This is a genomic window from Streptomyces sp. R-07 (genome assembly GCF_049913175.1).
Taxonomy (GTDB): domain Bacteria; phylum Actinomycetota; class Actinomycetes; order Streptomycetales; family Streptomycetaceae; genus Streptomyces.
The window spans coordinates 5,082,322-5,138,534 of sequence record NZ_CP183978.1 but is presented as its reverse complement, the minus strand read 5'-3'; the positions used below and the strand labels follow the sequence as shown (position 1 = coordinate 5,138,534).

Here is a 56,213-nt window from a genome sequence, read left to right as displayed (position 1 = left end):
CCCGCCGAAGGCGCGGCATCGGCGAGAAGAGCGAGTGCATCGCACCACCGGCCCGGACGGACGGAACCCCACGCGTGACGGAGCATCCCACCTCCCACGAAGGCCGGCAGCCCCTGGCTGCCCGGTCGCAGGAACGCGCGCGCCCTCGCCAGGAGGCGGCGGCCGGCCTGCCCTCCGACGTGCCCGCCCAGTCGGGCGGCCCGGCGGCCCCCGCGACTCCGGGCCCGGAAGCGCCCAAGTCACCCACGCCACCCACCGGCCCGGACGCCCCCGGCGGTACGGGTCACCCGAGCGCTCCCGGCGGTGCCGACCACCCCGGCGGCACGAACCACCCGACCACGCCCGGCGGTACGAACCACCCGACCACGCCCGGCGGTACGGGCCACCCCGGCACCCCCGGCGCCGTGGCCGTCGCCGTCTCCCCGCAGCACCCCGGCGCCGGGGTCCGCGGCGGGGACATCGCGGCCCGGCGGGAGGGCGACCGGCTGCGGTTCGTCGGGGCCGCGACCCGGCGCATCGCACGCGGCATCGACCTGGACGAGATCGTCCTCGGCCTGTGCCGGGCCACCGTGCCGACCTTCTCCGACGAGATCCTGGTCTACCTCCGCGACCCGCTCCCGGTGGGCGACGAGCGGCCGGTGGCGCCGTTCGTGCTGCGGCTGCGCCGCACCGACCGGCTCCGGTTAAGCGATCTGGAGGGCGAGGAGCTCGTCCTCGTACCCGATCCGGATCCGACCCCCGCAGCCGAACTCTGCGAGGTGCGGTCCGGCGGGGCGCTGGCCGAGGTGCTGCGCGGGGTGCGGCCGGTCTTCGGCGACTCCGCGGCCGCCAAGGCGGCGCTGACCGAGCTGCTCGGCCCCGAGCACCCGCTGCCCGGCGGGCTGCGCGCGGTCCTCGCGCCGCTGCGCGGCCGGCGCCGGGTGATCGGCGCCGCCGTGTTCCTGCGCCGCCCCGAGCGGGCCGGCTTCGAGCCGAACGACCTGCTCGTCGCGGCGCAGTTGGCCACGCACACGGCGCTCGGCATCGACAAGGCCGTGCTGTACGGCCGTGAGGCGTACATCGCGGACGAGCTCCAGCGGACGATGCTGCCGGACTCGCTGCCGCAGCCGACCGGCGTCAAGCTGGCCTCGCGCTACCTGCCCGCGGCCGAGACGGCCCGGGTCGGCGGCGACTGGTACGACGCGATCCCGCTGCCCGGCAGCCGGGTCGCCCTGGTCGTCGGCGACGTCATGGGCCACTCCATGACGTCGGCGGCGATCATGGGCCAGCTGCGCACCACGGCGCAGACCCTGGCCGGTCTCGACCTGCCCCCGCAGGAGGTCCTGCACCACCTGGACGAGCAGGCGCAGCGGCTCGGCCAGGACCGGATGGCGACCTGCATGTACGCGGTGTACGACCCGGTCTCGCACCGGATCACCGTCGCCAACGCGGGCCATCCGCCGCCGATACTGCTCCACCTGGGCGGCCGTGCCGAGGTGCTGCGGGTGCCGCCCGGCGCCCCGATCGGGGTCGGCGGGGTGGACTTCGAGGCGGTCGAGCTGGACGCCCCGGCCGGCGCCACCCTGCTGCTCTACACGGACGGTCTGGTCGAGTCCCGGCTGCGGGACGTGTGGACGGGGATCGAGCAGCTGCGGGAGCGTCTCGCGGCGACCGCGCAGCTGACGGGTCCTGACCACTCGCCGCCCCTGGAGGCGCTCTGCGACGACGTCCTCGACATGCTGGGCCCGGGCGACCGGGACGACGACATCGCGCTGCTCGCGGCCCGGTTCGACGGGATCGCGCCGAGCGATGTGGCGTACTGGTTCCTGGAGCCGGAGGACGCGGCCCCGGGGCGGGCCCGGCGGCTCGCCCGGCGGGCGCTCGCCCGCTGGGACCTGGAGGAGCTGACGGACTCGGTCGAGCTGCTGATCAGCGAGGTCGTGACGAACGCCGTGCGGTACGCGGAGCGGCCGGTGACGCTGCGGCTGCTCCGTACGGACGTGCTGCGCTGCGAGGTCGGCGACGACTCCCCGCAGCTGCCCCGGCAGCGGCGGGCGCGCGACACGGACGAGGGCGGCCGCGGGCTCTTCCTGGTGAACCGGCTGGCCCGGCGGTGGGGGGCGACCCGGCTCTCGGGCGGCAAGGTGGTCTGGTTCGAGCTGGCGACCCGTACCTGAGCCCCCACCCCATGACCGAAGGCCGGACCCCACGAGGGGGTCCGGCCTTCGGTCGTGTCGTCAGCGCGGCGGGCGGGTGGTGCTGTCCAGGCCCGGGTCGCCACCGGCGTCCGGCGGCTGGATCGTCGTCGGCGGGGCCGTCGGCGGCTCCTCGGTGGCCGTCGGCTCCTGGGTGGGCTCCGGCGGCGTGGTGACGGGGTCGCCCGTGGGCTGCGGCGGCGTGGTGGCCGTCGAGGTCGGCGGGGGCGTCGGGCCCGTGGGGGCCGTGGTCGGCGCCTCGGTCGGCTCCTCCGGGTCCGGGCTCTCGGTGGTCCGGGTGGGTTCCGGCAGCGTGTCGTCCGGGGCGGCGCCGTCGGTCTCCAGGTCGAAGGAGGCGTCCGAGCCGCCGTTCAGCGCGCGCTCGGTGTAGTCGCCCCAGATCTGGGCGGGCGTGCGGCCACCGTTGGCACGGCCGGGGTTGATGGTGTCGGTGAGGGTGACCTGGTTGCCCTTGGCGTCCTCGCCGAAGAGGCCGACGGCGGTGACGAGTTCGGGGGTGTAGCCCACGAACCAGGCGGACCGGTTGTTCTCGGAGGTGCCGGTCTTGCCCGCGGCCTCGTAGTCGCCGGCGGCGCGGAAGCCGGAGCCGTTCTGCACGACGCCCGTCATGGCCTGGGTGGCGGTGTCGGCGGCCTCGCGGCTGATGACCTGGTCGCCGATCGCCTGGGCGCCGTCGACCGTGCGGTCCTTGTGCTCGGCGGCCTTCACGAGGGTCGGGGTGACCTTCTTGCCGTGGTTGTCGAGCGTGGCGTAGGCGCCGGCCATGTCCATGGTCGAGGCGCCCATCGTGCCCAGGGAGATGGCGGGGGTCTCGGGGAAGCCGGCGCCGTCCTTCAAGCCGAGGGCGAGGGCGGTCTTCTTGGCCTTGGCCGGGGTGACGTCCACGATCATCTGGGCGAAGACCGAGTTGATCGAGCTGTTGGTGGCCTTCTGGACGTTGACGGGGCCGTAGCTCTCGTCGTCCTCGTTCTCCGGCGCGAACTTGATGGGGCTGCCGACGACCGGGCGCTGACTGGTGCCGTCGTAGATCGTGCCGAGGCCGATCTTCCGCCCGTCCTGGGTGACCGCGCGGTTGTCGACGGCGGAGGCGAGGACGATCGGCTTGAAGGTGGAGGCGGGCTGGTAGTCGCGGCGGGTCGCGTTGGACATCCAGTGCTCGGTGGCACCGACGCCGCCGTAGAGGGCGACGACCGCGCCGGTCTTCGGGTCGACGGAGGTGGCACCGGCCTGGACGGTGGCCTGCTTCTCGTCGCCCTTGCGGTCGAGCTTGTCCTCCAGCTGCTTGTCGACCGCCTTGACGAGGTCCTTCTGCTTCTTCTCGTCGATGTTGAGGGTGATCGTCCAGCCGCCGGCCTTGATGTCCTCCTCGCTGACGCCCTGGCGCATCAGCTCCTGGTTGGCGGCCTCGACGATGTATCCGGTCTGGCCCTCCATGCCGGGGGCTGGCTTGGGCTTCTGCGGGACGGGGAACTTCAGGCCGGCGCGCTCGGACGGGCTGAGCCAGCCCTCGCCGACCATGTTGTCGAGGACGTAGTTCCAGCGCTCCTCGACGAGCTTGCGGCCGGTGGTGCTCGCGGAGGTCCAGTCGTACTGGTTGGGCGCCTGGAGCAGCGAGGCGAGGTAGGCGCCCTGGGCGGTGGTGAGCTGGGTGGCGTCGACGCCGTAGTACGAGCGGGCGGCGGCCTGGATGCCGTAGGCGCTGCGGCCGTAGTAGCTCGTGTTCATGTACCCGGCGAGGATGTCGCTCTTGCTCATCTTCTGGTCGACCTTGATGGCGATGACCATTTCCTTGAGCTTGCGCGTCGCCGTCTGGTCCTGGCTCAGAAAGTAGTTCTTGACGTACTGCTGGGTGATCGTCGAGCCACCCTGCTTGCCCTTGCCGGTGACGGTGTTCCAGGCGGCGCGGGTGGTGCCCATGATGTCGACGCCGTGGTCCTTGTAGAAGGACTTGTTCTCGGCGGCGACGAACGCCTTCTGGACCTGGAGGGGGATCTTCTCCAGGCCGACGATCTCGCGGTTGATCTTGCCGGTGCGGGCGAGGATCTTGCCGTCGGAGTACTTGTAGATGTTGCTCTGCATCGTCGCCTCGGCGTTGGCCGACGGCACCGGGACCATCAGGTAGACGACGTAGAGGGCGCCCATGCCGAGCAGGCAGAACACGAAGAAGGTGCCCAGGAGCTTCTTCCAGGTGAAGAGGCGGCGTATGCCGCGCTTCTTCGCCTTGCCCTTGTCCGGTCGGCCCATGTGTCCCGTCGCTCCGCTCGTCGTGTGTCCGGCGCCCTCGGTGCTGAGCCCGTCCGCGCCGGATCAGCTCAGCAAGCTAACACCGACGAGACGGACAAAGGACAACCGATCACGTCTTTTCCGGACGTGAGAATCAGCACCCACGCCCAGAGGAACCGACGCTCGGGCGGACCGGATGGTTGCGTGAGGGACTCGTTCCGCTTAGTGACCGGCGGCCGCGCACGTGGGTGATCGTCAGCAGAACATGTGGGTGCGCGGCGGCCGGACGCGTGGGCGCACGGCGGCCGGACACGTGGTGCGAGGCGGCCGGACACGTCGCTATACACCGCACGTATACACCCCGTGTACAGTGACGTTCATGTCCATCGGTCACACCCTGCTCGGGCTCCTGGAGTCCGGACCGCGCCACGGCTACGACCTCAAGCGCGCCTTCGACGAGAAGTTCGGCCAGGACCGGCCGCTCCACTACGGCCAGGTCTACTCGACCATGTCCAGGCTCCTGAAGAACGGCCTCGTGGTCGTCGACGGCATCGAGGCCGGCGGCGGCCCGGAGCGGAAGCGGTACGCGATCACCGAGGCCGGCATCACCGATGTCGCCCGGTGGCTCGCCACCCCCGAGAAGCCGGAGCCGTACCTCCACTCCACCCTCTACACCAAGGTCGTCCTGGCCCTGCTCACCGGCCGCGGGGCCGCCGAGCTCCTCGACACCCAGCGCGGCGAGCACCTGCGTCTGATGCGCGAGCTCACCCGGCGCAAGCGGGACGGCGACCTCGCCGACCAGCTCATCTGCGACCACGCCCTCTTCCACCTGGAAGCGGACCTGCGCTGGCTGGAACTGACCGCCGCCCGCCTCGACGCGCTCGCCGAGGAGGTCCGCCGATGAGCTCCGCCCCGCTCCTGCGCGCCACCGGCCTGGACAAGGCCTACGGCCCGACCCCGGCGCTCGCGGGCGCCGACTTCGCGCTCCGGGCCGGCGAGGTCGTCGCCGTCATGGGCCCCTCCGGCTCCGGCAAGTCCACGCTCCTCCACTGCCTGGCCGGAATCGTCCGCCCCGACGCCGGCACCATCACCTACGACGGGCGCGAGCTCACGGCCCTCTCCGACGCCGGCCGCAGCGCCCTGCGCCGTACCGACTTCGGCTTCGTCTTCCAGTTCGGCCAGCTCGTCCCCGAGCTGACCTGCGCCGAGAACGTCGCCCTCCCGCTCCGCCTGAACGGCGAGAGGCGGAAGGCGGCCGAGGCCAGGGCCACCGAATGGCTCGCCCGCCTGGAGGTCGACGGCGTCGCGGGCAAGCGCCCCGGCGAGATATCCGGCGGCCAGGGCCAGCGCGTCGCCGTCGCCCGTGCCCTCGTCACCGCGCCGCGCGTGATCTTCGCCGACGAGCCGACCGGCGCGCTCGACTCCCTCAACGGCGAGCGGGTCATGCGGCTCCTCACCGACGCCTCCCGGGACACCGGCGCCGCCGTCGTCCTCGTCACCCACGAGGCCCGGGTCGCCGCGTACTCCGACCGCGAGGTCGTCGTACGGGACGGCTCGGTGCGGGACTCGGAGTGGGCGGCATGAGCCTCGGCACCTGGGCCCGCGACCTGACGCTCGGCGCCCGGTTCGCGGTCACCGGCGGCCGCTCCGGCCTGCTCCGCACCCTGCTGACGGCAACTGGCGTCGGCTTCGGCGTGGCCCTGCTGCTGCTCGCCGCCTCCTTCCCGAACATGCTCTTCCAGCGGGAGGTACGGGAGTCGGTCCGCGCCGTCGACGGCAGCGAACAGGTCACCTCGCCCCGCCCCGACTCCTTTCTCCACCTCGGCCGGACCACCGTCTACCGCGACGACGTCATCAGCGGTCTGCTGCTGCGCCCCGAGGGCGACGCGCCTCCGCTCCCGCCGGGCGCCAAGGCCTTCCCCGGGACCGGCGAGATGCTGGTCTCCCCCGCGCTCGGCGCACTGCTCGACTCCCCCGAGGGCGCCCTGCTCAAGGAACGGCTCCCCTACGAGGCCGTCGGCACGATCGGACCCGCCGGACTCATCGGCCCGGCCGAACTGCGGTACGTCGCCCACGTCGACTTCCTCGACGCGGAGAACCTCGACGGGCGCGGCACGCGCTACGGCTGGTCGGTGCCGGAGGAACCGATGAACGCGTTCCTGATCCTCCTCGTCGTCGTCGCCTGCGTCGTCCTGCTCCTCCCGGTGCTGGTCTTCATCGCGACCGCCGTCCGCTTCGGCGGCGAGCAGCGCGACCGGCGGCTCGCGGCGCTCCGGCTGATCGGCGCGGACACCGCCACGACCCGGCGGATCGCGGCCGGCGAGTCCCTCGCGAGCGCACTGCTCGGCCTCCTGGTGGGCCTCGGACTCTTCGCGGTGGCCCGGCAGTTCGCGGGGGCCTTCACGATCTGGGACGTCAACGCCTACCCCGGCGACGTCGTGCCGATGGCCACGCTCACCGTGCTCGTCCTCGCCGTCGTCCCGGTCGCCTCGGTCGTGGTCACCCTCTTCGCGCTGCGCGGGGTGGCGATCGAACCCCTCGGCGTCGTCCGGACCTCCACCCCGCGCCGCCGCCGGCTGTGGTGGCGCCTCCTGCTCCTCGCGGCGGGCGCGGCCTTCCTCGTCCCGCTCATGGGCGAGGTCCGGATCACGCAGACCGGCATCGACTCCGTGGGGGTCGTGACCGGCACCACGCTCGCCCTGATCGGCCTCACCACGCTCCTGCCGTGGCTCGTCGAAGCGGGCGTGAAGCGGCTGCACGCCGGCCCGGTGGCCTGGCAGCTCGCGGTCCGCAGGCTCCAGCTGAGCAGCGGCACGGCGGCCCGCGCGGTCAGCGGGATCGTCGTCGCGGCGACCGGGGCGATCGCGCTCCAGATGCTCTTCCAGGCGATGGAGAACGACTTCACGCAGGTCAGCAGTGAGGACACCTCCCGCGCCCAGATCGCGTTCGGCGCCGACGCGAGGGACGCCGAGGACGCGCGCGGGATGATCGACCGCTTCCGGCGCACCGAGGGCGTCGCCGGTGTGATCGGGATCGTCGAGTCGCGCGTGTGGCGGCCCGGCCCGCTGAAGGAGGGCGAGGAGTTCGCCCCGATGTCCTCGATCCGGGTCGGCGACTGCGCCTCCCTGCGGGAGTTCGCCACGCTTCCCTCCTGCACGGACGGCGACGTCTTCGTCTTCCTCGCGCACGGCGCGCAGGGCAACCCGGACGACTCCTTCGTCACCAGGGCGGCGCGGCCCGGCGCCACGGTCGCCCTGCGCGACCCGCATCCGCACCCGAGCGCGCCGCAGCGCCCGAAGGGCGCCCCGCTGCCGCAGTGGCGCATCCCCACCACGGCCCGGATCGTGGACTCCCGCCCGGACCCGACCGGCATGTACGAGTACGGCGTCCTCGCCACCCCGTCGGCGATCGACACCGCCCTGCTCGACGAGCCCGACGCCCAGGCCATGGTCCGGCTCGACCCGGCCGTGCCCGACGCCGCCGACCACGTACGGAACACGGCGGCGGCCATCGATCCGACGTCCTGGGTGCGCACCCTGAAGGACACCGAGCGCGACGCGGCGTTCTCCAGCGTCCGCACCGGCATCCTCGTCGGCTCCACCCTGACGATGCTCCTGGTGGCGGCCTCGCTCCTGGTCGCGACCCTGGAGCAGCTCAGGGACCGCAAGCGGCTGCTCTCCTCGCTGGTCGCCTTCGGCACCCGGCGCTCGACCCTGTGCTGGTCGGTGCTGTGGCAGACGGCGGTGCCGATCCTCCTCGGGCTCGTGCTCGCCGTGGCGGGCGGTCTCGGCCTCGGCCTCGTGCTGCTGAAGATGGGCGGGCAGCCGGTGAACGACTGGTGGGCGTTCCTGCCCGTCGTCGGGATCGGCCTCGGGCTGATCGCGGCCGTGACGCTGCTGAGCATGCCGGTGCTGTGGCGGCTGATGCGGGCGGACGGGCTGCGGACGGAGTAACCCGCCGTTCGCATGTACGAGGGGGGCGTCGGGTCCTGGCACCGGGGGGTGCCAGGAACCGGCGCCCTTCACACGTACGAGGTCAGGAACCGCCGCCCACCATCCGTACCGGAAGCCGCTTCATCGCCCCGCGCAGGGCTTCCGCCAGCTCCTCGAACTCGGCGTGCCGGGCCGCGCCCGTCCGCATCGCGAGGGCGACCCGCCGCGAGGGCGCCGGTTCGGCGAAACTCCCGGTCCACAGCGCGGTGTTACGGGCGGTCTCGACGGTCACGGCGGTGCGCGGCAGCAGGGTCACCCCGAGACCGCCCGCGACCAGCTGGACCAGTGTCGCGAGCCCGGCGGCCGTGGTGGTGACCTCGGCGCCGTCGGTGCGCCCGGCCTCCCGGCAGATGTCGAGGGCCTGGTCGCGCAGGCAGTGCCCTTCGTCGAGGAGCAGCAGCCGGAGCTCCTTGAGGGCCTCGCGCGGGATGTCGTCCCGCCCGGCGAGCGCGTGGCCCTCGGGGGTGACCAGGACGAAGTCCTCGTCGAAGAGGGGGAGTTCGGTGACTCCGGGCACGCCGAGCGGCACGGCGAGCAGCAGCAGGTCGAGCCGGCCGGCGGTGAGCCCCTCCAGGAGCGAGGAGGTCTGCTCCTCGTGGACCTGGAGGTCGAGCTCGGGGTAACGGCGGTGGACCAGCCGCAGGACGGTGGGGAGCAGATAGGGGGCGACGGTCGGGATCACCCCGAGCCGCAGGACGCCGGTGAAGGGCGCCTGGGCCGCCTCCGCCTCCTCCATGAGCTCGGCCACCGCGTCGAGGACCGTCCGGGCGCGGACCGCGAGCCGCTCGCCCGCGGGCGAGAGCAGCACCTTCCGCGTCGTACGCTCGAGGAGCTGGACACCGAGTGCCTCTTCGAGGGCCGAAACCGCACCCGAGAGGGCGGGCTGGCTCATGCCGATGGCGGCGGCCGCGTCGCGGAAGTGCAGATGCTCGGCGACCGCCGCGAAGGCTCTGAGCTGCGAGAGGCTCGGCTGTTTTCCTCGGTGCGGGCCGCGCGGGGGGTTGTACGGGGATGCCACTGATAACCACCTTCGATCAACACGAGCCACACTAGCTATTTCACTGATCAATGCACCCCGTGCCAGTATGTGAGACGTCCAACCCCCACGGAAGACCTCAAAAGGGACCCTTCCACATTGCAAGGAGAGCGCGTGCTCACTGTCGGTGACAAGTTCCCCGCCTACGACCTGACCGCCTGCGTGTCGCTGGAGAGCGGCAAGGAGTTCGAGCAGATCGACCACAAGGCCTACGAGGGCAAGTGGCGCGTGGTGTTCTTCTGGCCGAAGGACTTCACCTTCGTCTGCCCGACCGAGATCGCCGCGTTCGGCAAGCTGAACGACGAGTTCGCCGACCGTGACGCCCAGATCCTCGGTGTCTCCGGCGACTCCGAGTTCGTCCACCACGCCTGGCGCAAGGACCACGCCGACCTGCGTGACCTGCCCTTCCCGATGCTCGCCGACTCGAAGCACGAGCTCATGAGCGACTGCGGCGTCCGCGGCGAGGACGGCTTCGCCCAGCGCGCGGTCTTCATCGTGGACCCGAACAACGAGATCCAGTTCGTCATGGTGACCGCCGGCTCCGTCGGCCGTAACCCCAAGGAGGTCCTGCGGGTCCTCGACGCCCTGCAGACCGACGAGCTCTGCCCGTGCAACTGGAACAAGGGCGAGGGCACCCTCGACGCCGCCGCCCTCCTCGCGGGCGAGTAAGGACGGATCCGACATGGCTCTCGACGAACTGAAGTCCGCCATACCGGACTTCGCCAAGGACCTGAAGCTGAACCTCGGTTCGGTCATCGGCAACAGCGACCTCCCGCAGCAGCAGCTGTGGGGCACCGTCCTCGCCTGCGCGATCGCCTCGCGCTCGCCGAAGGTGCTCAAGGAGCTGGAGCCCGAGGCCCAGGCCAACCTGAAGCCCGAGGCGTACCAGGCCGCCAAGTCCGCCGCCGCGATCATGGCGATGAACAACGTCTTCTACCGGACCCGGCACCTGCTGTCGGACCCCGAGTACGGGACGCTGCGCGCCGGCCTGCGGATGAACGTCATCGGCAACCCGGGCGTCGAGAAGGTCGACTTCGAGCTGTGGTCGCTGGCCGTCTCCGCGATCAACGGCTGCGGCCAGTGCCTGGACTCGCACGAGCAGGTCCTGCGCCAGGCCGGTGTCGACCGCGCCACGATCCAGGAGGCCGTGAAGATCGCCGCGGTGATCCAGGCGGTCGGCGTCACGCTCGACGCGGAAGCGGTCCTCGCCGAGTAGGGCGGAACCGTACGAGAAGGGCCCCGGGGCAGCACGCCCCGGGGCCCTTCCGCCGCTTCCGCCGCTTCCGTCACTTCTTGAGTGCCGCCATGAGGGCCAGCATGTCCTGGGCGACCGGGACGTCGATGCCGGAGAGGTCGATCGGCTCGGTGTTCCCGATCTCGTTGCCGTCCGCGTCCGTGCTGTACTGCCGGTAGACGTTCAGCGCGATCTCGACCTGGCCGTCGAGGATCCTGAGGTCCGCGCCCTCGCCGCCGCGGTCGTCGAAGAAGGCCTGCTCCCCGAGACCGCCGATCGGCGTGGTGAGGTCGTAGTACTTCGCCCGCGCCGCGAACTCGGGCCCCGGGTCCGTCACCTTGTGCAGGGTGTACGTGACGGAGGCGCTGTACCCCGACTCCGGCGGGCCGAACGTCATCGAGCAGGACGCCTCGAACACGGCCGGATCGTCCATCTCGGGCCCCACGCCGTCCTCGCTCCGCTTGCCGAGGATCCCGCCGAGCGCCTTGAGCTTCGCCACCTCGCAGAGCTTCACCCCCGAGCGGTACCCGCCGAGGTCCGGCCCCGGTTCCTTCCGCTGCTCGTACGCGTAGAGCCCGCCGCCCCACACCGCCGAGGCGAGCACCGCACCGCCGAGCGCCCACAGCCAGGGGCGCCGCGCCCGGGGCGGGCGCGGCGGCGGGGCCTCGGTGAGCACCTCGGGGGCGTCGAACTCCACGCCGCCCACGAGCTCCGGCTCGGATATCACGCGCGCTCCCCCTCGAGGGCGCCCGGCGCCGGGACCGGTGCCACGGCGAAGGCGGTCGCCCCGCGCGGCTCCGGGGTGCTGCGGAGGGCCTGTTCGGTGGTGTACGCGCGCAGGTAGCCGACGACCGTGTTGGCGACGGCGACCAGGGGGACGGCGACGACGGCGCCGCCGATGCCGGCGGTCAGGCCGCCGGCCGCGACGGCGAGGACGACGGCCAGCGGGTGGACGCGTACGGCCCGGCCGAGGATGAAGGGCTGGAGGACGTGGCCCTCGATCTGCTGCACGGCGAGGACGACGACGAGCACCATCAGGGCGGTGAAGGGCCCGTTGGTGACGACGGCGACGACGACCGCCAGGGCGCCGGAGATGACCGCGCCGACCAGCGGGATGAAGGCGAAGAGGAAGATGAAGACGGCCAGCGGCACCGCCATCGGCACCTCGAGGAACCAGAGCCCGAGGCCGATGAAGACGGCGTCGATCAGGGCGACCAGGACCGTGCCGCGCACATAGGCGGTGAGGGTGCGCCAGGCGCGCGGGCCGGCGCCGGCGACGCCCGGCCGGGCCTGGGCGGGCACCAGCTTGAGCGTCCACTCCCAGACCTTCTTCCCGTCGTAGAGCAGGAAGAGCGTCGAGAACATGGCGAGCAGGATTCCGGTGATCGCCTCGACGACGACGGTGACGCCCTGGAGTCCGACCTGGGTGATCTGTTCGGCGTTGGCGCCGACGGAGTCGCTGAGACTCTTCGCGATGCCGTTGACCTGCTGCTCGGTGACGTGGAAGGGGCTGTTGAGGAGTCCTCGCTTGAGTTCCTCGATGCCGTTCTTGACCTGGTCGGACAGGTTGTCGATGTTGTCCATGACCTGCCAGACCACGAACCAGCCGACCAGGCCCATGATGACGAAGCCGGACACGGCGGTGACGGCCGTGGCGAGCCCGCGGGGCAGGCCCTTGCGGCGCAGCATGGCCACGGTGGGCTGGAGCAGGGCGGTGACGAGGAGCGCGGCGACGAAGGCGAGGACGACCAGCTGTACGGAGCTGATCACCTTCATCAGCACCCAGACCGTGCCGGCGAGGACGAGGAGCCGCCAACCGGCCTCGGCCGCCACGCGCATGCCCCACGGGATGGCGGCGACGGGGTCGGGGCGGGCGGCGACGGCCGGCGCGTACGACGGGGGTGCGGGGACGGAGCGGCCCGGCTCGGCGGAGACGTCCCCCGCCGTGGCGGTCTCGGCCTCCGGGAGGGGCGCGGCGGTGTCCGGGTCGACGGCCGGCCGCGCGGGGACCGCCGGCCGCGCGGGCGGGGCCTCGTGCGGGACGTCGTGGGGGCTCACGTACGGCGGACCGAGCGGATCCTCACGTTCCGCCTCGGCCCGGCGCTCGTCGAGGCGTTCACCCATGCGGCTCAGGCTGTCACCCAGCCGGCCCAGCCACCCTGGCACTCTGGACATCTCTTCCCTCTTCCCCCCGCTCACTCTGCCCCGCCCGCTCCCCCGGGAGCCCGTGGGCCTTCGAACCTACACGCAAGAAGCCCCTCACCGTAGGACGGCGAGGGGCTCTCGGAGGTTGAGCGCACCGGCATCGATGCTCGGGGGTCGCCCCCCGAGATGACGCGGCCTAGTACCAGCGGTTGGCCTGCCAGAACGACCAGGCGCCACACGGGCTGCCGTAGCGGCTGTCCATGTAGTTGAGGCCCCACTTGATCTGGGTGGCGGGGTTGGTCTGCCAGTCGGCGCCGGCCGAGGCCATCTTGTAGCCCGGGAGCGCCTGCACGAGGCCGTAGGCACCCGAAGAGGCGTTGGTCGCGCGGTAGTTCCAGCCGGACTCGTGGTCCACGATGTTGCTGAAGCACGAGAACTGGTCGGACGGCATCATCTGCCGGGCCATCGCCTTGACCTCGGCGATGCTGTAGGAGCCCTGCGCGGCGAAGGACGTGGCGTCGCGGACCGAGGAACGGTTGGCGCGCTCCTCCGCCTCCTTGCGCTCCTTCTCGGCCTTCTCCTTGGCGGCGGCCTCGTCGGCCGCCTCCTTCTTCGCCTCGGCGTCCTTGGCGGCGCGGATGCGGGCCGCTTCCTCCGCGGACTTCTTCGCGGCCGAGTCGGCCGCGGCGGCCTGGACGTCGGCCTGCTCCGAGAGGGACGAGACCTGTACCTGCGCCTGCTCACCCGCGGGGATGTCCGCGAGCAGCGTGGTGTCGGCCGCGGTGGCCTCGAAGTTGTCGTCGGAGGTGGCCTGGGCGGCGTTGCCCGAGGCGACGCCGACAACGGCGCCGACGGTGGTGACCGCAGTGGCCGAAGCCACCGCGAATCCCCGGACCGAGATCCGGCTCACACGGTTTCCTTCCAGCACGCCCGCACAGGTGACCACGCGGGCGAAATCTTGCCCCTGGCACTGGTCTCCGACGTACGGGGTCACAGAAGACACGGGCCCGTGGTGCTGTGGGCGGCATACGGTCAACGGCTGTGGAGTTGTGTGGTGCTTGTGCGCCCAGAGGGTGCACGTGTGCCGTATGCGGGGCCTGACGGAAGCAAGACTCTGCCGGACGGCGACACCGCAAGGCAATTCTGTGCTGCGTGTGAAAGCTCACACCTGGGAAGGCACAGGTGTTTTGGCGGATACGCGGGACAGCAGGGCGCCGCCCGGCTAAGCTCCTGCGCTTCGCCGGGCGGCGCCAACTGCCTTACCCGTACGGACGGGTACGAATCGGTCAGATCTGACCGTCCTCCAGCATCTCCGTCACGAGCGCGGCAATCTGGGAGCGCTCGGAGCGGGTGAGGGTGACGTGGGCGAAGAGCGGATGCCCCTTCAGCTTCTCGACCACGGCGACGACTCCGTCGTACCGGCCGACCCGGAGGTTGTCGCGCTGGGCGACGTCATGGGTCAGCACGACCCGCGAATTCGCCCCGATCCGGGACAGAACGGTCAACAGGACGTTCCGCTCCAGGGACTGGGCCTCGTCCACGATGACGAACGCGTCGTGGAGCGAGCGGCCCCGGATGTGGGTGAGCGGCAGGACCTCCAGCATGCCGCGCCCCAGCACCTCCTCGACGACCTCGCGGCTCGCGACCGAGGACAGCGTGTCGAAGACGGCCTGGGCCCACGGGCTCATCTTCTCGGCCTCGCTGCCCGGCAGGTACCCGAGCTCCTGGCCGCCGACCGCGTACAGCGGACGGAAGACCATCACCTTCTGGTGCTGACGGCGCTCCAGGACCGCCTCCAGGCCCGCGCAGAGCGCGAGCGCGGACTTGCCGGTGCCGGCCCGGCCGCCCATGGAGATGATGCCGACGTCCGGGTCGAGCAGCAGATCGAGCGCGATCCGCTGTTCGGCGCTGCGGCCGTGGAGCCCGAAGGCCTCCCGGTCGCCGCGGACGAGCCGTACGTTCCCCTCGGCGGTCACCCGGCCGAGCGCCTTGCCGCGCTCGGACTGGAGCACCAGGCCCGTGTGGACCGGGAGCTCGGCGGCCTCCGGCACGTACAGCGTGCTCTGCTCGAAGAGCAGATCCACCTGCTCGCCGGAGAGCGCCAGCTCGGACATGCCGGTCCAGCCGTTGTTCTCCGTGATGGCGAGCTCCGCGCGGTACTCCTCGGCGAGGAGCCCGACCGAGGAGGCCTTGATGCGCAGCGGCAGGTCCTTGGAGACGACGGTGACGTCGTACCCCTCCGCCTGGAGGTTGCGCGCGACCGCGAGGATCCGTGAGTCGTTGTCCCCCAACCTGTAGCCGGCGGGCAGGACGCCGGGGTCGGAATGGTTGAGTTCGACACGCAGGGTGCCGCCCAGCTCCCCGACGGGGAGGGGGGCGTCGAGGCGTCCGTACCGGACCCGGAAGTCGTCGAGCAGGCGCAGGGCCTGCCGGGCGAAGTACCCGAGTTCGGGATGGTGCCGCTTGGCCTCCAGCTCCGTCACCACGACGATCGGGAGCACCACCTCGTGCTCCTCGAAGCGCGAGAAGGCGTTGGGGTCGGCCAGCAGGACGCTGGTGTCGAGAACATAGGTGCGCCGGTCGGAAAGGCGGCGCTTCGTGCTGGTCACCACGGAAGGACAGACCCCCTCGGAAGACCCCTGTGAGGTCGGGGTGCGACGGAACCGGTGTCGCTGCGGAATGGGACCGGGTTCAGGCCGCGATGCGCGGGCCGAACCACGGCCCTCCGCTTCTCCCGTACGTGTCCCGCACGGTCGTCCTGGTGCAAGGGGCCTCCCGGGTGGCGGTCTCCGTGCCGCTCACTTCACCAGGGATATGCCCTCGAACACCCCTTGCCATGCCATGGCATATGACGACGTGTTCATGAACACGAGGTGATCGTTTCCGATCGGTTCCGGCGGGGCGATCAGGGCGAGGGGATCAGAAGTCCGTCAGGTGCCGTAGCGCCGGTGCCGCGCCGCGTAGTCCCGCAGCGCGCGCAGGAAGTCGACCTTCCGGAAGGCCGGCCAGTGGACCTCGCAGAAGTAGTACTCGGAGTGGGCGCTCTGCCACAGCATGAATCCGGACAGGCGCTGCTCACCGCTGGTGCGGATGACCAGGTCCGGGTCGGGCTGACCGCGCGTGTAGAGGTGCTCCGAGATGTGCTCGACGTCGACGATCTCGGCGAGCTCCTCGAAGCTCGTCCCCCGGTCCGCGTGCTCCAGGAGCAGCGAGCGGACCGCGTCCGCGATCTCCTGGCGTCCGCCGTAGCCCACGGCGACGTTCACGAGTATCCCCGTGTTGCCGCGGGTGGCCTCCTCGGCCTCCTTCAGCACGGTCTGCGTACGCGCGGGCAGCAGGTCCATCGTGCCGACGTGGTTCACCCGCCAGCGGCCGTCGGCGGCCAGCGCGCGCACGGCGTTCTCGATGATGCCGAGCAGCGGGACGAGCTGCTCCTCGGGGCGGTTCAGGTTGTCCGTGGAGAGCATCCAGAGCGTGACGACCTCGACGTCCGTCTCGGCACACCAGCCGAGCAGCTCCTGGATCTTGTCCGCGCCGGCCTTGTGTCCCTGCTCGGGGGTCCCGCCGGACGCCTTGGCCCAGCGACGGTTCCCGTCGAGGATGACCCCGATGTGCTTGGGCACCTGGGTGTGGTCGAGGCGGCCTTCCACCCGGCGTGCGTAGAGCCCGTACACCAGGTCGCGCAGGTTCACTGTTCTTTACCCCTCCATGAAGTGCCGGCCCCCGAAGCCGCCACACTACTGCGCACGGGCGACGGGCTCCCAGCCCGGGACTGTCACAAGTCCGTGATAAGCAGAGATACGTGACTGATTCCCCCCTGTACCGCGCCTCCGCGGACCGCTACGACGCCATGGAGTACCGCCGCACCGGCCGCAGCGGTCTCAAGCTCCCGGCGATCTCGCTCGGCCTCTGGCACAACTTCGGCGACGACCGCGCGCTCGACTCCCAGCGGGCGATCCTGCGCCGCGCCTTCGACCTCGGCGTCACCCACTTCGACCTGGCGAACAACTACGGGCCGCCGCCCGGCTCCGCCGAGCTGAACTTCGGCAAGCTCTTCGCCCAGGACTTCGCGCCCTACCGCGACGAGCTGATCATCTCCACCAAGGCCGGCTACGAGATGCACCCCGGCCCGTACGGCGAGTGGGGCTCCCGCAAGTACCTGCTGTCCTCGCTCGACGCCTCCCTGAACCGGATGGGCCTCGACTACGTCGACATCTTCTACTCGCACCGCTTCGACCCGCACACCCCGCTCGAAGAGACGATGGGGGCGCTCGCCTCCGCCGTCCAGCAGGGCAAGGCGCTGTACGTCGGCGTCTCCTCGTACAACAGCGAGCAGACCGCCGAGGCCGCGCGGATCCTGCGGGAGATGGGCGTCCGGCCCCTCATCCACCAGCCCTCGTACTCCATGATCAACCGGTGGACCGAGGAGGACGCCCTCCTCGACACCCTGGAGGCGGCCGGCATGGGCTGCATCTCCTTCGTGCCGCTCGCCCAGGGACTGCTCACCAACAAGTACCTGAAGGGCATCCCGGAGGGCTCGCGGGCCACCCAGGGCAAGTCCCTCGACCCGAACCTGCTCTCCGACGAGGTGCTGCGGCGCCTGCGCGGCCTCGCCGACATCGCCGAGCGGCGCGGGCAGTCCCTCGCCCAGCTGGCGCTGTCGTGGGTGCTGCGGGACGAGCGGATGACCTCGGCGCTGATCGGCGCGTCCAGCGTCGCCCAGCTGGAGGAGAACGTGGCCGCGCTCGCGGGCGCTCCGCTGACGGACGAGGAGCTCAAGGAGATCGACTCGTTCGCCGTGGACACCGCCGGCACGAACATCTGGGCCGGCCGGGGCTGACGGTCCTCACGGGAACCAGGACAAGAAAAACGGGCCGGTCCGTGGGGGGGATACGGACCGGCCCGAGGGGGGGTTTCCACCATAACCCTTCGATAGTCGTCTTGCGCGCCACGCGCGCCGAACGAACCGCGTCGGATTCGCCGGATCCCAGGCGGCACAAGGGCTCCGAGGCCCCGTGGCGGGAATGCGCCCCGGCGTGGCGGCGGGGTTCCGTCCCTCCGAAGAGGGACCGGCCCGCAGGATCACGGCGTTGACGCGACGGCGCCCGCGCGGGGTCCCGAGGAACGGCTTTTCGGCAGGTCAGCCACCGGGCGGAAGGCCTTTCTGCGGTTCCGTTGCCGGACGGAGGGCCTCTCGGCAGGGTCAGCCGCCGGATCGCCGGCGCAGCAGGGTGATGCCGTCCCGCCGGGCGACGATCTCGTAGCCGTACGTACGGGTCGCGGCCTCCAGCTCGGCCCGCTGCCGCTCCAGTGGGTAGGGCCAGTGCCCCGAGGGATACGGCCAGGCCTCGGGCGCCCGCTCGTCGTGGACGATCCACGCGGCGGTCGGCGCCGGGATGCGCGGGATGTCGTGGCGGTAGAGCTCGCCGCCCACCGGGAACGTCGGGAAGAGGACGACCGTGCAGCGCGCGGTCAGCTGCGGCGCGAGCCGGTTGGAGGCGGCGACGGTCGCCCCGTCGGGGATGCGGGCGAGCAGCGCGCGGGCCGCCTCGACGTGCGGCGTGGTGCGCCAGGTGGCCCGCTGGGCGAGCTGGGCCAGCGGGAAGGACGGGAGCAGGACGGCGGTCACGACGAGGACGGTCGCGAGCACGGCCCGCAGCTCACGCCTGGACTTGTCACTGAGGACATCGACGAGGCCGGCGAAGACGACCGGCATGAGGATCGCGCTGTAGTGGAAGGCCGTGCCCCAGTGGAAGCCGTTCTCGGAGAGCAGGCGCCAGCCGAGGGTGGGGACGGCGATCAGGGCGAGCGGTGAGCGGAGCGCGAGCAGCGCGGACGGGGCGAAGACCAGGATCAGCGTGACCGCCTTGACCTCGGGGCGGAACACGTCGAGCGGGGCGTGGGCGAGGGTGGAGAACAGGGAGCCCTGCGCGTCGGCGAGGTTGCCGCCGTGGGCGTAGCCACCGCCGGGGTTGAAGGCCGGCAACAGGACCTCGACCTCCAGGAGCGAGCCGAGGACGCCCGCCGCCGCGACGGCGAGGCCGAGGCGGCGGGGGCCCTTGAGGGCGATGTACACGCCGACGGCGGCGAGGGTGAAGCCCAGGTCCTCCTTGACGAGCAGGAGCGGCGCCGCCCAGGCGACGGCCGGCCGCCAGCGCCGCCGGGCGAGCGCCTCCAGGGAGAAGGAGAGCAGCGGGACGGCGAGCGCGACCTCGTGGAAGTCGAAGGCGGCGGCGGAGGCGATCCCCCAGCTCAGCCCGTACCCGGCGGCGACGGTGTGCGCGGCGGCCGGGCCGAGGACGGCACCGGCGCGGCGGGCGAGGGGGACGACGGCGAGGGCGAGCAGCGCGGACTGGGCGAGGAGCAGGCAGAGCGGGGAGGGCCAGAGCCGGTAGAGAGGAGCGAGGACGGCGAGCAGGGGGTGGAAGTGGTCGCCGAGGAGGTTGAAGCCCTCGCCGCGCAAGGGGGCGACGGGTGCGCGGAGTTCGGCGTAGGCGCGGACGGCCTGCTCGAAGATGCCGAGGTCGTAGCCGGTGGTGCGCAGGAGCTGGTGGCGGCGCACGGCGACGGTCGCGTAGAGGAGGAAGAGCCCGGCGGCCCAGATCCAGGGGATGAGGGACGAGCGGGTCGGGGGCGCGGGCGCCATGCCCTTTACGGGCGGTTCGCTCGTAGTTGTCAGCATGTGCGGCGATGCTAGGCGCGGGTCTTCAGGGCACGGCGGTGAACGCGCCGAAGAGGAGGCCGAGCAGTCCGCCGCTGAGCATGAAGGGGCCGAAGGGGATCGCCGAGGAACGGTCGGCCCGCCGCAGCAGGACGAGACCGAGCCCGTACACCGCGCCGAACAGGAACCCCGCGAAGGCCCCGGCGAAGAGCACGCCCCAGCCGTACCAGCCGAGCGCGGCGCCCAGCGGCACCGCCAGCTTCACGTCGCCGCGACCGAGCCCGCTCGGGTTGATCGCGTACAGCACCAGATAGGCCCCGCCGAGGGCGAGCGCGCCGAGCAGCGCGTGGAGCCAGGAACCGGCGTCGTACGGGAGGAGTTCGGCGCCGCCGAGGAGCAGCGGGACGGCGACGGCCAGCGACAGGGTCAGCACGTCCGGCAGCCGGTGCACGCGCGCGTCGACGCAGGCGAGGAGAACGGCGAAGGGCGCGCAGAGCAGCCAGACCGCGAGCTCGGGCCGGGGCCCGCCGGTGGCGGCGGCGAGCGCGGCACAGACCAGGGCGGTGAGCAGCGGCGCGACGAGCGGGCTCGCGGCGGTCGCGCAGGCCAGCCGCCCGGGGCCGCCGAGCCAGCCGCGCCCGGGCCCGACGAGCACGTGCCCGGCGGGGCAGCGGTCCCGCCACCGCTCCTCCGGCTCCACCGAGAGCCGGTACGCGGCCCGGGGCACGAGCAGCCCGACGGCGGCCCCCCACAGGGCGGCGACGGCGATCAAGGTGACGTACACGGAGGAGACCCTAGGCGCCCGGGCCGCTACGGTCTGCCGCATGGGGAAATGGGTGGACGGGACGGGGACGTTGGCCGTGTCCGGCGGGGCGGAGGTCCCCCTGGAGGTGGCGGCCTCGTACCGGGCGCGGCGACGGGGCCTCCTCGGCCGGGACGGGATCGCGGGGGCGCTGCTCATCGTCCGGACGAACAGCGTGCACACCTTCGGCATGCGGATCCCGATCGACGTGGCCTACCTGGACGGCTCGTTCACGGTCCGGTCCGTGGTCACGATGCGGCCGGGCCGGCTCGGCATGATCCGGCCGCGCGGCCGGCACGTCCTGGAGGCGGAGGCGGGCGCGATGGCGGGGTGGGGGCTGAAGCCTGGGGTACGCGTGCGCGTGGACGTGGAATAGGGGGTACGCGTGCGCGTGTCCTGCGGACAGGTCACGGCGGGCCCGAGCCGAGAAGCGTGAACGCCCCGTAGACGGCGGAGGCGAGCGCGAGGCCGGCGAGGACCGGCACGGCGGTGCGGGTCCTGACCCGCGCGAGGGCCACGGCGGGCGGGAGCAGCAGCCCGAACGCGGGCATCATCAGGCGCGGCCGGGAGCCGAAGTAGGCGGCGCCGACGAGGGAGACGAACACGACGCCGATCGTGTAGACGAGCACCGGCAGCGGCTGCCGCTGCCGTACGCACAGCGCGACCAGCCAGCCGAGCAGCCCGAGCGCCGCGCACAGGCCGAGGGCGGCGGGCCACGGCAGGCCCGCGATGAACAGGGCGAGGGCGACACCGCCGTCGATGGAGTTGCCCCAGGCGGCCTGGACATCGAAGTAGGCGGTCGCACCGCCCTCGCGGACCCCGACGTAGGCGACGTACGCGAGCCAGCCCAGCGGGGCGACGAGCACGCCCGCGACGGTGGACCAGGGCAGCCTTCTGTCCCGTACGAGCGCGACGAGGGCCGTGATCCCGAGGGCGGCGATCAGCGCGGCGGCCGTCGGCCGGGTGAGCCCGGCGGCCGCGCACAGGACACCGGCGAGGATCCAGCGCCCGCGCAGCACCGCGTACAGCGACCAGGCGGCGAGGGCGGTGAAGAGCGTCTCCGTGTACGCCATCGACTGCACGAAGGCGGTCGGGTAGACGCCCCAGAGGACGGCGAGCAACACGCCGGCGCGCGCCCCGAAGGCCTGCTCGCCGCACTTGAAGATGCCCCAGGCGGCAACGACTCCGGCGGTCCAGGACACACACAGCCCGGCGGTGGCCGCGTCGACGGGGAGAACGGCGGAGAGGCCGCGCTCCAGGGCCGGGAGGAGCGGGAAGAAGGCCAGGTCGGGGTGGACGTCGCCGTTCGGCAGGGTGGCCTCGTACCCGTAGCCGTGCTCGGCGATCCGCACGTACCAGACGGAGTCCCAGCGTCCCTTGAGCCGGTGCAGCCCGTCCTCGCCGGTCGCGGCGGCGGCGACCGCGAGGACGACGAGGCCGACGATCCGGGTGGCGGCGTAGCCGCCGAGAGCGACGAGGGTGGGGTTGACGGCGCGGTCGGACCTGGTCAGGGACATGCGCCCGATTATCCCGGCGCCGCCCGGGGCTCAGCCGAGGGGCTCAGCCGAGGGGCCTTATGCGGACGAACTTCGCGGACATGACGGGACCCAGCTGGTCGACGATGGCGTGCCCGGGCTCCTGCGGCGAGGGCAGGTCGCCGAGGAAGGAGGTGACGATGACCTCGTCGATGCCGAGGACCCCGCGCGCGCTCTGCTCCTCCAGGAAGTCGAGCGTGCGGCGCCAGTCGGCGGCGGCCGGGGCCTCGCCGAGGAAGGAACGGACGGTGTGCTGGACGACGTCCCAGAAGAAGACGTGCGGCAGGACACCGCCCTGATGGGAGACATGGGTCTCGTAGGCACCCTGGAACTCGGGGATCCGGGTGACGAGGTCGCTGACCAGTTGCACGCTGGAGGTCGCGTGCGGGGTCGGGGTCGGGGTCAGGTTCGGGGTCGGGTTCGGGGTCGGGGTGAGGTTCGGGGTCAGGTTCGGGGTCGCGTTCGAGGTCGCCGCCATCTCCCCAGAATGCTCCCGCCGGACGCATACGTCTCGCCATATTTACGCTTTCCTGGCGACGTCTTTCGCCGGGTTTTCCACAGGGGGTGCGAAGTGTCCCTCTTCCGTGGATCGTTGGGCGTATGTACGAGTTGGCGATCCTCGCCAGGGGCGGGGTCCTTCTGACGGTCTGGGCGGCCGCGGCGGGCTGGCCGCCGGGCCGGCTGGCCGGACGGCTGCGCCGCGACGGCTGGCAGCGGATCTGCCGGGGCGCCTGGGCGGCCCCGGGGAGGGAGGTGGACTGGCTGCTGAAGGCGGCGGCCCTCCAGTTCCTGCGCCCGGAGGTGGTGTGCAGCCACGGGACGGCGGCGCGGCTGCACCGCATCGAGGCGCTCGGAGCGGCGGGCCCGGCCGGCGTCCTGGAGTTCACGGCACCGAGAGCATCCCGTTCGGGGCGCGCCGAAGGCATACGGATCCACGGCACGACCTTCCTGACGTCCCGGGACCGGTCGACACGGCGGGGGCTGCGGACGACGACCCCGGCGCGGACGGTCGGCGACCTGATACGGACCTGCGGCAGCCGGGAGGAGGCGGTGACCGTCGCGGACTCGGCGCTCGCGCGGAGGGTGGTCGACGGCGTACGGCGCGAGGCGCTCGTCCGCTACGAGGAGCTGGCCGCCGAACTCTCGGCACCCCGCAGGGGAGCGGCCCGCGCCCGGACCTGGCTGCGCCTGACCGAAGCGGCGTCGGGCTCCCCGGCGGAGACGGTGGCGAGGCTCCGGATGGGCGACACGGGCCTGTCTCCCGAGTCCCAGCCGACCCTGCTCACCGCGACCGGGCGGCCCCTGCGCCCGGACTTCCTCTTCCGGGCGGCGGGCCTGGCGGTGGAGATCGAGGGCCACGCCTTCCACGGCACCCGCCGGGCCCACGAACGGGACGTCGCCCGCTTCAACGCACTGCAGTCCTGCCCGGAGATCCGCCGCGTGCTGCGCTTCACGGCACGGGAGGTGTTCCAGCATCCGGAGCGGATGGTGGCGACGATCCGGGTGGCGCTGAGTCTCTGACACCTGACTCGGCGTACCTCAGTGAGGGCACAGGGGTCACCCAGCCGGTCGGGCGACCCCCGCGATGCCGTTGTCAGACTTTGCTGACTCGCCAGGCGATCATGCCCGTTGAGCCTGCCCTTCCTGTCACATTGACAAGCAGGTCAGAGGAGCCCGGGAAGCGCACAAACGCCATGGACTGATCGCAAGGAATGACCTTGGACGGCGTGCCTGTGGGAGGTGTGAAGGAGACTTCCACCTCTCCGCTGCCCGCACACACAACGGCGAGCTTGTATGCGGTCCCCTTGTCCAGCCCGGCCTGCGTGTGCACTCCGTCCCGGACACGCTCCTCCCCCGATGCGACAAGGCCCTTGCTGTCGGGGTCGGTTGCGTCCAGAGCCGCCTTCGCCTGGGCGCCGAGCTTCTGCTCCTCCGCTTGCGCGGAGGACGACACGTCACTGGGAGAGGAGGTGGGAGCCGACGACCGGGGCCGCTCGGGCTGGTGCGACGCATGACCGGACGTGCATGCCGCGAGGAGGAGGCCTGCGGCCAGAGCGGACCCAGCCAGCCAGGCCCGGTGGGATGACATGGCGCCGTTGGTCGTCACGAGGAAGTCTCCCAGTACTTCCATCCCGTGGAATTCGTAGGAAGCTTCGCCGTTCCGGACTTGATCTTGACGGTCCCACAGCCGTCACTGCTGGTGCTGTATTTCGCCCAAGAAACGTTGTATCCCCAGGAGCCGTACTGGAGGTGGCCGTACTTGTTCTTGGTGACGTCGTGGGTGTATTGATGACCAACCGCGATGGCGAAACTCCCTCCGATGGTCGCGCTCACGCTGACCTTCGCCTTCGCCACAATTATCTTTCCCTCCGCCTCGGTTCCTCCCGTTATGGAGGCCGAGATGGTGCCCGTCTTGGTAACGCTGACGTTCATGGTCCCGCCCGGACCGTCCTTGTACTCCGTGCCGGACCACCAGGACGGTATGAAATACGCGGACTTCCCCGTGATGGCGTACCAGGTGGTGTGAGGATTGTCGCAGCGGAGCGGGCCGTTGTGCGGATCTTCCGTGACCGGCGTCTCGACGCTGTCGTCCGCCGGTCCGTCATTCGTGTCCACGGCGGCAGAGTTTCCCGGGGTGTCCCCGATGTCCGCGGTCTGGACGGTCAGTGGTGCCGTGTCCCCGCTGTCCGCTGCGGCCGGTCCTGCCGCGGCGACGCACAACAGTAGAGCTGCCGAAGATCTCATCAGCGTCTTACGTGTGTAGATACCCATGAGGTACCTCTCTTCAGGATCGCCCCCCGGCGATCAAGTGTCTGAAGAGTAAGCCCCAGACATTTGCACCTCCAGTAGTCGATCAACGATCTGATCAACATTTGAGGTTGGGCGCAGATGAAGTTCACTCAAGGCCGGGCAGTGAGCCCGGGAGCAGCCGGGAAAACGGGGACGGGACACGGCCCGACCGGGCCGCCGGCTGAGTCATGGAATTCTGCTGCTCGACAGCGAGGGCCTGCCGAAGGCCGTGAACGCCGACCCTCAGGCCACCGCCTCCATCAAGGCGGCCCAGGCCAAAGACCTGCTCGTGGCCGTGAGCAACCTGACGCTCATCGAGGCGCGGCACTCCAGGATCCACATGCTCAAGCTCTGTGGAAACAGAACGCACGTCGAGGGCCTCTGAGGCACGACGCCGACCGGGCCGGTCCGCGAGAGAGTCGCGGAGCGGCCCATTGCTCGTGCGTCGCTGTCAGTGCGTGGTGCGGGGGAAGGAGATCTCTACGCGCCGGTTCTTCTTCCGGCCCTCTTCGGTGCCGTTGTCGGCGATCGGGTAGTCCTCGCTGTACCCGCGGATGTCGAAACTCGTCCCCGGGTCGAGGGACCGCGCGAGCACCTGCTGCACGGCCACGGCCCGCTCCTTCGACAGCTTGAGCCCGTGCTCGTACGTCCCGAGGTTGTCGGTGAACCCGAACACCCGGACCCGCCCGGACCCCATCTTGTCGATCTCGGCGGCGATGGCCGCGATGCGGGCGGTGGCGGCGGGCGAGAGCTTGGCGCTGTTCTTGGGGAACAGCACCTCGGCCTGCAGCGCGAACGTCACGTCCACGTTGGTGTCCTGTCGGCGCTCCTGCCCGCCCTCCTCCTCGACGATCTGCTTGATGTCGAGGACCTTGGCGGGGGCGAGGGTGGCGCCGTCGGGCAGCATCAGATTCGGCGAGCGCGCGTCGATGACGGGCGCGGGCGAGGCGGTGCCGGCGGAGCCGGGGGCGTCGTCGGCGTAGGCGCCGGGCACGGCGAACGGCCCCAGGGCCACGGAGACGAGCAGGAGGGCGGCGAGGCGGCGGTTGGTGGTCGTCGTCATGGCGTCGCCTCAGGAGAGTTTGAGGGTGGCGGGTTCGAAGGTGGGGAGCTGGAAACTTACTTCGGTGGTGTTGGCGGGGGGTGCGGGGAATTGCATGAAGACGTCGACAGCCTCGCCTGCCTGGAGAATGGAGAGCGCAGAGGTGGTGAGGGGTCGCCCGTCCGTGTCACGCAGGACGTAGTACCTCTTCTTCCCTACGGAGTCAACGAGCGTGGCCCCGCCCAGAGAATTGCCGTGCTTCACGACCTCGGTTTCGTCCCCACTCGCCTGGGCGGGAATGATGCTCGCCGCGTCAGAGGTGTTCTTCAACTGCCCCTTGACAGTCAGGAATCCACCCAGATCCCGCTCTGCCGAGTTGACAGACAGCTCCAGACCCTTCTGCCCCTTGACGACAGCCAATGTCTCCGTCGACTCAACGGGTTGGGAACCCTGTTTAGGGCCGCCCTTCTGAGGTGCAGATGCCGTGGGCGACGGCTTCTCTGCCTTCGGCTTCTCCTCGGCTCCGCAGCCAACCGCAAGGAGAGCCAGCGACGCAACCGCGAAGGAGGCCAATCCCCTTTGTGCGTGGCGAACGTTCATGAAGCGTGCTTCCTTTACTCGTCGTCGCTGGTCAGTCGAACAGTAAAGAGTTCGGTTGCACTTGGCAGAGTCGGGTCATCGGGATCGATCGTCCAGGCATCGTCGTCGCAGGTCAGCCCTAGAATCGGCTGTTTCTCCGGATCCGGCTCATCGTCCGATTCCGTGGGATCGGGAGCCGGTGTGGACCCCTCCTGCGTCGGTACTTCTGGAGCCTCGTAGGTGCACTTAGGCTCGATCACCGCTGTCGCGGACGCGGTGGCATGCCGGGACTCCGTGCCTGGGACAACCGAACTACCGACGGTTCCCGTGGTTCGCACCGTTACAGTGAAGCCCTCGCGCCCCGCAGGAAGCTGCATGCAACCGTCACCCGGGATCTGGGCACCATTCCTGGCGGCAAAGACATTCGCCTGCTCGCACGCTGAGGAGGCGAAGTATTTCTTCCCCTCAAGGAACCCGGACCATTGCGACGGCACCAGAATCACGCCGAGCCACCCCTCACGCAGTTGGTCCCGAGCATCCTGCGCAGCTGCAAGCGCGGCCGCATCCGCAGCGGTTTGGGCGCTGCTGCGCGTTGCGGCGGCCTGCCCCACCGCGAAGTAGACAAGGGCTAGAAACAGCAAACCTGCGATTGCGGCTATGTAGACGGGGAACGCCTGTCCCCCATCACCCCACTGGCTGCGACGGCCTACTTCCCCGTCAGGTCTGCGATCTTCTGCGTAATGGCGTTTTTGATCGACTGGCCGATGTCCGTGCCGGTGATCGCCACCACGATCGCCACCACCACCACGATGATCCCCAGGTACTCCACCGCCGTCTGGCCGCGGTCCCCCCGCAGCAGTCGGCTGGTCACTCCTACCTTGGCCTTCGTCAAGACCCTCAGCATCGCGTCGTTCATCGTGGTCCCCTCCGCGTTCGGACGCCTGCGTTCGGGCACGGTACGCCGACGGGTGGGTCGGCGGACAGGGCCCGGTCATCGGGTGGGCCTGGTGGAGCGCGATCAGGTCCATCGACTCCACCCCCTCACACTCAGTCCGCACTCTGGCACATCGAGTTGCGCACGCGAAGGTGTTTCCCTCGAATATGTCACCGCCCTCACTCGCCCGTCACCGACCCGAAGTCCGTTCCCGTGCCCAGGAACAGGCCCGCTCCGAGGAGGATCATCGTCGCGGGGACCATCAGGGTCGTGATCACCATCGTGGCCTTCGGGACGGCCTTCGCGGCCTTGCGGCGGGCGTTCTGGGCGTCCGTGCGCCGCATGTCGTTGGCGATCTGGATCAGCGTGTCCACGATCGGCGCGCCCAGCTCCTCCCCCTGCTGGAGCGCCGTGACGAACTGGGCCACCTGTTCCGAGTCGTTGCGCCGGCGCAGTTCGTCGAAGGCCTGGCGGCGGCTGACGCCCATGTCCATCTGCCGGAGTGTGATGCGGAGTTCGTCGGACCACGGGCCCTCGTACTTCTCCGACACGCGTTCCAGGGCCTGGCGGAAGCCGAGGCCCGCCGAGACCACCACGGCCAGGACGTCGAGGAAGTCCGGCAGGGTCCGTTCGATCTGGTCCTTGCGGATCCGGACCGCCGACCAGATCCCGACCTCCGTCCAGAACGCGCCGAAGGCCAGGAGCAGCAGGGCCGTCACGTACGAGCCCTTGCTCAGCATCACCAGGCCGCCGAGGCCGCCGAGGCCGCCGTACACCGCCCGCCTCGCCCCGTACCTGTCGATCGTCAGGCCTCCGGGGTTTCCGGCGAGGTCGATGCGGCGGCGGACGGCGTTCACGCGCTTCGGGCCCATGAGGCGGAGGACCGCCGGGGACCAGCGCATGCCGAGGCGGTCGACCGCGGAATCGACGGCTCCCGTGCGGGTCGCGCCGACCTCCAGGGCCAGCTTCAGGTCGTCGGGGAGCCGGGCGTCGGCGCGGTACAGGCGGAGGCCGTACGCGAAGCCCGTGACGGCGAGGCCCGCGAGGAGGGCGAGGAGGAGGTCCATGGCGCGCCCGTCCTATACGTCGATCTTCGAGAAGCGGCGAATGGCGGCGAAGCCCACCACGTACAGGGCGAACGCCGCCACAACGGCGAACTGCCCGATGCCCGACGCCGTCATCCGGTCCAGGGCGCCCGGCTGCATGTTGTCGATGAGGAGCAGGGAGCCGACGCCGATGACCGGGACGGAGTAGGCGGTCATGCTGACCTGGGAGAGCTGGGTGCGGACCTCGCGCCGGGTCTCCTTGCGTTCCTCCAGGGTCTCGGTGAGGTTGCGCAGGGAGGAGACGACGGTGCCTCCGGCCCGGTTGGCGAGGACGAGGGTGGTGACGAGGACGACGAGTTCGCGGGAGGGGAGGCGTTCGGCGAGTTCGCCGAGGGCGTCGTCGAGGGAGGTGCCGACGGCCAGCTGCTGGGCCACCTTCTCCAGTTCGTCCCCGGCCGGGGCCTCCATCTCGTCGGCGGCGAGGCTGAGGGCCATCCGGAGGGCGAGTCCGGCCTGGGTGGCGTTGGCCAGGATGCGGGAGAGTTCGGGGAGTTGGTTGATGAACTTCTCGATGCGCTTCTGGCGTTGCCAGTTGAGGTAGCCGAGGGCGACCCAGATGCCCAGGAGTCCGCAGATCGGGCCGAAGAACGGGGACAGCGCGGCTTGTCCGACCACCCACAGGACCGCCACGGTCGCGGCAAGCGCGACGGTGAACTCGCCCGGTGTGACATCGAGTCCCGTCGCCGCGATCCGCAGTTCCAGTCTCCGGCCGAGGGCGGTCTTCCGTACCCGCCGGTCGACGCCCCGGAAGCGGCGTCTGCGGCGGCCGGTGGTCTCGGGTTCGCCGGTCTCGTCGAGCCGGGCGACGAGGGCGGCGTGCCGGCGGGCCCCGCTCGCGTACAGCTGGACGCCGGTGACGCCGAGCACGGCGGCGAGCAGCGTCACGCCCACCGTCAGCCAGAAGGGGTCCGTCAGCATCATTCCGCCTCTCGGGTGGCCAGGTGGGCGTCGGTCGCGGCCACGCCGAAGGCCTGCGGGATGGGCTGGCCGGCCAGGTAGAGGCGTTCGGCGACGCGCCGGGGCAGCGGGTGGTACGTGAACCGCCCGTACACCCGGCCGTCGGCGGCGACCGGCTGGGCGTGGAAGCGGCAGACCGTGGCGAGCAGGAACCGTTCACGGCCGTGCGAGGCGAGGACGGAGATCTCGGTGATGCGGCGGGTGCCGTCGGGGTGCCGGGTGAGCTGGACGAGGACGTCGACCGCGCTGTTGATCTGGTCGCGGAGCGCTTCGAAGGGCACCTTGACCTCCGACATGGAGGCGAGGGTCTGGAGGCGCATCAGGGCGTCCTCCGCCGAGTTGGCGTGGACGGTGGCGAGCGAGCCGTCGTGGCCGGTGGACATGGCCTGGAGCATGTCGAGCGTCTCGCCGCCGCGGACCTCTCCGACGATGATCCGGTCGGGGCGCATGCGCAGGGAGTTGCGGACGAGGTCGCGGATGGAGATGGCGCCGCGGCCCTCGATGTTCGGCGGGCGGGCCTCCAGGCGGATGACGTGGGACTGCTGGAGCTGGAGCTCGGCCGAGTCCTCGATGGTGATGATCCGCTCGCCGTCCGGGACGAGGCCGGAGAGGGCGTTGAGGAGGGTCGTCTTCCCGGTGCCGGTGGCTCCCGAGACGATCAGGTTGAACTTGGCCTGCACGAGCCCGGACAGCAGGAGCAGCATCTGCTCGTCGAGGGAGCCGAGGCCGATCATCTCGTGGAGCGTGTAGGCGCGGGGGAAGCGGCGGATGGTGAGCGTCGCGCCCGTGAGGGAGAGCGGCGGGATGATCACGTTGACGCGCTCGCCGGAGGGGAGCCGGGCGTCGACCATCGGGTTCGACTCGTCGACGCGGCGGTTGACGGTCGACACGATCCGCTCGATGGTCTGCATCAGCTGGTCGTGGGAGGCGAAGCGGAGCGGGAGCAGTTCGACCCGTCCGGCGCGCTCGATGAAGATCTGGTCGGGGCCGTTGACCATGATCTCGGTGATGGACGCGTCTTCGAGGAGCGGTTCGAGCACGCCGAGCCCGAGGGCCTCGTCGACGACCCGGCGGATCAGCTGGGCCCGCTCGGCGGTGGAGAGGACCGGGCCCTCGCGGCTGATGATGTGCCCGAGGACGCGCTCCAGGCGGGCGCGTCGCTCGGCCGCCGCCAGCGCTGACATCTCGGTGAGGTCGATCTCCTCCAGGAGCTTGGCCCGGAAGGCGGCGACGAGGTGGCCGTCCTCCCGTCCGGCGGGGCCGTTCTTCTCCTCGGGTGCGTTGATGCGGGCACGCAGGCTCATGGCCGGTCCTCCTCGTCGGGCATCGGCATGGTGGCGGTCTTGGTGACGGGATCGAAGTCCCAGAAGGGGACGACGGAGGGGATGTGGACGGTGACGGTGACGGTGGCCTCCCCGTCTCCCCGGGTCGGCACGGCCTTGGGGTTGATCCAGCCGCTCACGGCCGCGCTGGCCGCCGTCTGAGGGTCGAGCGGGTTCTCGTCGTCGGTGGTCATGGCCCGTGCCGCCGCCCGCGCCGCCGTCCCCGCCTGCTGGGCGGCGTACGCGGCGATGCCGAGCTGGAGGCCCGCCATGCCGACGAGGAGCAGGATGGGCAGGAAGCCCAGGTACTCGATGGCGGCCTGGCCCCGGTCGCGAGCCTTCGTTCGCGGTTGTTCGCTCATGGTGTGGGGACCTCCGAGATCACGCCCGCCTTGCCCCGTACCGTGAACAGACCACCGAACCCCGGGACGAGGACGGGGACCTTGACGTCCACCACCGCGGTCGCCATGCCTCCGCTCGTGGAGCAGCTGGGCTCGGCCGTCCAGGCCCCGTCCAGGTGCCGCCTCGCCGCCTCTCCGCAGTCGTCGCCGACGGCATAGGCACGCGCCGCCTCGTCCGCCGCGTTGCCCGCCAGCGTGTACGTGTAGCCGACCAGGACGACCTGCCAGAGCAGGGCCAGAGTGAGCAGGATCAGCGGCACCATGCCCAGGAACTCCACCGCCACCTGCCCCCTGTCGTCGTCCCGGATCGCCCGCATCGTTCAGCGTCCTCCGGTGCGGCGCCGGAGGCCGAGGGAGCCCCGGTCGCCGGTGCGGGCGAGCTGCTTGCCGGTTTCGCGCGGGGCCGGGGCTCCGACCAGGCCGAGTTCGCCGGCGAGGGCCCACAGCGCCTGCTTGACGGTCGACCTGGCGTCGAGTTCGTGGAGGCGGCCCGCGTCGACGACGGCCTGGAGCTCCTTGAAGTTGGCGGGGACGGCGACGCCCGCCGTGCGGGTGCCGGTGATCTTCTGGACGAGGGGTGGCTGGATCTCGGTGGAGCGGTGGTGGCGGTTGACGAGGGTGACGGTCTCCTCGGCCTTGCGGACCTGGAGCCGTTCCCACATCCGTACGGTCCGTTTGGCGGCCCGGACCGCGACGACGTCCGGGGTGGTGACGAGGAGGGCGGTGTCGGCCATCTCGATCGCGGCGGCGTTGGCGCTGTCGAGGCGGGAGCCGCAGTCGAGGACGACGACCTCGTGCCGGCCGCGCAGGGCGCTGACGACCTGGCGGGCGGCGCGGTCGGTGACCTCCTCGCCGCGCTCGCCCTCCGCCGGGGCGAGGAGCAGCGAGAGGCCGGTCTCGTGGACGTACACGGCGTCCTGGAGGACGCGGGGCGAGATGTCGGCGATGGTGGCGAGGTCGGCGACGGAACGGCGGAACTGGACGTCGAGGTAGGAGGCGATGTCGCCGCTCTGGAGGTCCATGTCGACGAGGGCGACGGTCCGCCCGGAGGCGCGGGCGGCGAGGGCGAGGTGGACGGCGGTGACGGTGGCGCCGACGCCGCCCTTGGCGCCGCTGACGGTGACGACGGTGCCGCCGGGGCCGGTGAACTGGTCGGGTCCCGCGCCGAGGTGGCGGCGGACGCCGAGGGACCACTGGGCGGCGGCCTGGACGCGGCTGGCGAGTTCCTCGTAGCCGAGGGGGAGGGTGACGAGGCCGCGGGCGCCGGAGTCCATGGCGGCGGAGAAGAGGACGGGGCTGGCGTCGGCGGTGATGAGGACGACGCCGACGGCGGGGAAGCGGAGGGCGACCTCGCGGACGAGTTCGAGCGCGGGGACGGGTCCGATCCGCTCGTGGACGAGGACGACCTCGGGGAGTTCGTCGAGGGAGGCGGCGGCGAGGCGGGCGAGGGTGTCGACGAGCTGGGTGGAGTCGGTGACCGGCTGGGCGGGTTCGGCGTCGGGGAGCTGGCTGAGCAGCGTACTGACGGACCGGGCCGCGTCGGGGTCGCCGACGGCCGGCAGGATCCTGGTGGTCATACCGGCCTCACTTGTCGTTGTCGAGCGTGTAGGTGCGGTCGCCCTTGTCGGCGGGGGAGCCGGCGGTGGACGGGGCGACGAGGGCGAGGCGTACGTGCTCGGCGAAGGACTCGGCGTACGCGACCCGCTGGGTGTCGAGGGTGGAGAGCGCGAAGGTGATGGGGACGGCGGAGGTGGCCCGGTCCGCGCGGTCGGAGCGGTCGGAGACCGGGGTGAGCTTGCCGACGTCGAGGACGCGGGCGCCGGCGACGATCATCCGGGACTGGTCGGGGTCGCCCTTCTTCTCGCCGGCGAAGGTCGCGTAGATGTTGACGGAGGCGCCGGCGTTGATCTTGCCGGCGACGCCGGTGGCGGCGTCCACCATGATCGCGATCTCCTGCTCTCCCGGCCGGAGCTGGGGGCGTTCGACGATCATGTCGGTCTGGAGGAGGGAGCCGGCCTTGAGTTCGGTGACGGCGATCCTGCCCTCGATCTGGCGGAGGTCGGTGACGGCGGTCGAGGAGAGCCAGCGCTTGGGCATGGAGATCTTCTCGAACTGGTCCGACCTCAGGGGCTTGTAGGGCTCCACGTTCTCCTTGAGCCGGTACGCCGTGGTCTCCGGGCCGACCTTGGAGTTCACGTCGCTGATGACGGCGAGGACGCCGGCGAAGGCGCCGAGGGCGCACAGGACGGAGAGCAGCAGCAGGATCACGCCGCGGCGCTGGCGGGAGTTCATGGCCGTACTTCCTCGGTCGGAGACGTGGGTCGGGGTGGGGCCTGGCGCGCGGGGCCGCTCATGGCAGGGCGGCGCGGGCGGCGCGCCCGCCGGGCCCGAGGGCGCGGGCCTGCGCGCCGGGCCCCAGGGCCTGCGCGCCCGCCTGTGCGCCGGTCTGCGCGCCCGGCCCGAGGGCGCGGGTGCCGGGGTCGGGCGGCGGGGCGGCCGGGGCCAGCGGGGCGGCGCAGAAGCCGCAACGGTCGCCGATGAGTTCCATCCCGCACCAGTGGCAGGTCTCGCGGCGCACGGAGGAGACGAGCTGGTGGAGGACGGGCAGGTCGGGCAGGTACGCGGCGAACTCGACGAGCTTGCCGGTGCCCCACCAGCCGGGCGAGGACGCGGGCAGGGGCACCTCGTGGACGGGGCCGGGGATCCGCCACCGCGGTACGAGGGTGGTGACGGGCCAGTCGGTCTGGAGCTGGCCGCGGGCGAGGAGGAGTTCGGTGGCGAACTCGGGCCCGGCGAGCGCTTCTTCCGCAGACCCGGATCCCGCTCCCAGCCGCACCATCTGTGGGGTGGGTCCCGCCAGGACCGCGAAGTGGGCGCCGGGGAGCCAGCCCTTGAGGTGGGAGCCGAGGCTGACGGGGACGCGGTCGAGCCGGGACACGGAGCCGAGGACGGCGCCCGCGTAGATGTAGTGGGCGAGCAGCCGGGCGGCGGAGGCGAGGACTCCGGGGCTGAAGTCGCAGCCGGCGAGCTGCCGCAGCTGGCGGACGAGGACGGCCGCGCCGAGGGGCGGCAGGTCGGTCCTGACCAGGGCGATCCGGTCGCTCTCCAGGAGGGCGCGGACGGCGTGCAGCCGGTGCTCGACGGCGGCCGGTGCGGCGGTGGGGCAGACGACGACCACGTGCCCGTACCGGGCGAGGAGCTGTTGCATGTCCGCGAGGGAGGCGTCGAGCGGACGGGTCTCGGGGGGCGGGAGCACGGCGGCCTGCGGGGTCCCGGGGTCGGCCGCCGGCAGCACCAGGTCGGCGCTGGTGACGGCGATCGCTGTCGGCACGTCGGACCCCCCGTCCCCTCCGGCCTCCGGTGTCCCGGGGGCCGCGGATCACTTACCGCGTTCGCGGCGTCACCGCAGGGTGCCGCCGTCTCTGCACCTTATCCACGTCCCCCGGGGTGGTGAACACACAATCCGCCAAGCTGCCCCCTTTAATTCGGGCCCTGACCTCGGACCTCCCGTCCCCCTCCCTGCCCGCGGTCCCGCGCGGCCGAACGCCCGTCGCCGCCAGAGGTATTGACAACGCGATTGGTCTGGACCAACTTGTCGGTGACAGCGGTGGCCACCGCCGGTACCCCCGTACCCCGCACCTCCCCTCCGTACGACGACGTACGGCACCTCCACATCCCCAACTCCCCCACCGGAGGATGCACGTGGACCGCACCACCACCCGCCCGGCGCACGGACGGCGCCGGCTCGCCGGAGCCCTCGCGCTCGCCGTCGGCTCCGGGCTCGTCCTCGTCGGCGGAGCCGGCACCGCACAGGCGGCGGACGTCAACGTCGCCAAGAACGCCGGGTTCGAGAACGGCCTCACCAACTGGTCCTGTTCCGCCGGAAGCGGCGCCGCCGTCTCCTCCCCGGTCCGCACCGGGGCCGGTGCGCTCAGGGCCACCCCGGCCGGCCTCGACAACGCCCGGTGCGTGCAGACCGTGACCGTGAAGCCCAGCTCGACGTACACGCTGAGCGCCTGGGTCCAGGGCGGTTACGCCTACCTCGGCGCGACCGGCACCGGCACCACCGACGTCTCCACCTGGACGCCCGACAGCGCCTCCTGGAAGCAGCTCACGACCACCTTCACGACCGGCGCGAGCACCACGTCCGTGCAGATCTACACCCACGGCTGGTACGGCACCTCCCCGTACTCCGTCGACGACGTGAGCGTCTTCGGGCCCGACGGGGGCGGCGGCCAGGACCCCGACCCGGTCGTCCCGTCCACCCCGGCCGGTCTCGCCGCCGGCACGGTCACCACGAACTCCGTCGCCCTGAGCTGGGGCGCGGTCTCCGGCGCCACGGGCTACAAGGTGTACCGGGACGGCGGCAACCCGCAGGCCGTGACCGGCACCTCGGCAACCGTCACCGGGCTCACCGCCGACACCGCGTACCAGTTCCAGGTCTCCGCGACGAACTCCGCGGGCGAGTCCGCGAAGTCCGCCGCCGTGCAGGCCCGCACCGCCAAGGCCACCGACCCGGGCCCCGGCCCGGCCGTGCCCAGGCACGCCGTCACCGGCTACTGGCAGAACTTCGACAACGGCGCCGCCCAGCAGAAGCTGCGGGACGTCCAGGCCGCGTACGACATCATCGCGGTCTCGTTCGCCGACTCGACCGCCACGCCCGGCCAGATCACCTTCAACCTCGACCCGGCCGTCGGCTACGCCTCGGCGGCCGACTTCAAGGCCGACGTCGCGGCCAAGAAGGCGGCCGGCAAGTCCGTGATCCTCTCGGTCGGCGGCGAGAAGGGCAACGTCACCATCAACAGTGACGCCACCGCGACCGCCTTCGCCGACAGCGCGTACGCCCTGATGCAGGAGTACGGCTTCAACGGGATCGACATCGACCTGGAGCACGGCGTCAACGCCACGTACCTCACCAAGGCGCTGCGCCAGCTCTCCGCCAAGGCGGGCTCCGGCATGGTCCTGACGATGGCCCCGCAGACCATCGACATGCAGAACACGAGCTCGGAGTACTTCAAGACCGCGCTCGCCGTGAAGGACATCCTCACGGTGATCAACACCCAGTACTACAACAGCGGTTCGATGCTCGGCTGCGACGGCAAGGTCTACAGCCAGGGCTCGGTGGACTTCCTCACCGCGCTCGCCTGCATCCAGCTCCAGGGCGGCCTCGACCCGTCCCAGGTCGGCCTGGGCGTCCCCGCCTCCACCCGGGGCGCGGGCAGCGGCTACGTCGACCCGCAGACGGTGAACAACGCGCTCGACTGCCTGACCAAGGGCACCGCCTGCGGCACCTTCAAGCCGGCCCAGACCTGGCCGTCGCTGCGCGGCGCCATGACCTGGTCGACCAACTGGGACGCGACGGCCGGCAACGCCTGGTCGAACGCCGTGGGCCCGCACGTGCACAACCTGCCGTAACGGAACCCGGTTCCGAGGTGACAGCGCAGCGCCGCCGCTCCCCCGGCGGCGCTGCGCCGTTTCCTCACGCGGGCAGGTAGTGGCGCAGCACCGGGTCGAGCAGGTGGATCCACTCGTCGACCCGGGCGGCGCGGCGGCCGTCGACCTCGCAGTCGTAGACCGAGCCGTCGTAGAGGGTGACGGAGAGCCGGAGCACCCGGTCGCGCCGCACGCGCTCGTACCGTACGGCCCCGATCTCGCTCCAGAGGAAGTCGGCCTCCTCGCCGAAGAAGTGCAGGGCCACCCCTCCCCCGTCGACGACGATGCCGGAGTTCCGGTCGGCGGCGGCGAAGTCCGGCGCGGGCGGCGGCGGTACGAGGGGCGGCGGGGGTACGTAGAGGGTGTCGGGATGCGGTACGGGGGAGGGGGCGGGTGCGGGGACGGCGTCGTGGATGTCGGCGGTGCGGGTCGGCAGCGAGTGGGCGGGCGGGACCGCGCGGACAGGCGCGGGCACCGCGTCGACCGGGGCGGGCACCGCGTCGACCGGGGCGGGCACCGCGTCGACCGGCCCCGACACCACCCGAGGATCCGGCACCACCGGAACCACCGGCATCACCGGCGGCGCGGACGGTGTCGAACCGGACGCCGAAGGCGCCGCCGCCAGCTCGTCCATGAGGGCGTCCGGTGTGGGCCGTTCGGCCGGGTCCTTGGCGAGGCAGCGTCCCACGAGCGAGCGCAGCGCCTCGGGTACGGCGCCCAGATCGGGGGCCTCGTGCACCGAGCGGTACATGAGGCCCATCGGCGTCCCGTCCCCGAAGGGCCGCCCGCCGGCCGCGGCGACGAGGACGGCGCCGAGCGCGAAGACGTCGGCGGCGCCGGTCACCTCCTCGCCGAGGGCCTGTTCGGGGGCGAGGTAGCCGGGGGTGCCGAAGGCGTTGCCGGTGGCGGTGAGCCGGGTCGACTCCAGGGCGCGGGCGATCCCGAAGTCGAGGACGCGCGGCCCGTCGGAGGCCATGACGATGTTGCCGGGCTTGAGGTCGCGGTGGACGAGCCCGCAGGCGTGGATCGCCTCCAGGGCCTCGGCGAGCGCGGCGCCGAGCGCGCGCAGCCGCTCCTCGTCCATGGGGCCCTCGGCGGTGAGGAGTCCGGAGAGGGTGGGTCCCGGGATGTAGGCGGTGGCGAGCCAGGGGGCCTCCGCCTCGGGGTCGGCGTCGACGACCTGCGCGGTGTGGAAGCCGCCGACCTGCCGGGCGGCGGCGACCTCGGCGCGGAAGCGGGCGCGGAAGGACGGGTCGGAGGCGAGTTCCGGCCGGGCGACTTTGACGGCGACGGCGCGCCCGCCGCGCGATCGGGCCAGATAGACGGTGCCCATGCCGCCTTCGCCTAGCTTGTGCTCGATGACGTATCTACCGATGAGGGTCCCCACGCGGGACATTATGGCCGAACTCCCCACCTTGACCGGTCCATGACATAGCCCGGACCATGTGCCCGGACACCCGCACGACTTGGTCGCACTCCCCCACACTCCCCACCCAGGAGACACCATGCGACGTCCCACTCGCGGCAGAAGGTCCGCCACCCTCGCGGCCCTCGTGGCGTTCGCCCTCGCGGCGCCCCTCTCCGCACTCACCACACCCGCCGGGGCCGACCCGGCGCCGACCGCCGCCCGCATCGCCTCCGGCGCCGAGGAGGTGATCCGGCAGTACGAGATCGCCGGACCGTCCACCCCGGCCGCCCGCAGCGCGCTGACCGCCACCGGCGTCTCGATCGACGAGGTCGACGCCCGCTCGGTCGTCGTCAGCGCCAACACCGAACAACTCGCGCGGCTCAAGGAGCTCGGCTACAGGCCGGTCGCCCTGCCCGGCCCGCCGAACCGCAGCATCGACGGCGACAAGACGGCCGGCCCGCTCGACTTCCCCTCCGCCGACGCGAAGTACCACAACTACGCCGAGATGAACGCGGAGATCGACCAGCGCCTCGCCGCCTACCCGTCAATCATGAGCAAGCGGGTCATCGGCAAGACGTACCAGGGCCGGGACATCGTCGCCCTCAAGATCAGCGACAACGTCGCCACCGACGAGAACGAGCCCGAGGTCCTCTTCACCCACCACCAGCACGCCCGCGAGCACCTCACCGTCGAGATGGCGCTCTACCTGCTGCGCGAGCTCGGCGCGGGCTACGGCACGGACCCCCGGATCACGAACATGGTGAACAACCGTGAGATCTGGATCGTCCCGGACCTCAACCCGGACGGCGGCGAGTACGACATCGCGAGCGGCTCCTACCGCAGCTGGCGCAAGAACCGGCAGCCCAACGCCAACTCCTCCTACATCGGCACGGACCTGAACCGGAACTGGGACTTCAAGTGGGGCTGCTGCGGCGGCTCCTCCGGCACCAAGAGCTCCGAGACCTACCGGGGCGCGGCCCCCGAGTCCGCCCCCGAGGTGAAGGTCGTCGCCGACTTCGTCCGCTCCCGGGTGGTCGGCGGCAAACAGCAGATCACGGCGGCCATCGACTTCCACACGTACAGCGAGCTGGTCCTCTGGCCCTTCGGCTGGACCACGGCCAACACCACCACGGGCATGACGCAGGACGACCGCGACGCCTTCGCCACGGTCGGCCAGAGCATGGCCGCGAGCAACGGCTACACACCCGAGCAGTCCAGCGACCTGTACATCACGGACGGCTCGATCGACGACTACCTGTGGGGCACGCAGAAGATCTTCGCGTACACCTTCGAGATGTACCCCTCGAACGGCGGGGGCGGCTTCTACCCGCCCGACGAGGTCATCGACCGCGAGACGAGCCGCAACCGCGACGCCGTCCTCCAGCTCCTGGAGAACGCGGACTGCATGTACCGCTCGATCGGCAAGCAGGCGCAGTACTGCGCGGCCTGAGCGGATGAACGGACCGGGGCCGGCGGGGACTCCCGCCGGCCCCGGCTCCGGGCGGACCAGATGCACGGCCCTTGATCCCAATAGCCCACCGCGGCAGTCCTGTTGAAGCCGGATCAGCGTCCGCCGAGGTGCTGTAGGTTCTGGCCATGGTCAAAGGTAAAGCGATGGAGAACCCGGAGTCACGGTTCTCCGCAGTGCTTGCGAGCGCGGCAAGCCTTCCGGGCGTGCGTATCAATAGAGAGGCATACCTCCGAAAGGCATTGGCTCGCTATTGCTCCGAGGACGACATCCGCAGAGCAGTCGAAGAGACCCCCGCGGCGGCGGGTATCCCACTCGAGGTTCTGAACAGAGCGGCCGACGACTCCATCGGCTACGAGACCGCCAAGGCCAGCGCCCTCTCCGCGGCCGCCGGGATACCCGGCTTCATCGCCCTTCCGGCCACCGTGCCCGCCGATATGGCCCAGTACTTCGGCCATATGCTGCGTATCGCGCAGAAGCTCGCCTACCTCTACAGCTGGCCCGATCTGTTCTCCGGCGACAGCGACGGCGTCGACGACGCGACCAAGGGTGTCCTCACACTCTTCTTCGGCGTGATGTTCGGTACCCAGTCGGCGAACGCCGCTGTGGGGCAGATCGCGGGGATGATGTCGAAGGAGGTCGCCAAGAAGCTGCCCCAGAAGGCACTCACCCAGGGCGTCGTCTATCCGATCGTGAAGAAGGTCGCCGGCTACCTCGGCGTTCAGATGACGAAGCAGACCTTCGCGAAGACCGTCTCGAAGGCCATTCCTGTCGTCGGTGCCGTTGTTTCCGGCGGACTCACTTTCGCGACCTACCGTCCCATGGCGAAGAGGCTGAAGAAGCACCTCGCCGGCTTGGAGCTGACGAATCCTACGCATCGAGCGGCAGATGCGGAATTCGTGGACGGGGAGGTCGTGGACGCGGAATTCGTAGACGTCCACGAATCCCCGACGGACCGCACCGAGCCCGCTTCGACCTGACGTGCGCGCCGACCCCCACAGCCGTGGACGGCGGACGAGCGGGCCCCCCGGAAGGTGCGGCCCGCGCGGTCGTGTTCGGACCGGGAGACCCGCCTCAGCCGAGGACGGCCAGCGCGTCGATCTCGATGAGGAGGCCGGCCGGGAGGCCGACGTAGACGGTGGTGCGGGCGGAGGCGGGGGCCTTGAGGTTCTGGTCCTCGAAGTACTGGTTGTAGATCTCGTTCATCTCGGCGAAGTGGTCCACGTCCGTGAGGTAGACGCGCATCATCATCACGTCGTCCCAGCTCGCGCCGCCCTCCTCCAGGATCGCCTTGACGTTGGCGAAGGTCTGCAGGGTCTGCTCGCGCAGCGTCGGGCCGGCGACCGTCGGGGCCTGGCCCTCGACGGCGGGCAGGAAGCCGACCTGGCCGGCGACCTGGAGGATGTCGCCCTTCCTCACGCCGTGCGAGAACTTCGCGGGCGGGGCGGTGTGCGTGGCGGGGGTGATCGCGGTCTTCTCGCTCATGCGGTGTCCTTCGTCGGGGCGGTGCCGGAGTACTCGCGGCTGATGGCGTCCGCGGTGCTGCGCACCTGCGGGAGGAGGGTGAGGAGTTCCTCGGCGGTGACGACCACGTTGGGCGCCGAGACCGACATGGCGGCGACGACCCGCCCGTCGGCGCCGCGGATCGGCGCGCCGACGCAGTTGATGGACTCCTCGTGGCCGCCGAGGTCGGTGGCCCAGCCCTGTTCGCGTACGGTCGCCAGCTCCTTCAGGAACGCGGCGGCGTTCGGCGTCGAACGGGGCGTGTACGGGGGGTAGTCGAGCTTGGCGGCGACGGCGCGCCGCTCCGGCTCGGGCAGGTCGGCGAGGAGCAGCTTGGCGACGGCCGCGACGGTGATCGCGACGGGCTTGCCGATGCGCGAGTACATGCGGACCGGGTAGCGGCTCTCGACCTTGTCGATGTAGACGACCTCGCCCTCCTCGTACACCGCGAGGTGGATCGTGTGCCCGATCCGCTCGTTGAGGGCGGCGAGGTAGGGGTGGGCGATCTCCCGGACGTCGAGGTTCTCGACGGCCTCCTGCGCGAGCGCGAAGAGCCGGGCGCCGAGGCGGTAGCGCTGGTCCTGCTGCCGGTGGACGAGACCGTGCTCGTGGAGGGTGCGCAGCAGCCGCAGGGCCGTGGACTTGTGGACGCCGAGCCGCTCGGCGACCTGCCCGAGGTCGGCGGGGCCCTGGGCGAGCAGCGGCAGGATGCTGAGCGCCCGGTCGACGGTCTGGCTCATGGCGTACGTACCTCCTGGTCGTCCCCCGTCCGGCCGGGGCCCTGCTGGTCGTTCCCCGTCCAGCCGGGGCCGAGGTGAAGTGTGCCCCAGGCGGCGTCGTCGAGCGCGGCCAGCCGGTCGGCGCGGGCGCGCCGGGGAGGCCGCGCCAGGTCCCCGGGCACGGTGAGTGCGGCAGCCGCCGCGAGGTGCCCGTGCCGGAGCCGCCCCGTCATGCCGAGCCCGCGGAGGGTGCCGGAGAGGAACCCGGCGGCGAAGGCGTCCCCGGCACCGACGGGGGAGACGACGGTGACGCGGGGGGCGGGGACGGGGGTGACGGTGTCGGGAGCGGGTGCGGGGCCGCTGCGCGGGGCCGTTCCCCATTCCGCCCCTTCCCGAACTGGGGCTCCGCCCCGGACCCCGCGCCTCAAACTCCCCCTACGCCCGGCGGCGTCGGGGGACCCCCAGCGGGGCTGAAATTCAGCCCGCCCGGCGTTTGAGGGCACGGCCGCAGGCCGTACGGGGGCCTGGGGGCTCGCCCCCAGTTCGGGAGGCGGGGGTCCCCCCACGCCGCCGGGCGTAGGGGGAGGGGTGGGGAATGAAGCCGCGCAGCGCTCGAACGCCACCGCCCCCTCCGCCCCCCGCTTCACCACCAGCACCGCCGGCTCCGCCAGGACGGCCCGGATCGCATCCGGATCCGCCGAGCCCCACAACCGCTCCGCCTCGTCCGCGCCGACGAAGACGACGTCCGCCCGGCGGGCGAGTTCGAGAAGCACTTCGGGGGCACTGCCGTCGCGCCACAGGCCCGGCCGGTGGTTCACGTCGAACGAGACGAGCGGGCGGCCGGGGCGGGGGGCCGTGAGCTCCCGCAGCAGGGCCAGGCAGTCCGCGGACAGGGCGGCGGTGATGCCGGTGACGTGAAGGATCCGCGCGCCGGCGACCGCGTCGTACGGGACGGTCGCGGGCGACATCGCGGAGGCGGCGGAGCCGGCCCGGTAGTAGACGACCTCGTGGGCGTCGGTGGCCCGGTCCTCGTCGGTACGGAAGTAGACGCCGGTCGGCCGGTGCGGGTCGCGGCCGACGGCGGTGACGTCGACGCCGTGGCCGCCGATGGTGTCGACGAGGTGGTCGCCGAAGCCGTCGCGGCCGACCCGGCCGACCCAGCGGACGCGGTGTCCGGCGGCGGCGAGGGCGCAGGCGACGTTGGACTCGGCGCCGCCGATCGCGCGGGTGAAGGAGGGGACGTCGGCGAGGCGGCCCGGCCGGGAGGGCAGGAAGGTGACCATGGACTCGCCGAGGCAGACGACGTCCGGGGCGACGGCGGCCGGGGCGACGGCGGCCGGAGCGACGGCTGCCGGGGCGACGGCTGCCGGAGCCGCGTCCGCGGGTGCGGGTGCGGGCGCCTGTGCAGGTGCCGGTTCGGGTCCGGATCCACTCACGATCAGGCCCCCCTCCGACTCGTTCGGGTCCATTGACCCGGCCTCGGCCCGGATGTTAGACAGCCCTGAGCAATATGCGCAATGAGCGTTGCACACACCGCAACGTCCACGACGAGGAGGCATCATGCCCGACCCGGCGAACGAGACGCCCGACCTGGCGAGCGAGCGTGTCGACCACCGCTTCAAGGCCCTGCCCCCGGACGCCGAGGGCCTGACCGTCGGCGAGCTCTCCGCCCAGCGGCGCAACCTCTTCACCGGCGGCTTCACCACCCCCGTCCTCGCCCTCTCGGCCGAGTCGGTCGAGCACAACCTGCGCCTCCTGGAGACGTACGCCGAGCGCCACGGCCTCGCGTTCGCCCCGCACGGCAAGACCTCCATGGCCCCCCAGCTCTTCGACCGGCAGCTGGAGCACGGCGCCTGGGGCATCACCGCCGCCGTCCCCCACCAGGCCCGCGTCTACCGCGCCCACGGCATCGCCCGGATCTTCCTCGCCAACGAGCTCGTCGACGCCGTCGCCCTGCGCTGGCTCGCCGGCGAGCTCGACGCCGACCCGGACTTCCGCTTCGTCTGCTACGTCGACTCCGTGCGCGGCGTCGAGCTGATGGACGAGGCCCTGCGCGCGGCGGGCGCCGGCCGCCCCGTGGACGTGGTCGTCGAGCTGGCCGCCGGTTCGACCGGGCGTACGGGCGTACGGACGGAGACGGAGTGCGCAGCCGTCGCCGACGCGGTGGCAGCCGTCCCCACCCTGCGGCTCGTAGGCGTCGCCGGCTACGAGGGCACGATGCCCGGGGCCGACGCCGACTCGGTGCGTGAGTGGCTCCGCCGGCTCGTCGGGCTCGCGGCCGACTTCGACAAGGCCGGTCGTTTCGACCCCGCCATCGGCGAGATCGTGGTGACCGCGGGCGGCAGCGAGTGGTTCGACACGGTCGCCGAGGTCTTCGCGGAGATCCCCGACCTCTCACTCCCCGTCCTGAAGCTGCTGCGCTCCGGCGCGTACGTCTCGCACGACGACGGCCAGTACCGCGACCGCACCCCCTTCAACCGGATCCCCGAGGAGGGCGCGCTCCAGCCCGCGTTCCGGCTCTGGTCGCAGGTCGTGTCGCGCCCGACCGCCGAGCAGGCCTTCACCAACGCGGGCAAGCGGGACGCCGCCCACGACCTGCACCTTCCCGAGGCCCAGGTGGTCCGCGACGCCCGCACGGGTGAGATCCGCGCCGCGACGGGCATCACCGTCACGGGCCTCTCCGACCAGCACGCCTGGCTCCGCACCGAACCCGGGGCGGACCTGGAGGTCGGCGACTGGGTCGGGATGGGCCTGTCGCACCCGTGCACGTCCTTCGACAAGTGGCAGCTGATCCCGCTCGTCGAGGCGGACGGCACGGTGGTCGACCACATCCGCACGTTCTTCTAGGAGCGAGGGAGTACCAGGGCGATGGATCTCGTCTTCCGCGACGCGGAGGTCGTCGACGGCAGCGGCGGCGACTCCTACCGGGCCGACGTCGGGATCGAGGGCGGCCGGATCGTCTCGATCGTCAAGGAGGCCGCGGCGGCCGGCTGCCAGCGCCCCACGGCCCGCCGCGTCCTGGACGCCGAGGGACTCGCCCTGGCGCCCGGTTTCATCGACATGCACGCCCACAGCGACCTCGCGCTGCTCCGCGACCCGGACCACAGCGCGAAGGCCGCGCAGGGCGTGACCCTGGAGGTCCTGGGCCAGGACGGACTGTCGTACGCCCCCGTCGACGACCGCACGCTCGCGGAGGTACGGCGGGCGATCGCCGGCTGGAACGGCGACGGCTCCGACGTCGACCTCGACTGGCGCACGGTCGGCGAGTACCTGGACCGGCTGGACCGGGGCATCGCCGTCAACGCCGCGTATCTGATCCCCCAGGGGACGGTCCGGATGTACGTGATGGGCTGGGAGAACCGCCCGGCGACGCCGGCCGAACTGGACCGCATGCGGCAGCTCGTCGCGGAGGGCCTCGAACAGGGCGCGGTCGGCATGTCCTCGGGCCTCACCTACACCCCCGGGATGTACGCGCCGGACTCCGAGCTGACCGAGCTGTGCCGGGTCGTGGCGGAGTACGGCGGCTACTACTGCCCGCACCACCGCTCGTACGGGGCGGGGGCGCTCCGCGCGTACGAGGAGATGGTGACGCTCACCCGGGAGGCGGGCTGCGCCCTCCACCTGGCCCACGCCACCATGAACTTCGGCGAGAACGAGGGCAGGGCCCCGGAGCTCCTGGCCCTCCTCGACGAGGCCCTCGACGCCGGCGCCGACATCAGCCTCGACACGTACCCGTACACCCCCGGCAGTACGACCCTGCTCGCGCTGCTCCCGAGCTGGGCGGGCGAAGGCGGGCCCGACGCGACCCTGGAACGGCTCCGCGACGACGCCACGGCGGAGCGGATCCGGCACCACCTGGAGGAACTGGGCTCGGACGGCTGCCACGGCGTCCCGGTCGACTGGGCCACGATCGAGATCTCGGGCGTCTCGGACCCGGCCCTGTCGGGCCGGGTGGGCCACCGCGTCGACGGCTGGGAGAGCGCGCGCCGGCTCCTCCTGGAGGACCGCCTGGGCACGACGATCCTCCAGCACGTGGGCCACGAGGAGAACGTCCGGGCGATCATGCGCCACCGGGTGCACACGGGCGGCTCGGACGGCATCCTCCAGGGCCTCAAGCCGCACCCGCGCGCGTACGGCACGTTTCCGGAGTACCTGGGGCGGTACGTGCGCGAGCTCGGCGTCCTCTCCCTGGAGGAGTGCGTCGCCCACCTCACCTCCCGCCCGGCCACCCGCCTCCGCCTCCCGGACCGGGGCCTGGTGAGGGAGGGCTACGCAGCGGACCTGGTCCTCTTCGACCCGAAGACGATCGCGTCGACGGCGACGTACGAAAACCCGCGAAGCCTCCCGACGGGCATCCCGCACGTCCTGATCGACGGAAGGTTCGTGATGGAGGACGGCAAGCGGACAGACGTCCTGGCGGGAAGATCCATCCGCCACTCCTAGGGGGTGCCTTGCCGGTCAGGCCGGGCTCGCGACGCCTGGCCTGACCGGCAAGACACCCCCTAGACCCCTGGCGGCGCCCGAGCCCCTACCGCCCGGCGCCCACCAGAGCGGCACCTTCCACGGTGCCGCGAACCCACGGCTCCCGCCGCACCCACAAGATCCCCACCACAAGCACCACACCCGCAAGCACGAACCCGTACCAGGGCGTGTGGCCCGAGGGCTGCGTCTCGTACACCAGCGCCGCAGACAGCACGGCCAACACCTGCCCCACGCGCCCCCGCCAGGCGACCGCCGCGACGACGACCGTCCCCCACAGCAGGTACCACGGCTGAACCATCGGCGAGAGCGCGACGAGCGCGACCAGCGACAGACCGAGCCCGAGGACGGGATCGAGCCGCCCCCGATACGCCTGCCACGCGAGGGCCGCGATGACCACCAGGGCGAGAAGCAGCCCCAGCTTCTGGAAGACCCCCCTGACCGGATCCGGCTCGCCGGTGAAGAGCACCCCCACCCCGAGCCCCAGGTCACTGCTGAGGGACAGCGGCGTATGGATGGCCGCGGCCACGCTCTGGGTCCGCAGCCACCCGAACCCGGTCCCGGCGAGCAGCGACGCCCCCGCCGCCACGGCTCCGGCGACGGCCCCCGGCAGCACGAGCCCCTTCACGAGACCCCGTACACCGCCCCCGCGCGCGATCATCACGCCGATGAAGAGCAGGGCGACCGCCGCCGGTGACTTGACCATCATGGCGAAGCCGACGAGGACGGAGCCGAGGACCCACCGCCCGCGCACGGCGAGCAGGACGCCGCCGAGCATGAGGCCGATCATCAGCCCGTCGTTGTGCATGCCGCCGACGACGTGGACGAGGAGCAGCGGGTTGAGCGCGGCAAGCCAGAGCGCTCCGTCACCGCGGCCGAAACCGCGGACGGCCCAGACGATCAGGGCGAGCGCGCCGAGGGCGATCAGCCGCAGGCCGAGGACGGCGGGCACGACCGCACCGCCGGTGGCCTTCACGACGGCGGCGGCGAGGAGCAGGAAGGCGGGTCCGTACGGCGCGGGGGTGTCGGTCCAGTTGCCGCCGACGCTGGCCGCCGCGTCCGCCCCGAGGTCGCCGGGGCCGAGGACGGAGGGCCCGGCCCCGTACACGTCGTGGCCTTCGAGGACCATCGCGCCCTGGGCGATGTAGCTGTAGACGTCGGCGCTGTGCAGCGGCGGGGCGAGGAGCAGCGGCGCGGTCCAGCAGGCGAGGGTCGCGAGGACCCCGTCGCGCAGGCCGCGGGCGAGGAGGACGCCGTACCGCCACCAGGCGGCGACGAGCAGGGTCAGGCCGAGGTACGCGAGGACGGCGCCGGCGACGGTGAGCGCGGAGCCGCGCGGCTCCCACAGGCCCCAGCCGCCGCGGACGGGCAGCGTTCCGGCCGCCCAGCCGCCCACGGCGACGGCGAGCGAGCCGCCCGCACCCAGCCACCGGCATCCGGAGGCACTGAAAAACCACATGACGCGCCAACCTATCCTGCGCGCGGTGCCCCGGTCCCCGCCCCGGTCCGCTCCAGCGTCTCGGTGGCGGTGCCCGTGCGCTGCATCCGGTGCCAGCGCAGCCGGCTGCCGAGGAGCGCGGTGACCACGGACTGGACGACGACCAGGTACATCAGCTGGCGGTAGACGACGATCTGCAGGGGCAGGGTCCAGATCGGCTCGAACCGCTCGCGGTCCAGGCGGAGCGCGTACACGGCCGTGCCGACCTGTACCGCCGTGAAGCCGAGCCACACCCCGAGGGCCTGTCCGGGGTCCTGGAAGAACAGCCCGTAGACGGCGAAGACGTCGACCAGGGGGGCGAGCAGCGGCAGCACGGTCTGGAAGAGCAGCAGATAGAGGAGGCCGCGGCGGCCGAGCTTGCCGGACTGTCCTCCCTCGACGACCGCCCGGCGGTGCTTCCACATCGCCTGGAGGGTGCCGTAGCACCACCGGTAGCGCTGCTTCCACAGTTGCCGGACGGTGGAGGGGGCTTCCGTCCAGGCGATGGCGGACTCCTCGTAGACGACGCGCCAGCCGGCCCGGCACAGCGCCATCGTGAGGTCGGTGTCCTCGGCGAGGGTGTCCTCGCTGACCCCGCCGACGCCGGCGAGGGCGTCTCGGCGGAAGGCGCCGATGGCGCCGGGGACGGTGGGCATGCACTCCAGGACGTCGTACATGCGCCGGTCGAGGTTGAAGCCGATCACGTACTCCAGGTGCTGCCACCGGCCGAGGACGCCCTGCCGGTTGCCGACCTTGGTGTTGCCGCTGACCGCGCCGACGCGGGGGTCGGCGAGCGGCTGGATCAGTCGGCGGACCGCGTCCGGCTCGAAGACGGTGTCGCCGTCGATCATCACGACGATGTCGTGGTGGGCCCAGGCGAGGCCGGTGTTGAGGGCGGCCGCCTTGCCCGCGTTGGGCTGGCGGACCACCATCACCCGCGGATCGTCGATGGACTCGGCGATCTCGAAGGTCCGGTCGGAGGAGCCGTCGTCGATGACGACGACCTGGATCGCCTCGTGGGTGGAGGCGAGCAGGGAGCGGACGGTCGCCTCGATCCCGGCTTCCTCGTTGTAGGCGGGGACGAGGATCGAGACCGGTTCGGTGACGGAAGGCAGCCGGGGTGCGCCGCGGCGGCGCCGGGCCCGGGTGCGGCGGACGTGGACGCGGGCGACGCCGAGGAGGAGGGCGAGCCGGACGGCGGTGATGACGCCGGCCACGACGAGCAGCCAGGTCATGGCGTCGGCGAAGCTCCGGGACGTGCCCTGCGCCTGGACGAAGGCGCCGCCCTTCCATTCGGCGAGCGCCGAGACGTGGTACGTGGTGTCGGAGAGGCCGAGGGCCTGGCCGACCGAGGTGTGGCGGGTGGCGCCGCCGGGGTGCGCGAGGAGCTTCTCGGTCTCGTCGACGGCCTGCGGGGAGCCGGTGAGCTGGAGGACGGACTTCCCGTCGGCGGCCACGAGGACGTAGCCGGACTGCGCGGCCCGGCGTCCGGCCGTCCACTGGTCGTCGCAGAGCTTGGCGAGTTCGGTGGTGTGGGGCAGCCGCAGCAGGCGGGTGCCGAGGCCGGTGCTCGCGGCGAGCGCGTTCTGCGTGAAGGAGAGCTCCAGGTCGGCGCGGGTGTCCGAGACCTGGGCGAGGTCGACGTCGGTGTACGTGTGCGAGCCGAGCTCGTGGCCGTCGGCGACGATGCGGCGGACGAGGTCGGGGTGGGCCGCGGCCTCGGAGCCGGTCAGGAAGAAGGTCGCCGTCGCGTGGTGGGCGGCGAGGACGTCGAGCAGGCGCGGGGTCCAGTCGGGGCTCGGCCCGCCGTCGTAGGTGAGGGCCACGGTGCCGTCGGGCGGGGCGGCGCTGTGCACGATGCCGTTCTGGTCCACCTGGACGACCGGGCCTTCGCCTCGGGTCTCGGGGGTGGTGGGGCAGTGCGACGGCGGGGCGTCGGTGGCGGCTATCTCGTGGCGGCCGTAGCCGGCGAAGACGAGGGCGGTGGCGGCGGCGAGGAGGATCAGGGAGAGCATGACCCAGTGCGCCCGCGGGTCCCGGCGCAGCGCGTGCCGCGTGCGGGCGCCTCCGGGCGGAGTGGGTATGACGGGCTGGGCGGGTATGACGGGCGGGGTGGGCGGCTCGACGAGTCCGGCAGGAGCGTCGTACGGGGCGTGCGAGGCGTACTCGGCGTGCTCCGCCGGGTACGGATCGGCAGCGGCGTACGGCTCGGGCGCGGATCCGGCGTAGGGCTCGTACGGGTTCGGCCCGGGCGCGGATCCGACGTACGGCTCGTACGGATTCGGCTCGGGCGCGGATCCGGCGTAGGGCTCGTACGGGTTCGGCTCGGGCGCAGATCCGGCGTACGGCTCGTACGGATTCGGCCCGGGCACGGATCCGGCGTAGGGGTCGTACGGAATCGGCTCGGGCGCCCCGTACACCTGCCCGTAGTCCTGCGACTCCGCCCCCGTGCGGCCGTACGCGTGCCCGTGCTGGTGCGTCTGCCCGTACGGGTCGGGGTGGCCGTACCCGGACTCGTACCCCTGTCCCTCCCGGGCGCCCGTCACCTCGGGCGCTTCGTGGCGCCCGGCGCCCGGTCGGACCTGCCCGGCTTGCCGTCCGTGGTGGTGGCCGTCGGCTCGGGAGCCGTCGTGGCCGGGGCGGTGGTGGCGTCGGTGGGCGACGGGGCCGTGGTCGTCGCCGTCGTGGTGGGGGTGGCCGAGGCATCGGGGGACGCGGTGGCGGCGCGCTGGGTGGCCGTGCGCTCGGGGGAGTCGCCCGCGGTCCCGGAGGGGGCGGGGTCCGGCTGGATGAGCGCGGGCGCGTCGTGCTGTTCCTCGCGCGACCAGGGCAGCGGCCCGCCCGCCGGCCCGGCGCCGAAGGAGCCGGCGATGACGATCGCGAGGAAGCCGAGGCATGCCACGCCGACCCCGGCGGCGGCCCACCGCACCGTGCGGCCCCGTCTGCCCGAGGCGTCGACGAAGACGCTGTTGTCCTGGTGGCTCATGTGCGCGCATTGTAGGGAGCACGGGACCGTCGTGCGAGTCCACGCACATTCCGGACAGACTTGCCCCACGACATGCCGGACGCCCGACGTGTCCCAAAACACGCAGCACCTTCACCGACCCCGCCGTAAGCTCTCGTCATGCAGGTGATCCAGTCCACGAAGCTCGCCAACGTCTGTTACGAAATCCGGGGTCCGGTGCTCGAAGAGGCGATGCGGCTTGAGGCTGCGGGTCATCGCATCCTCAAGCTCAACACCGGCAACCCGGCCGCCTTCGGTTTCGAGTGTCCGCCCGCCATCCTCGAGGACGTGCTCCGCAACCTCTCCGAGGCGCACGGCTACGGCGACGCGAAGGGGCTGCTCTCGGCCCGCCGGGCGGTGATGAGCCACTACGAGACCAAGGGCATCCCGCTCTCCGTCGAGGACATCTACCTCGGCAACGGCGTCTCGGAGCTGATCCAGATGTCGATGCAGGCGCTGCTCGACGACGGCGACGAGGTCCTCGTCCCGGCCCCGGACTATCCGCTGTGGACGGCCTCCGTCTCGCTCGCGGGCGGTACGGCCGTGCACTACCGCTGCGACGAGCAGTCGGACTGGATGCCGGACCTCGCGGACATCGAGCGGAAGATCACCGACCGCACCAAGGCGATCGTGATCATCAACCCGAACAACCCGACGGGTGCCGTCTACGACGACGAGATGCTCCGCTCGCTGACGGAGATCGCCCGGCGTCACAACCTGGTCGTCTGCTCGGACGAGATCTACGACAAGATCCTCTACGACGGCACCACGCACACCCCGACCGCCGCGATCGCCCCCGATCTCCTCTGCCTCACCTTCAACGGCATGAGCAAGAACTACCGGGTGGCCGGCTTCCGCTCCGGCTGGCTCGCGGTCTGCGGTCCGAAGCACCACGCGTCCTCGTACATCGAGGGCCTCACGATCCTCGCGAACATGCGCCTGTGCGCGAACATGCCGGCGCAGCACGCGGTGGCCGCCGCGCTCCAGGGCCGGCAGTCGATCGAGGACCTCGTCCTGCCGGGCGGGCGGCTCCTGGAGCAGCGGGACACGGCGTACGAGCTGCTGACGCAGATCCCGGGCGTGACGTGTGTGAAGCCGAAGGGCGCGCTGTACCTCTTCCCGCGCCTCGACCCGAACGTCTACAAGATCAAGGACGACCGGCAGATGGTCCTGGACCTGCTGCGCGCCGAGAAGATCATGGTCGTGCACGGGACGGGCTTCAACTGGCACGAGCCCGACCACTTCCGGATCGTCACGCTGCCGGCGGCCGCGGACCTGGCGGACGCGGTGACCCGGATCGGCCGGTTCCTCGACGGGTACAGCCAGCCGTAGGGACCAGCACTCGGACAATACTCAACCTTAGACCTGATCTAAGCTAAGATGACTCCCGAGCACTCAGGAGGCCATCCCATGTACGAACCGATCCGCACCAAGTCGGTCCACCGGATGGCCGACGACGCCCAGGACACGTACCCGCACCGCTCCCGCGAGGAGGAGCTGGACATCCAGCTCGCCGGACACCTCGCCGCCCTGCTCGCCGTCACCGACGAGCTGGGCGACACGGAGGCCGGCGAGCTCATCGCCCGGCAGGTGGCGCGGCTGCGCGGCGCACCGCCCGCCCGGCACGCCGGACTGAGCGGCTCGCCCGCGCAGGACCTGCACCGCAGGGCGCACGCCCTCGCGGGCCGCGCCCTGGTCGTCGCCGCCTCCCGGGCCGACACGGCCGCCGCGATCCTCGCCGCCGGGCGCATGGACGCGCACACCGCGGCACTGGCCGGCGACACCCTGGTCGCCGCCCCCTGACGGCCCCGGTCCGCGTGGCACGAACCACGCGGACCGGGAGCCACCCACCGGGCCACCGGCGGGGCCACCGACGGGACCGCCCTCCGGGCCACGCACCGCGCCGAACGGCCTGCGAAACGCCCGGGATACGGCAGCCTCCGCTCCGGTTCGGTACCGGGATCGCTCCTTCACCCCCCGTCCACCCGACTCCCCCTGGAATGTGGGTTTCCGCGAGCACGCTGCCCGCGTGAGACGCATCCTGGGAATCGTCCTGGCCGTCCTGCTCCTCGGCGGCGTGGCCGCCGTCCTCGTGACGGGCGGCGACAAGGACACAGGCACGGCAACGAAGACCGTGCGAGGAGTCATCGGATCGGAGAAGGCCGAGTTCTTCGCCGATCCGCAGGTGGTGAAGGCCCTGGCCGCGAAGGGCTTCACCGTGGGCACCGAGACCTCCGGGTCCTGGGACATGGAGGAACTGCCCCTCGACGGCTACGACTTCGCGTTCCCGTCCTCCAAGGGGCCGGCCGACGAGCTGCGCGCGAAGGTGCGGCAGAAGGCGAAGGACAAGGCGGCGAGCGCCCCGCTGCGGCCCTTCTACTCACCGCTCGTCGTCGTCGCGCACAGCGCCGCCGCCCAGGTCCTCGCCGGCAACGGCCTGGCGACCCTCGGCCCGCGCGGGACGAGCGGCACCCTGAAGATGGACGCCTACCTCGCGGCGGCCCGCGCCGACCGCACCTGGCAGCAGCTCAGGGGCTCGGCCGGACACGCCGAGCTGAGCGGCACCCTCTTCATCACCTCCACCGACCCGGTCGCCTCCAGCTCCGGCGCCCTCTACCTCGCCGCCGCGAGCTACGTCGCCGACGGCGGGCGGGTCGCGGGCGACAAGGCGGCCGTCACCCGCACGGCCCCGCTGATGCGCAAGCTGGTCCAGGTGCAGGGCGCCCAGCAGTCCAGCTCGGACGCGCCCTTCCGGGACTTCGTCAGCGGCGTCGGCAACCCGCTCGTCCTCGTGTACGAGTCGCAGGTCGCCGCCCAGCTGCTGGCCGGGCGTCCCATGGGCGACCTCGTCATCCTCTACCCGGACACCACGGTCAACAGCGACCACACCCTCGTACCACTCACCGAGAACGGCCGGGCGCTCGGTGAACTCCTCTCCACCGACGCCGAGTTGCGCAAGCTCGCGGTCCGCCACGGCTTCCGGCCGCAGGGCGAGGCGAGCGAGTTCACCGCCGCGACCGACGGCCACGCCGCATACCTCAACCAGACGCTGACCGGAGTCCGCCAGGCGCCCGTGCCCACCAGCAAGGTGCTGCACGAGATGGCGCTGCGGGCCCGTGACCAGGGGGACACCGCATGACCACTCCCGAGGACCCGAGAAGAACGATGGCCCTGACACCGCCCGAGCACGACGCCCCGCTCGTCCTCACCCCGCCCGAGCCCGTGCCGGCCGTCCGCGCCGAGCAGGCCTCCGGCCTGGTGCCGCTGGACGAGTCGGTCCGCCTGGAGATGTCCCGCCGGGCCGACGAGTACGTCGGCTCGCTGTCCGGGCTCGACCCGCGCTCCCCCGAGTTCGCCGGCCGCATCAACGAGATCGCGGCGCTCGGCGCGGGCGAGATCCGCACGGCCGCGCAGCAGTCGAACCGGATGCTGGACCGCACGGTCCGCTCGCTCGGCCAGGGCGGCGGCGACGCGCAGGCCCGGGTAGGCTCCTCCCTCGTCGAACTCCGGCGCACGGTCGAGGACCTGGACCCCCGGGACACCCCCGCCAAGGGCCTCAAGGGACTGCTGTCGAAGCTGCCCGGCGGCAACAGGCTGCGGGACCACGTCGCCAAGTACGCCTCCTCGCAGGCCACTCTGAACCGCATCGTCGACGCGCTGCGCGGCGGCCAGGACGAACTGAACCGCGACAACGCCGCGTTGCAGACCGAGCGGGCCCGGCTGTGGGAGACCATGGGCAAGCTCCAGGAGTACGCGGTGCTCACCGACGCCCTCGACGCGGCCGTGGAGGAGCGCATCGCCGTCACCCCGGACCGGGCCCAGGCGGACGCGCTGCGCGCCGACGTCCTCTTCCCGGTCCGGCAGAAGCACCAGGACCTGCTGACCCAGCTCGCCGTCTGCGCGCAGGGATACCTGGCGATGGACGTGGTCCGCCGGAACAACGACGAGCTGATCAAGGGCGTGGAGCGGGCGGCGACGACGACCGTGTCCGCACTGAAGATCGCGGTGATGCTCGCCTCGGCCCTGGAGAACCAGCGGAAGGTCACCGAGCAGGTGACCGTGCTGCGCGCGACGACCGAGGACCTGGTCCGGCGCAACGCCGAGATGCTGGACGAGCAGGCCGGCCAGATCCAGATCCTGGCGGCGAACCCGGCGGTCGGCGCGGAGACCCTCCGTACGGCCTTCCAGCAGATCTACCGGACGCTCGACGCCATCGACACGTACAAGGTGCGGGCGACGGAGTCGATGGCGGCGACGGTCGGGGCGCTGACGGCCGAACTCCAGGAGGCGAGCGCCCACTTGGAGCGCAGCCGCCGCACGGGCTCCCTGGAGGGTGGCGGCCTCGCGTGAAGACCCTCGGCCGGGCCCTCGCCGCCCTCACCCTCACCCTCCTCGTCACGGCCACCGGCAGCGCCTGCGACACGCTCGACGACAGCACCGGCGGTACGGGCGACCCGATCGACCGCCACGGCCAGGACTTCGCGCCCGGCACGCTCCGGGTCCTCGCCTCCTCCGAACTGGCCGACATGGGACCGGTCCTCGACGAGGCCGCCAAGGCGACGGGGATCACCGTCCGCCCCACCTACGCCGGCACCCTGGACGCCGTCGAGCGCATCGCGTCCGGCGAGGCGGACAAGGCGTACGACGCGGTCTGGCTCTCCTCCAACGACTACCTCCGGCTCCGCCCGGACACGGCGAAGAAGATCACCAACGAGACGCCGGTCATGACCTCGCCGGTGGCGCTCGGGGTGCGTCCGGCGGCCGTCGCCCGGCTCGGCTGGGACCCGGCGAAGGTGACCTGGTCGCAGCTGCACCGGGCGGTCGCCGACGGGAAGCTGACGTACGGCATGACGGACCCGAAGCGCTCCAACTCCGGTTTCTCCGCGCTCGTCTCGGTCGCCTCGGGCCTGTCCGGCGCCCAGTCGGCCCTCACCGAGCAGGACGTCACCAAGGCCACCCCGCGCCTGAAGGAGTTCTTCACGGGCCAGAAGCTGACCTCGGGCTCCTCCGGCTGGCTCGCCACGGCCTACGCCCGCCGCACCGACGTCGACGCGCTCGTCAACTACGAGTCCGTGCTGCTGTCCGCACCCGAGAAGCTGACCGTGATCCGGCCGTCCGACGGCGTCGTGACCGCCGACTACCCGCTCACCCTGCTCACCTCCGCCCGCCCCGAGGCGAAGGAGGCGGCGGCCCGGCTCACCACGTATCTGCGCACCCCGGAGGCCCAGCGGCGGATCACCGAGACCACCCTGCGCCGCCCGGTGGTCGCCGGGGTCCGCCCGGCCTCGGCGCTCGCCCGGGACCCGCGCCGCGAGCTGCCGTTCCCGGGCAGCCGGGCGGTCGCCGACGGTCTCCTCGACGCGTACGACAACACCCTGCGCAGGCCCTCCCGCACGGTCTACGTGCTCGACACCTCGGGCTCCATGGGCGGCGAGCGGCTCGACCGGCTGAAGTCGGCCCTGGCCGAGCTGACCGGCGACTTCCGGGACCGGGAGGAGGTGACCCTGATGCCCTTCGGCTCCTCGGTGAAGCAGGGCGAGGTCCGTACGCACACGGTCGACCCGGCCTCGCCGAAGGCGGCGCTCGACGCGATCCGCGACGACACCCAGAAGCTCTCGGCCTCCGGCGGCACGGCGGTCTACTCCAGCCTCCAGGAGGCGTACCGCTTCCTGGGAGCGGCCCGGGACGGGAAGACCCCGGGCGACACCTTCACCTCGGTCGTCCTGATGACGGACGGGGAGAACACCGACGGCGACCCGGCGGCCGCC

Annotated in this window: 51 protein-coding genes and 1 pseudogene (1 of these 52 running past the window's edge); 20 read left to right on the top strand and 32 right to left on the bottom strand. The window is 71.9% G+C overall.

The window, feature by feature from the left end; genetic code table 11:
- Positions 1-74 precede the first annotated feature (74 nt).
- A complete protein-coding gene (locus tag ACN9M0_RS23665; protein ID WP_399701178.1) occupies positions 75-2,156 on the top strand; it encodes a SpoIIE family protein phosphatase in 2,082 nt (693 codons plus the stop codon).
- A gap of 60 nt (positions 2,157-2,216) precedes the next feature.
- Here ACN9M0_RS23665 and ACN9M0_RS23660 read toward each other — a convergent pair whose 3' ends face one another.
- Positions 2,217-4,439 carry a transglycosylase domain-containing protein gene (locus tag ACN9M0_RS23660; protein ID WP_426404156.1) on the bottom strand — a complete coding sequence of 741 codons (2,223 nt, stop codon included), beginning with the start codon at positions 4,437-4,439 and terminating at the stop codon, positions 2,217-2,219.
- A 358-nt stretch (positions 4,440-4,797) separates the two neighbouring features.
- Between ACN9M0_RS23660 and ACN9M0_RS23655 the strand changes: the two genes are divergently transcribed.
- Genes ACN9M0_RS23655 through ACN9M0_RS23645 form a run of 3 tightly spaced genes read left to right on the top strand, consistent with a single transcriptional unit; the run spans position 4,798 to position 8,371 of the window.
- Entirely contained in the window at positions 4,798-5,322 is a 525-nt protein-coding gene (locus ACN9M0_RS23655; RefSeq protein ID WP_366036269.1) for a PadR family transcriptional regulator, read from the top strand.
- Positions 5,319-6,002, top strand: a complete 684-nt coding sequence (locus tag ACN9M0_RS23650; protein WP_399701182.1) for an ABC transporter ATP-binding protein — start codon at positions 5,319-5,321, stop codon at positions 6,000-6,002. Before ACN9M0_RS23655 ends, ACN9M0_RS23650 begins: the two co-directional genes overlap by 4 nt.
- Positions 5,999-8,371 (top strand): FtsX-like permease family protein, encoded by a 2,373-nt coding sequence (locus tag ACN9M0_RS23645; RefSeq protein WP_426404155.1) that lies wholly within the window; start codon positions 5,999-6,001, stop codon positions 8,369-8,371. Before ACN9M0_RS23650 ends, ACN9M0_RS23645 begins: the two co-directional genes overlap by 4 nt.
- A gap of 82 nt (positions 8,372-8,453) precedes the next feature.
- On the opposite strand, the gene ACN9M0_RS23640 is transcribed toward ACN9M0_RS23645, so the two are convergent.
- Positions 8,454-9,428: a hydrogen peroxide-inducible genes activator gene (locus ACN9M0_RS23640; RefSeq protein ID WP_366036266.1), complete on the bottom strand. Its 975-nt coding sequence runs from the start codon at positions 9,426-9,428 to the stop codon at positions 8,454-8,456.
- 132 nt (positions 9,429-9,560) lie between these two features.
- Between ACN9M0_RS23640 and ACN9M0_RS23635 the strand changes: the two genes are divergently transcribed.
- Both ACN9M0_RS23635 and ACN9M0_RS23630 read left to right on the top strand, forming a co-directional pair.
- The gene (locus ACN9M0_RS23635; RefSeq protein ID WP_366036265.1) at positions 9,561-10,115 is read left to right on the top strand and encodes a peroxiredoxin; all 555 of its coding nucleotides are present in this window, start codon (positions 9,561-9,563) and stop codon (positions 10,113-10,115) included.
- Positions 10,116-10,128: 13 nt separating this feature from the next.
- Complete coding sequence (locus ACN9M0_RS23630; protein ID WP_017239860.1) at positions 10,129-10,662, top strand: alkyl hydroperoxide reductase; 534 nt, start codon at positions 10,129-10,131, stop codon at positions 10,660-10,662.
- Between the two features lie 70 nt (positions 10,663-10,732).
- On the opposite strand, the gene ACN9M0_RS23625 is transcribed toward ACN9M0_RS23630, so the two are convergent.
- The 5 genes from ACN9M0_RS23625 to ACN9M0_RS23605 all read right to left on the bottom strand — a co-directional run bounded on the left by ACN9M0_RS23625 (position 10,733) and on the right by ACN9M0_RS23605 (position 16,517).
- A complete protein-coding gene (locus tag ACN9M0_RS23625; RefSeq protein ID WP_426404154.1) occupies positions 10,733-11,407 on the bottom strand; it encodes a hypothetical protein in 675 nt (224 codons plus the stop codon).
- Positions 11,404-12,855 carry an AI-2E family transporter gene (locus tag ACN9M0_RS23620; RefSeq protein WP_366036263.1) on the bottom strand — a complete coding sequence of 484 codons (1,452 nt, stop codon included), beginning with the start codon at positions 12,853-12,855 and terminating at the stop codon, positions 11,404-11,406. Before ACN9M0_RS23620 ends, ACN9M0_RS23625 begins: the two co-directional genes overlap by 4 nt.
- A 166-nt stretch (positions 12,856-13,021) precedes the next feature.
- Positions 13,022-13,735 (bottom strand): transglycosylase SLT domain-containing protein, encoded by a 714-nt coding sequence (locus ACN9M0_RS23615; protein ID WP_366036262.1) that lies wholly within the window; start codon positions 13,733-13,735, stop codon positions 13,022-13,024.
- A 376-nt stretch (positions 13,736-14,111) separates the two neighbouring features.
- Positions 14,112-15,437 (bottom strand): PhoH family protein, encoded by a 1,326-nt coding sequence (locus ACN9M0_RS23610; protein ID WP_366036261.1) that lies wholly within the window; start codon positions 15,435-15,437, stop codon positions 14,112-14,114.
- A gap of 318 nt (positions 15,438-15,755) precedes the next feature.
- The gene (locus tag ACN9M0_RS23605; RefSeq protein WP_366036260.1) at positions 15,756-16,517 is read right to left on the bottom strand and encodes an isoprenyl transferase; all 762 of its coding nucleotides are present in this window, start codon (positions 16,515-16,517) and stop codon (positions 15,756-15,758) included.
- A gap of 110 nt (positions 16,518-16,627) precedes the next feature.
- On the opposite strand from ACN9M0_RS23605, the gene mgrA reads away from it, so the two are divergent.
- Complete coding sequence (mgrA, locus tag ACN9M0_RS23600) at positions 16,628-17,665, top strand: L-glyceraldehyde 3-phosphate reductase (protein ID WP_366036259.1); 1,038 nt, start codon at positions 16,628-16,630, stop codon at positions 17,663-17,665.
- Positions 17,666-18,028: 363 nt separating this feature from the next.
- Here mgrA and ACN9M0_RS23595 read toward each other — a convergent pair whose 3' ends face one another.
- Both ACN9M0_RS23595 and ACN9M0_RS23590 read right to left on the bottom strand, forming a co-directional pair.
- On the bottom strand, positions 18,029-19,507 hold the full coding sequence (locus ACN9M0_RS23595; RefSeq protein ID WP_426404153.1) for a DUF2079 domain-containing protein: 1,479 nt from the start codon (positions 19,505-19,507) through the stop codon (positions 18,029-18,031).
- Between the two features lie 25 nt (positions 19,508-19,532).
- Positions 19,533-20,270 carry a prepilin peptidase gene (locus ACN9M0_RS23590; protein WP_426404152.1) on the bottom strand — a complete coding sequence of 246 codons (738 nt, stop codon included), beginning with the start codon at positions 20,268-20,270 and terminating at the stop codon, positions 19,533-19,535.
- Positions 20,271-20,310: 40 nt separating this feature from the next.
- On the opposite strand from ACN9M0_RS23590, the gene ACN9M0_RS23585 reads away from it, so the two are divergent.
- On the top strand, positions 20,311-20,664 hold the full coding sequence (locus ACN9M0_RS23585; protein WP_366036256.1) for a DUF192 domain-containing protein: 354 nt from the start codon (positions 20,311-20,313) through the stop codon (positions 20,662-20,664).
- A 31-nt stretch (positions 20,665-20,695) separates the two neighbouring features.
- Here the strand turns inward: ACN9M0_RS23585 and ACN9M0_RS23580 are convergent, their stop codons facing one another.
- Positions 20,696-21,805, bottom strand: a complete 1,110-nt coding sequence (locus tag ACN9M0_RS23580) for a glycosyltransferase family 39 protein (RefSeq protein WP_426404151.1) — start codon at positions 21,803-21,805, stop codon at positions 20,696-20,698.
- Positions 21,806-21,848: 43 nt separating this feature from the next.
- Entirely contained in the window at positions 21,849-22,301 is a 453-nt protein-coding gene (locus ACN9M0_RS23575) for a DUF7674 family protein (protein WP_426404150.1), read from the bottom strand.
- A gap of 122 nt (positions 22,302-22,423) precedes the next feature.
- Between ACN9M0_RS23575 and ACN9M0_RS23570 the strand changes: the two genes are divergently transcribed.
- Positions 22,424-23,344 carry a hypothetical protein gene (locus tag ACN9M0_RS23570; protein ID WP_426404149.1) on the top strand — a complete coding sequence of 307 codons (921 nt, stop codon included), beginning with the start codon at positions 22,424-22,426 and terminating at the stop codon, positions 23,342-23,344.
- 73 nt (positions 23,345-23,417) lie between these two features.
- Here ACN9M0_RS23570 and ACN9M0_RS23565 read toward each other — a convergent pair whose 3' ends face one another.
- Positions 23,418-23,930, bottom strand: a complete 513-nt coding sequence (locus ACN9M0_RS23565; RefSeq protein ID WP_426404148.1) for a hypothetical protein — start codon at positions 23,928-23,930, stop codon at positions 23,418-23,420.
- Positions 23,927-24,595, bottom strand: coding sequence for a hypothetical protein (locus ACN9M0_RS23560; protein ID WP_366036251.1), 669 nt, complete (start codon positions 24,593-24,595; stop codon positions 23,927-23,929). Before ACN9M0_RS23560 ends, ACN9M0_RS23565 begins: the two co-directional genes overlap by 4 nt.
- A gap of 247 nt (positions 24,596-24,842) precedes the next feature.
- Between ACN9M0_RS23560 and ACN9M0_RS23555 the strand changes: the two genes are divergently transcribed.
- Positions 24,843-24,998, top strand: coding sequence for a hypothetical protein (locus tag ACN9M0_RS23555; protein WP_366036250.1), 156 nt, complete (start codon positions 24,843-24,845; stop codon positions 24,996-24,998).
- 66 nt (positions 24,999-25,064) lie between these two features.
- Here the strand turns inward: ACN9M0_RS23555 and ACN9M0_RS23550 are convergent, their stop codons facing one another.
- From ACN9M0_RS23550 to ACN9M0_RS23495, 12 genes and pseudogenes are all read right to left on the bottom strand, one after another.
- Positions 25,065-25,676: an OmpA family protein gene (locus ACN9M0_RS23550; RefSeq protein WP_426404147.1), complete on the bottom strand. Its 612-nt coding sequence runs from the start codon at positions 25,674-25,676 to the stop codon at positions 25,065-25,067.
- A gap of 9 nt (positions 25,677-25,685) precedes the next feature.
- Positions 25,686-26,255: a hypothetical protein gene (locus ACN9M0_RS23545; RefSeq protein ID WP_426404146.1), complete on the bottom strand. Its 570-nt coding sequence runs from the start codon at positions 26,253-26,255 to the stop codon at positions 25,686-25,688.
- A 14-nt stretch (positions 26,256-26,269) separates the two neighbouring features.
- Positions 26,270-26,902 (bottom strand): annotated as a pseudogene (locus tag ACN9M0_RS23540) (pilus assembly protein TadG-related protein); the annotation flags it as partial.
- 38 nt (positions 26,903-26,940) lie between these two features.
- A complete protein-coding gene (locus ACN9M0_RS23535; protein WP_426404145.1) occupies positions 26,941-27,150 on the bottom strand; it encodes a Flp family type IVb pilin in 210 nt (69 codons plus the stop codon).
- A gap of 197 nt (positions 27,151-27,347) precedes the next feature.
- Positions 27,348-28,235, bottom strand: coding sequence for a DUF5936 domain-containing protein (locus ACN9M0_RS23530; RefSeq protein ID WP_366036242.1), 888 nt, complete (start codon positions 28,233-28,235; stop codon positions 27,348-27,350).
- 12 nt (positions 28,236-28,247) lie between these two features.
- Positions 28,248-29,195 carry a type II secretion system F family protein gene (locus ACN9M0_RS23525; RefSeq protein WP_426404144.1) on the bottom strand — a complete coding sequence of 316 codons (948 nt, stop codon included), beginning with the start codon at positions 29,193-29,195 and terminating at the stop codon, positions 28,248-28,250.
- Positions 29,192-30,535, bottom strand: coding sequence for a CpaF family protein (locus ACN9M0_RS23520; RefSeq protein ID WP_366036240.1), 1,344 nt, complete (start codon positions 30,533-30,535; stop codon positions 29,192-29,194). Before ACN9M0_RS23520 ends, ACN9M0_RS23525 begins: the two co-directional genes overlap by 4 nt.
- Entirely contained in the window at positions 30,532-30,915 is a 384-nt protein-coding gene (locus ACN9M0_RS23515; RefSeq protein WP_399701228.1) for a TadE/TadG family type IV pilus assembly protein, read from the bottom strand. Before ACN9M0_RS23515 ends, ACN9M0_RS23520 begins: the two co-directional genes overlap by 4 nt.
- Positions 30,912-31,271 carry a TadE/TadG family type IV pilus assembly protein gene (locus ACN9M0_RS23510; protein ID WP_366036238.1) on the bottom strand — a complete coding sequence of 120 codons (360 nt, stop codon included), beginning with the start codon at positions 31,269-31,271 and terminating at the stop codon, positions 30,912-30,914. The genes ACN9M0_RS23515 and ACN9M0_RS23510 overlap by 4 nt, the downstream gene beginning before the upstream one ends.
- A 3-nt stretch (positions 31,272-31,274) precedes the next feature.
- Positions 31,275-32,531 (bottom strand): AAA family ATPase, encoded by a 1,257-nt coding sequence (locus ACN9M0_RS23505; RefSeq protein WP_426404143.1) that lies wholly within the window; start codon positions 32,529-32,531, stop codon positions 31,275-31,277.
- 7 nt (positions 32,532-32,538) lie between these two features.
- Positions 32,539-33,246 (bottom strand): Flp pilus assembly protein CpaB, encoded by a 708-nt coding sequence (gene cpaB / locus ACN9M0_RS23500; protein ID WP_366036236.1) that lies wholly within the window; start codon positions 33,244-33,246, stop codon positions 32,539-32,541.
- 58 nt (positions 33,247-33,304) lie between these two features.
- Complete coding sequence (locus tag ACN9M0_RS23495) at positions 33,305-34,285, bottom strand: hypothetical protein (protein ID WP_426404142.1); 981 nt, start codon at positions 34,283-34,285, stop codon at positions 33,305-33,307.
- A gap of 365 nt (positions 34,286-34,650) precedes the next feature.
- On the opposite strand from ACN9M0_RS23495, the gene ACN9M0_RS23490 reads away from it, so the two are divergent.
- Positions 34,651-36,369, top strand: coding sequence for a chitinase (locus ACN9M0_RS23490; protein ID WP_399701235.1), 1,719 nt, complete (start codon positions 34,651-34,653; stop codon positions 36,367-36,369).
- 64 nt (positions 36,370-36,433) lie between these two features.
- On the opposite strand, the gene ACN9M0_RS23485 is transcribed toward ACN9M0_RS23490, so the two are convergent.
- Positions 36,434-37,783, bottom strand: coding sequence for a serine/threonine-protein kinase (locus ACN9M0_RS23485; protein WP_426404141.1), 1,350 nt, complete (start codon positions 37,781-37,783; stop codon positions 36,434-36,436).
- 109 nt (positions 37,784-37,892) lie between these two features.
- Here ACN9M0_RS23485 and ACN9M0_RS23480 point away from each other — a divergent pair, with 109 nt between their 5' ends.
- Complete coding sequence (locus ACN9M0_RS23480; protein WP_366036232.1) at positions 37,893-39,245, top strand: M14 family metallopeptidase; 1,353 nt, start codon at positions 37,893-37,895, stop codon at positions 39,243-39,245.
- A 146-nt stretch (positions 39,246-39,391) separates the two neighbouring features.
- Positions 39,392-40,243, top strand: a complete 852-nt coding sequence (locus tag ACN9M0_RS23475; RefSeq protein ID WP_366036231.1) for a hypothetical protein — start codon at positions 39,392-39,394, stop codon at positions 40,241-40,243.
- Positions 40,244-40,337: 94 nt separating this feature from the next.
- Here ACN9M0_RS23475 and ACN9M0_RS23470 read toward each other — a convergent pair whose 3' ends face one another.
- From ACN9M0_RS23470 to ACN9M0_RS23460, 3 genes are read right to left on the bottom strand one after another with little or no spacing between them, the layout of a single operon-like run.
- Positions 40,338-40,748: a RidA family protein gene (locus ACN9M0_RS23470; protein WP_366036230.1), complete on the bottom strand. Its 411-nt coding sequence runs from the start codon at positions 40,746-40,748 to the stop codon at positions 40,338-40,340.
- Positions 40,745-41,506 carry an IclR family transcriptional regulator gene (locus ACN9M0_RS23465; RefSeq protein ID WP_366036229.1) on the bottom strand — a complete coding sequence of 254 codons (762 nt, stop codon included), beginning with the start codon at positions 41,504-41,506 and terminating at the stop codon, positions 40,745-40,747. Before ACN9M0_RS23465 ends, ACN9M0_RS23470 begins: the two co-directional genes overlap by 4 nt.
- On the bottom strand, positions 41,503-42,921 hold the full coding sequence (locus ACN9M0_RS23460) for a sugar kinase (protein ID WP_399695951.1): 1,419 nt from the start codon (positions 42,919-42,921) through the stop codon (positions 41,503-41,505). Before ACN9M0_RS23460 ends, ACN9M0_RS23465 begins: the two co-directional genes overlap by 4 nt.
- Positions 42,922-43,045: 124 nt before the next feature.
- On the opposite strand from ACN9M0_RS23460, the gene ACN9M0_RS23455 reads away from it, so the two are divergent.
- The gene (locus tag ACN9M0_RS23455) at positions 43,046-44,332 is read left to right on the top strand and encodes an alanine racemase (RefSeq protein WP_366036228.1); all 1,287 of its coding nucleotides are present in this window, start codon (positions 43,046-43,048) and stop codon (positions 44,330-44,332) included.
- A 21-nt stretch (positions 44,333-44,353) separates the two neighbouring features.
- Positions 44,354-45,928, top strand: coding sequence for an N-acyl-D-amino-acid deacylase family protein (locus ACN9M0_RS23450; RefSeq protein ID WP_426404140.1), 1,575 nt, complete (start codon positions 44,354-44,356; stop codon positions 45,926-45,928).
- An 85-nt stretch (positions 45,929-46,013) separates the two neighbouring features.
- Here ACN9M0_RS23450 and mptB read toward each other — a convergent pair whose 3' ends face one another.
- Genes mptB through ACN9M0_RS23435 form a run of 3 tightly spaced genes read right to left on the bottom strand, consistent with a single transcriptional unit; the run spans position 46,014 to position 50,427 of the window.
- The gene (gene mptB, locus ACN9M0_RS23445) at positions 46,014-47,423 is read right to left on the bottom strand and encodes a polyprenol phosphomannose-dependent alpha 1,6 mannosyltransferase MptB (RefSeq protein ID WP_426404139.1); all 1,410 of its coding nucleotides are present in this window, start codon (positions 47,421-47,423) and stop codon (positions 46,014-46,016) included.
- A gap of 11 nt (positions 47,424-47,434) precedes the next feature.
- A complete protein-coding gene (locus ACN9M0_RS23440; protein WP_426404138.1) occupies positions 47,435-49,987 on the bottom strand; it encodes a glycosyltransferase in 2,553 nt (850 codons plus the stop codon).
- Positions 49,984-50,427, bottom strand: coding sequence for a hypothetical protein (locus tag ACN9M0_RS23435; RefSeq protein ID WP_426404137.1), 444 nt, complete (start codon positions 50,425-50,427; stop codon positions 49,984-49,986). The genes ACN9M0_RS23440 and ACN9M0_RS23435 overlap by 4 nt, the downstream gene beginning before the upstream one ends.
- A 138-nt stretch (positions 50,428-50,565) precedes the next feature.
- Between ACN9M0_RS23435 and ACN9M0_RS23430 the strand changes: the two genes are divergently transcribed.
- The 5 genes from ACN9M0_RS23430 to ACN9M0_RS23410 all read left to right on the top strand — a co-directional run.
- On the top strand, positions 50,566-51,777 hold the full coding sequence (locus ACN9M0_RS23430) for a pyridoxal phosphate-dependent aminotransferase (protein ID WP_366036224.1): 1,212 nt from the start codon (positions 50,566-50,568) through the stop codon (positions 51,775-51,777).
- 78 nt (positions 51,778-51,855) lie between these two features.
- Positions 51,856-52,248 (top strand): hypothetical protein, encoded by a 393-nt coding sequence (locus ACN9M0_RS23425; RefSeq protein WP_366036223.1) that lies wholly within the window; start codon positions 51,856-51,858, stop codon positions 52,246-52,248.
- 199 nt (positions 52,249-52,447) lie between these two features.
- Complete coding sequence (locus ACN9M0_RS23420) at positions 52,448-53,584, top strand: hypothetical protein (RefSeq protein WP_426404136.1); 1,137 nt, start codon at positions 52,448-52,450, stop codon at positions 53,582-53,584.
- Positions 53,581-54,795: a toxic anion resistance protein gene (locus ACN9M0_RS23415; RefSeq protein WP_366036221.1), complete on the top strand. Its 1,215-nt coding sequence runs from the start codon at positions 53,581-53,583 to the stop codon at positions 54,793-54,795. Before ACN9M0_RS23420 ends, ACN9M0_RS23415 begins: the two co-directional genes overlap by 4 nt.
- Positions 54,792-56,213: the 5' portion of a substrate-binding and vWA domain-containing protein gene (locus ACN9M0_RS23410; RefSeq protein ID WP_366036220.1), read on the top strand. It continues 183 nt past the right edge of the window; only the first 1,422 of its 1,605 coding nucleotides appear in the window; it begins with the start codon at positions 54,792-54,794; its stop codon lies off the right edge, out of view. The genes ACN9M0_RS23415 and ACN9M0_RS23410 overlap by 4 nt, the downstream gene beginning before the upstream one ends.

Coding starts and splice junctions, on each gene's coding strand:
- ACN9M0_RS23515 (WP_399701228.1), bottom strand. CDS start 30,915: ATGAGCGAACAACCGCGAACGAAGGCTCGCGACCGGGGCCAGGCCGCC.
- ACN9M0_RS23490 (WP_399701235.1), top strand. CDS start 34,651: ATGCACGTGGACCGCACCACCACCCGCCCGGCGCACGGACGGCGCCGG.
- mptB (WP_426404139.1), bottom strand. CDS start 47,423: ATGTGGTTTTTCAGTGCCTCCGGATGCCGGTGGCTGGGTGCGGGCGGC.
- ACN9M0_RS23660 (WP_426404156.1), bottom strand. CDS start 4,439: ATGGGCCGACCGGACAAGGGCAAGGCGAAGAAGCGCGGCATACGCCGC.
- ACN9M0_RS23575 (WP_426404150.1), bottom strand. CDS start 22,301: ATGGCGGCGACCTCGAACGCGACCCCGAACCTGACCCCGAACCTCACC.
- cpaB (WP_366036236.1), bottom strand. CDS start 33,246: ATGAACTCCCGCCAGCGCCGCGGCGTGATCCTGCTGCTGCTCTCCGTC.
- ACN9M0_RS23645 (WP_426404155.1), top strand. CDS start 5,999: ATGAGCCTCGGCACCTGGGCCCGCGACCTGACGCTCGGCGCCCGGTTC.
- ACN9M0_RS23435 (WP_426404137.1), bottom strand. CDS start 50,427: ATGAGCCACCAGGACAACAGCGTCTTCGTCGACGCCTCGGGCAGACGG.
- ACN9M0_RS23530 (WP_366036242.1), bottom strand. CDS start 28,235: ATGGACCTCCTCCTCGCCCTCCTCGCGGGCCTCGCCGTCACGGGCTTC.
- ACN9M0_RS23655 (WP_366036269.1), top strand. CDS start 4,798: ATGTCCATCGGTCACACCCTGCTCGGGCTCCTGGAGTCCGGACCGCGC.
- ACN9M0_RS23485 (WP_426404141.1), bottom strand. CDS start 37,783: ATGTCCCGCGTGGGGACCCTCATCGGTAGATACGTCATCGAGCACAAG.
- ACN9M0_RS23425 (WP_366036223.1), top strand. CDS start 51,856: ATGTACGAACCGATCCGCACCAAGTCGGTCCACCGGATGGCCGACGAC.
- ACN9M0_RS23545 (WP_426404146.1), bottom strand. CDS start 26,255: ATGAACGTTCGCCACGCACAAAGGGGATTGGCCTCCTTCGCGGTTGCG.
- ACN9M0_RS23505 (WP_426404143.1), bottom strand. CDS start 32,531: ATGACCACCAGGATCCTGCCGGCCGTCGGCGACCCCGACGCGGCCCGG.
- ACN9M0_RS23650 (WP_399701182.1), top strand. CDS start 5,319: ATGAGCTCCGCCCCGCTCCTGCGCGCCACCGGCCTGGACAAGGCCTAC.
- ACN9M0_RS23580 (WP_426404151.1), bottom strand. CDS start 21,805: ATGTCCCTGACCAGGTCCGACCGCGCCGTCAACCCCACCCTCGTCGCT.
- ACN9M0_RS23430 (WP_366036224.1), top strand. CDS start 50,566: ATGCAGGTGATCCAGTCCACGAAGCTCGCCAACGTCTGTTACGAAATC.
- ACN9M0_RS23415 (WP_366036221.1), top strand. CDS start 53,581: ATGACCACTCCCGAGGACCCGAGAAGAACGATGGCCCTGACACCGCCC.
- ACN9M0_RS23455 (WP_366036228.1), top strand. CDS start 43,046: ATGCCCGACCCGGCGAACGAGACGCCCGACCTGGCGAGCGAGCGTGTC.
- ACN9M0_RS23470 (WP_366036230.1), bottom strand. CDS start 40,748: ATGAGCGAGAAGACCGCGATCACCCCCGCCACGCACACCGCCCCGCCC.
- ACN9M0_RS23465 (WP_366036229.1), bottom strand. CDS start 41,506: ATGAGCCAGACCGTCGACCGGGCGCTCAGCATCCTGCCGCTGCTCGCC.
- ACN9M0_RS23535 (WP_426404145.1), bottom strand. CDS start 27,150: ATGAACGACGCGATGCTGAGGGTCTTGACGAAGGCCAAGGTAGGAGTG.
- ACN9M0_RS23520 (WP_366036240.1), bottom strand. CDS start 30,535: ATGAGCCTGCGTGCCCGCATCAACGCACCCGAGGAGAAGAACGGCCCC.
- ACN9M0_RS23585 (WP_366036256.1), top strand. CDS start 20,311: ATGGGGAAATGGGTGGACGGGACGGGGACGTTGGCCGTGTCCGGCGGG.
- ACN9M0_RS23595 (WP_426404153.1), bottom strand. CDS start 19,507: ATGCTGACAACTACGAGCGAACCGCCCGTAAAGGGCATGGCGCCCGCG.
- ACN9M0_RS23525 (WP_426404144.1), bottom strand. CDS start 29,195: ATGATGCTGACGGACCCCTTCTGGCTGACGGTGGGCGTGACGCTGCTC.
- ACN9M0_RS23480 (WP_366036232.1), top strand. CDS start 37,893: ATGCGACGTCCCACTCGCGGCAGAAGGTCCGCCACCCTCGCGGCCCTC.
- ACN9M0_RS23570 (WP_426404149.1), top strand. CDS start 22,424: ATGTACGAGTTGGCGATCCTCGCCAGGGGCGGGGTCCTTCTGACGGTC.
- ACN9M0_RS23630 (WP_017239860.1), top strand. CDS start 10,129: ATGGCTCTCGACGAACTGAAGTCCGCCATACCGGACTTCGCCAAGGAC.
- ACN9M0_RS23450 (WP_426404140.1), top strand. CDS start 44,354: ATGGATCTCGTCTTCCGCGACGCGGAGGTCGTCGACGGCAGCGGCGGC.
- ACN9M0_RS23550 (WP_426404147.1), bottom strand. CDS start 25,676: ATGACGACGACCACCAACCGCCGCCTCGCCGCCCTCCTGCTCGTCTCC.
- ACN9M0_RS23510 (WP_366036238.1), bottom strand. CDS start 31,271: ATGCGGGCGATCCGGGACGACGACAGGGGGCAGGTGGCGGTGGAGTTC.
- ACN9M0_RS23620 (WP_366036263.1), bottom strand. CDS start 12,855: ATGTCCAGAGTGCCAGGGTGGCTGGGCCGGCTGGGTGACAGCCTGAGC.
- ACN9M0_RS23475 (WP_366036231.1), top strand. CDS start 39,392: ATGGTCAAAGGTAAAGCGATGGAGAACCCGGAGTCACGGTTCTCCGCA.
- ACN9M0_RS23560 (WP_366036251.1), bottom strand. CDS start 24,595: ATGGGTATCTACACACGTAAGACGCTGATGAGATCTTCGGCAGCTCTA.